Source organism: Falsiroseomonas sp., from assembly GCF_030695085.1.
GTDB lineage: Bacteria > Pseudomonadota > Alphaproteobacteria > Acetobacterales > Acetobacteraceae > Falsiroseomonas.
Window position 1 is genome coordinate 1 of sequence record NZ_JAUYTS010000148.1, and the last position, 47,959, is coordinate 47,959.

Sequence of the window (47,959 nt, forward strand, 5' to 3'; positions counted from 1 at the left end):
CCACCTCCGCATCCAGCCCGCGCAGGCGCTGGACCAGGCCGGTGAGATCGGTGGGGCGGGCGGCGTAGCTGGCGCGCTCGATCAGGGTCAGCCCGCGTTCCTGCATCAGCGCTTCCTGCGACGCGCCGATGGAATGGGCGCCGAGCGCATCCTCCTGCGCGATCGCCAGGCGCAGCGCGGTATCCGGCCGGTTGACGGCGTTGGCCAGGATACGCACGCCCTTCAGCGCCGTGGCGGCGAAATCCGTGGCCTGGGGGGAGGCGCGGAACACCCATTGGAAGCCGCGCCCGACCACGGCATCGCCCAGCGCGCACAGTTCGAAGAAGGGCACGTTTGCCAGTTCCGCGACCTGGGATGCGGGCAGCGCGATGGTGGTGCTGAAGCTGCCGAAGATGGCGGCGACCCGTTCGGGGCCCTGCACCAGGCGGCGCGCCTCCTCCACTGCCGCATTTTCATCCGGCGCATCGGCGCGGACCAGGGCGATGCCGCGGCCGAACACCCCGCCGGCGGCGTTGCGCTCCTCCACCGCCAGTTCCAGGCCACGATAGCATTCATCGCCAAACAAGGCAGACGGCCCGCTGAGCGGGAACAGCGCGCCGAGCCGCAGCGGGGGGCCGGCCGGTGGCACCGGGGCCGCGCTGCCATTGGTGGCGGGTGCCTGCGCATGGCCGGGCGGCGCGAAGGCGCCCAACATGGCGCCGGCCAGCCCGCCGAGCCTCCGGCGGCCGAAGCCCTGCATCCCTCCAACCCTCCCGGCGATGGCAGGAGTTTTCCACGCCCTGCCGCTGGCGCACAACCCCGCCACGCCCCGGCGTGCCGCCTTGACGTGCCGCGGCACCGCATGGTCCCTCCTCCCCGACTGAGAAGAGGAGCGCACCATGTCCAAACCGGCCCCTGACCTGCCCGCGGAAATGACCTTGATCGACCACACCCAGGGCGGCTCGGGCAAAGGTGGTGGGCCGGAGGTGCTGGTGCCGGTGCGCGGCCCGGTTCCGTCGCCGGCCGCGGATGAGGTGCTGATCCGGACCGAGGCTGTCGGCGTGAACCGCCCCGATGTGGCGCAGCGCACCGGCAGCTATCCGCCGCCCCCCGGCGCCAGCCCCGTCATCGGCCTGGAATGCGCCGGGGAGGTGGTGGCCGTGGGTGCCGCCGTCACCCGCTGGAAGATCGGCGACAAGGTCTGTGCGCTGGCCAATGGCGGCGCCTATGCCGAATACTGCACCGCCCCCGAGGCACAGACCCTGCCCTGGCCGGCCGGCTTCGACGCGCTGCGCGCCGCGGCGCTGCCGGAGACCTATTTCACCGTCTGGGCGAATGTCTTCGGCCATGGGCGGCTGGCGGCGGGCGAATCCATCCTGATCCATGGCGGCACGTCCGGCATCGGCGTCACCGCCATCCAGCTCGCCAAGGCCTTCGGCGCCACGGTCTACGCGACGGCCGGCAGCGCGCAGAAGGTGGCGGCCTGCCTCGAACTCGGCGCCGATGCGGCGATCGACTACAAGGCGGAGGATTTCCAGGAGCGCATCAAGGCGCTGACCGGCGGTAAGGGCGTCGATGTGGTGCTCGACATGGTCGGCGCGCCGTATTTCACCAAGAACATCCGCTGCCTGAAGCTGGATGGCCGCCTGGTGATGATCGCCTTCCTGAGCGGCCATGTGGCGGAGCAGGTGGATCTGCGGCCCATCATGGTGAAGCGCCTGACCGTCACCGGCAGCACCATGCGGCCGCGCAGCACGGCGCAGAAGGCGGAGATCGCGCAGGCGCTGGAAGCCAAGGTCTGGCCGATGCTGGCCGAAGGGAAGGCGGCACCGCGCATCTTCAAGACCTTCCCGCTGATCCATGCGGCCGAGGCGCACCGGCTGATGGAAAGCAGCGCGCATATCGGCAAGATCATGCTGACGGTGCCGTGACGCCCTGGCTGGCCTTCGCCGCCGCGCTGCTGCTGCTGGCGCTGACCCTGCGGCTGCGGGATCGCGGCATGCGCCGGGCCGGGCAGGGGCTGGCGGTGCTGCTGGCCCTGGTGGCCACCATCCTGCTCGCGCGGCGGCCCGGCACCGCGCTGCCGCTGCCCGGGTCGCGCCCGCGGCCCTGGTATTCGCCATAGGGGGACCGCCATGAACCTGCACCGCATGCTGCTCAAGCGCCAGGCGGAGGGCCGCCCGGTGCGGGTCGCCGTGATCGGCGCGGGCAAGTTCGGCTCGATGTTCCTGCACCAGGCGCCGCGCACGCCGGGGCTGCATGTGCTGGGCATCGCCGACCTGTCCATTCCCAACGCCCACGCCGCGCTGGCCCGCATCCACTGGGCGCCGGAAGCCGGGCAGGCGCCGGATGCTGCGACGGCGGCGAGGACCGGCGCCACCTGGCTCACCGAGGACAGCCTCGCGCTGATCGCCGATCCGCTGGTGGAGGTGGTGGTGGAGGCCACCGGCGACCCGGCCGCCGGGCTGGTTCACGCACGCCACGCCATCCGCCACGGCAAGCATGTGGTGATGGTGAATGTGGAGGCGGATGTGCTGGCCGGCCCCCTGCTGGCGCGGGAAGCCGCAGCGGCCGGCGTGGTCTATTCCATGGCCTATGGCGACCAGCCGGCTTTGGTGGCGGAGCTGGTGGACACCATCCGCGCCGGCGGCTTTTCCATCGTCGCCGCCGGCAAGGGCACCAAATACCTGCCCGCCTATCACGCCAGCACGCCGGAGACGGTGTGGGATTTCTACGGGCTGACGGCGGAACAGGCGCGCGCGGGGGCGATGAATCCGCGGATGTTCAACTCCTTCCTCGACGGTACGAAATCCGGCATCGAGATGGCGGCGATCGCCAATGCGACCGGCCTGGCTCCGCCCGAGGATGGCCTGGCCTTCCCGCCCGCCGGCACCAGCCAACTGCCCGACCTGCTGCGGCCGCACAATGAGGGCGGCATCCTGCCACGCAAGGGGATGGTGGAGGTCGTCTCGTCGCTGACTCGCGACGGCGCCGAGATCGCCGACAACCTGCGCTGGGGCGTCTATGTCGTGTTCGAGGGCGACACCGAATATGCCCGCCGCTGCTTCGCCGAATACGGCGTCGCCACCGACAGAAGCGGGCGCTACGCCGCGCTGTGGCGCCCCTATCACTTCATCGGGCTGGAACTTGGCGTCTCCGTCGCCTCCGCCGCGCTGCGGCGCGAGCCGACCGGGGTTGCCGAGACCTGGGCGGCCGATTGCGTCGCAATCGCCAAGCGCGACCTGAAGCCGGGCGAGGTGCTGGATGGCGAGGGCGGCGCGATGGTCTGGGGCAAATGCATCCCCGCCGCGCGATCCCGCGCATTGGCCGCCGTGCCGATCGGCCTGGCCCATGGCGTGGCGCTGGCGCGCGCCGTGCCGCGCGGCGCGCTGGTGACGGAGGCGGATCTGCAACCGCGCGCCCCGGGCGGCGCCGGGCAGGCGGCGCGGGAGATGCGAGCGTCCCTGCTGGCCCTGCCCTGGACAATGAATTGCAAATTGTAAGCGCATTTGCACAAAACTAGGCTTTTCGCGACGCGGAGGGCGCGGCTAGGTTACAGGCAATGCCCATGGCGTCCGCCTTCCGGCTGCTTTTCGCAGCCGTCATCCTGTTTGGCGGTGCCTGGCCCATTACCAAGGCTGCGCTGGCGGATGCGTCACCGCTATGGTTTGGGCTCGGACGGTCCGCGCTGGCAGCGCTCGGGGCGGCCATCCTGCTTGCGGCGATGGGGCGGCTGCGCTTTCCGGTGGCGGAGGATCGCCGCGCGGTGCTGTTCCTCGGCCTGTTCCAGCTCGGCGGATTCTTCGCGCTGACGCATCTGGCGGTGGCGCTGGTGCCGGCGGGGCGCACCGCGGTGCTGTCCAATGTCGTGACCTACTGGCTGATCCCGCTTTCGGTGCTGGTGCTGGGGGAGAAGGTTTCCACCACCCGCTGGTTCGCGGCCGGCCTGGGGCTGGCAGGCGCTGGCGTGCTGATCGGGCCATGGGCGGTCGATTGGTCGCATATGGATTCGCTGATCGGCCATCTGATGCTGGTGCTGGCCGGCCTGCTCTGGACCATCGCCATCATCGCATCGCGCAAATGGCCGCCGAAGACACCGATGTTCGAGCTGCTGCCCTGGTGCTTCGGCATCGGCGCGCTGGTCCTGGTGCCGCTGACCCTGCTGCTGGAGCCGGATGGCGGCGTCGGGCTGAGTTCCTGGCCCCATCTGCTATATATCGGGCTGTTCGCGGCGCCGATCGGCACCTGGTGCGTGATCGAGGCCGGGCGCAAGCTGCCCGGCGCGGTGGCATCGGTCGGCTTCCTGATGGTGCCGGCCTTCGGCGTGCTGGTCTCCACCCTTTGGCTGGGGGAGCCGCTGGGGTGGGATGTGATCGTCGGCGGGGCGTTGATCTTTGGCTCGGTGATCCTGGCGGCGCGCGGATGAGGCTCGTCGTCACCAGCCTGGGGGAGGGGCCGCCCGTCGTGCTGCTGCACGGGCTGCTCGGCGCCGGGCAGAATTTCGGCGCGGTGCAGAAGGCGCTGGCGGCGGACGGCTTCCGGGTGCTGGCACTCGACCTGCGGAACCACGGCGCATCGCCCCACGCCGACGGCATGGCCTATGCCGATATGGCGGCCGATGTGGCGGAGACGTTGCAGGCGGAGGGGGCCTGGCCCGCCACCATCATAGGCCATTCCATGGGCGGCAAGGTGGCGATGGCGCTGGCGCTGACCCGGCCGGAGGGGGTGACGCGGCTGCTGGTGGCGGATATCGCGCCGGTGCACTACCCGGCGCCGCTGTTCAACGCCTACATCGCCGCCATGCGCGGCCTGGATCTGCGGCCCGGCCTGGCGCGGCGGGAGGCCGATGCGGCGCTTGTGCCGGCCGTGCCCGCGGCGCCGCTGCGCGCATTCCTGTTGCAGAATCTGGATTTTGCCCAGGCCCCGCCTGCCTGGCGCATCGGGCTTGAGGAAATCGCCGCCGGCATGCCGGAGATCGCCGGCTGGCCCGACCTGCCGGGTTCGTATGACGGCCCCGTCCTGGTGCTGGCGGGCGAGCGTTCGGACTACATTCAGCCGCAACACACGGCGCTGTTCCGCCGCCTGTTTCCCGCCGCACGCCACGCCAGCATCCCCGCCGGGCATTGGCTGCATGCGGAAAACCCGCCGGCCTTCCTGGCCGTGGTGCGGGACTTCCTGGCCGGTCAGGCAAGCGCGGCGCCGTAGCCCAGCCGCACCAGCGTTATCTCCGGCGGCACACCCACCCGCACCGGCATGATCGAGGTGCCAAGCCCGCCCGAGACCACCAGGTGCTTTCCCGCCTCCACCACATGGCCATAGGCGTAGCGATTACCGAAGGCGGAGGGCACATAGGGCGAGAACCCCGCCAGCCGCACCTGCCCGCCATGGGTATGCCCGCACAGGGTCAGCGCCACCCGATCCGCCGGCACGGAGGGGAAGATATCCGGCTCGTGGCACAGCAGGATCACCGGGTCCCGGTCCTGCACGGCGCCGAAGGTGCGCGCCAGGTCGTTGGTGCCGAGGAAGCGGCCCTGGCCCTGGCTGAAAGCCCAGAGGCTGCCGCTGCCCGCCACCCAGAAACCCTGATCGCGGAAGCCGGTCTTCACCGCCGCATTGTGCAGCACGGAGATGCCGGCCCCGGCCAGCACATGCGCCGTCTGCGGCACGCCGCGCCGCAGCCGTTGCACCTGCGGGTCGTCCCACCAGTCATGATTGCCCATGATGGCGTGGACGCCATGCGGCGCGCGCAGGCCCTTCAGCACCTGCGCCGTCTCCTCGATCGGGATGGAGTGCTTCACGTAGCGGCCGTTGCCCCGGTAGTCGCCGAGCAGCACCACCAGATCCGGCCGCAACGCATTGGTGGCGGCGACTATCTCCGCCACGCGGCGCAACGGCATATGCGGCTCGCTGGCATGGATATCGGCCAGCGCGGCGATGGTCAGCGGCCGCCGCGCGGGCCAGTTCGGCGGGTCCAGCCGGTATTCGGCAACCGCCAGCCGCCAGGCCGGCTCGATCCAGAAGCCATAAAGGCCGCTCGCCCCACCGGCCAGGGTCAGTCCACCGAGGGTCGTCAGCAGGGCGCGGCGGCTGGTCATGCGAAAGCCTCGGTTGCGCGATCGCCGCGCGGGACGATCTAGATCGGATGATTGAAAACTTCCCGGCCGAACGGGCCACAGCCTTGCAGCGGCTCGATTCCTTTGGCCCGCGCATGGGGCATCATTACGCGCGGGGCCGCAACAGCGACCTCGGCCCTGGGCAGCGCCAGGACGTCTCCCGCCTCTCGCCCGCGATTCGTCACCGGCTGGTGACGGAGGCCGAGGCGGTTGGCACCGCGCTCGCGCTGCACGGGCCGGAGCAGGCGCAGAAATTCATCGAGGAGGTGTTCTGGCGCAGCTACTGGAAGGGCTTTCTGCAACTGCGCCCGGGATTATGGGACGCCTATCGCGGCGAACTCGCGCAGGACCTGGCGCGGCTGCAGGCGGAGCCGGAACTGCAGGCGGCCTATGCCCGCGCGGTGGAGGGCAGCACCGGAATCGACGCCTTCGATGCCTGGGCCGTGGAACTGCGCGACAGCGGCTGGCTGCACAACCACGCCCGCATGTGGTTCGCCAGCATCTGGATCTTCACCCTGCGGCTGCCCTGGACGCTGGGCGCGGATCTGTTCCTGCGGCACCTGCTGGATGCCGATGCGGCCAGCAACACCCTGTCCTGGCGCTGGGTGGCGGGGCTGCATACCGCGGGCAAGACCTATGTCGCGCGGGCCGAGAACATCCACCGCTTCACCGGCGGCCGCTTCAACCCGGTGGGGCTGGAGGAAAATCCGCCGCCGCCGCCGGCGCCGCATCCCATCCCGCTGCAACCGCTGCGGCCGATGGCGCCGCTGCCCGAAGGGCCGGTGGCGCTGCTGCTGCATGAGGATGATCTGCATCCCGAAAGCCTGCTGCCACCCGGCCTGAAGGTCGATGCCATCGCCGGCCTCGCCGTGCCGCGCGCACGCTCCCCGCTCGGCTGCGCGCCGATGGCGGAGCGCCAGGCCTGGCAGGTGCTGGCGGATGGGCTGGAGCGCGCGGGGCGCCACTTCAAGGCGCCCGTCGTGGCCCTGGCGCCGGAGGCCGTGGCCGGCTGGGCGCAAGCGCATGGGCTGCCCGTGATCACGCCGCAGGCCCCGGTGGGCTGGACGGCGGAGGCGCTGGTGGGCCTCGGCCTGCCGCTGCATGTGGTGCGCCGGGACTGGGATGCGGCGTGCTGGCCCGCCGCCACCAAGGGCTACTTCGCGTTCAGAGAGCGGATCCCGGCATGGCTCCGGGAACTGGCACCTTCGCCGCCTTCGGGTTGACCCGCGCCGCCCTGTCCGCATCCGCGGCCCGCCACAGATACCAGGCGGCGACGGAGCGGTAGGGCGCCCAGGCCTCTCCGATCGCGGCGAGTTCCTTCGGCTTCGGCTGCGCCTCCAACCCCGCGGACACCTTCCAACCCTCCCGCACGCCGAAATCGTCGATCGGCAGCACGTCCCGCCGGCCGAGGGAGAAGATCAGGAACATCTCCACTGTCCAGCGGCCAACGCCGCGGATGGCGACCAGGCGCTCGATCAGCGCCTCATCCGGCAGGCGCCGCGCGACGGCGCTGGTCGGCACCAGGCCGCCCACGGCCTTCTCCGCGATGTCGCGGATGGCCGCGACCTTGTTGCCGGACAGGCCGCAGCCACGCATCGCCTCCACGGTCGTGGCCAGCACCAGCGGCGGCGGGGGGAAGTCGTGGCCGGGATACAGCGCGATGAAGCGGCCGAGAATCGCCTCCGCCGCGCGGCCATGCACCTGCTGGTGGGTGATGGCGCGGACCAGGGCTTCGTAAGGCTCGCGCGTGGCGGGTTGCAGCGTGCAGGGGCCGATGCGGCGGATCACCGCCTTCAGCACCGGGTCCCGCCGCAGATGGCGCAGCGCGGTGGGACCGGCGAAGGGGCGGGCTGCTGACGTCATCCCCGCTGGCATTCCCGCCGGCACCTCATCGGAACACCAGGTTCGGCAGTGCCAGCGCGATCCAGGGCACGTAGGTGATCAGCATCAGGCAGGCGAAGATGACGCCGATGAACACCGGCAGGTAGCGCATCATCTTGTCCACGCTGGTGCCGGCCACCTGTGCGGCGGCGAACAGGTTCACGCCGAAGGGCGGCGTGATCATGCCCATCGCCAGGTTCACCACCATGATCGTGCCGAAATGCACGCCATCGATGCCGAACCGGGCCGCGGCTTCCTGCAGCACCGGGGCCAGCACGATGATGCTGGCGCTGGTCTCCACGAACATGCCGATCACGAACAGGAACAGGTTCACGCCGAGCAGGTACAGCGCCGGGCTGTCGAAGGTGGCGACCAGCCAGCCCGCCGCCGCATCCGGCACGCCCTGCCGGTTCAGCAGCCAGGAGAAGACCGCGGCGCAGGCGATGATGAACAGGATCACCGCGCTGCTGATCACGGATTTGCGGAAGATCGGGTACAGGTCACGCCAGCCGATCTCGCGGTGCAGGAACATGCCGACCAGGATGGCATAGGCCACGGCGATGACGCTGGCCTCGGTCGGCGTGGTGATGCCGCCATAGATGCCGCCCAGCACCACCACCGGCATGAACAGCGCGAAGCCCGCCTGCCGCGTCGCGGTCAGCACGGACAGGCGGCCCTCGCCATCCTGCTTGCCCCAGCCCTTGAGGCGGCACCATATCAGCACCGTCGCCACCAGCGCGCCGGCGATCAGGATGCCCGGGACGACACCGGCGATGAACAGCTCCGGGATGCTGACCTGCGTGGTCACGCCATACAGGATCATCGGGATCGAGGGCGGGATCACCACGCCCAGCTCCGCCGCGGTGGCCTGCAGCGCCGCCGCGAAGGCCACCGGATAGCCCGCGCGCACCAGCGCCGGAATCATGATGGCGCCGACCGCGAAGGTGGTGGCGACGGAGCTGCCGCTGATGGCGGCGAAGATCATGCAGGTGACGACACAGGTGGCGGGCAGCCCGCCCTGGATGCCGCCGACGATGGACTGCGCAAAGGCGACCAGGCGGCGGGAGATGCCGCCGACATCCATCAGGTTTCCGGCCAGGATGAAGAAGGGAATCGCGGCGAGCGGAAACTTGTCCAGCGCCACGAACAACTGCTGCGCGGCGACGATCAGCGGGAAATTGGTGTAGCCGTGGATGCCGATGACGGCAGCGAGTCCGATGGCGACCGCAACCGGCACGCTGATGGCAAACAGCACCAGCATGACCGTTAGCATCATACCGCTCATGCCGCGTACTCCAGCTCGGTATCACGCCGGTCGAGGAAATGCGCCACCGCGCCGATCATGGCGAAGACCGCGCCGACGGGAATCGCGGCATAGCCCCAGGTCATCGAGACCTCGAGCCCCGCCATCTCCTGGAACTGCACACGCTGCGCCATGGTCCAGCCGAACCAGAACATGACGCCCATGAGCGAGAGCGAGCAGGCCAGCGCCGCCGCTTCCACCGAACGCCGCACCGCGCCCGAGGTCAGCCGCTGCGCCACGTCGATGGAGACCAGCGCACCGCTGCGCAGCGCCAGCGCAACGCCGAGATAGGCCATCCAGATCAACGCGGTGCGCACCAGCGCCTCCGACCAGATGGAGGGCGTGTTGGTCGCGAAGCGCGCGAAGACCTGCCACAGCCCCGCCGCCACCGCGATGGCCAGCGCCAGGCAGGCGAGCGTGGCGGCGATGCCGGTTGCGATGCGGTCCAGCCGCAATACCGCCGTCCGTATCGTCCCCCTGATGCCGCCACCGGAGCCCGCCCACAGCGCCAGCAGCACCACGGCGAGCGTTGCCGCCCCCGTGACCTGCAATGGCACCACGTTCATCATGTTCATCGCGTTGCTTCCGGCTGCGGGAAGGGCAGGGTGGGACGCCGGTCAGGCCGGCGGGGGGTTCAGTTCGCGCGCCACTCGCGGATGCGGCGCAGCGTGGCGGAATCCAGCGTCCGCTCCCATTCCGCGAAGGCCGGGGCCAGCGCCGTCTGGAAGGCCGCGGTGTCCACTTCCGTGATCACCGTCATGCCGCGGCGGCGCAGTTCGGCCACGCCGGCTTCCTCATCCGCGGTGACGCGGTTGCGGTTGGCGGTCTGCGCCTCACGCGCTGCCTGCTGGAACAGGGCGCGATCGGCCTGGTTGAAGCGCGCAACCATCGCCGGGTTGCAGATCATCACCTGCGGCGAGTAGACGTGGCGCGTCATCGTCATGTAGCGCTGCACCTGGTTGATGTTGTTCGCCACGATGACCGAGATCGGGTTCTCCTGGCCATCGACCGTGCCCTGCTGCAGGGCGGGGATGAGCTCGGAGAAGGCCATCGGCGTCGGCAGCGCGCCGAGCGTGGTGAAGGCCCGCATATGCACCTGGTTCTCCATGGTGCGGATCTTCAGGCCGCGCAGATCGGCGGGCGTGTTCACCTCGCGCCGCGAATTGGTCAGGTTGCGGAAGCCGTTCTCGATCCAGACCACGCCGACCAGGCCGCGCGCGTTGAAGCGGTTCAGCACCTGCTGGCCGATCTCGGAATCCAGCACGCCGCGCGCATGCGTCGCATCGCGGAACAGGAAGGGCACGTCGAAGATCCGGACCTCCGGCACGAAATTGCCGACCGGGCCGGTGGAGGTGAAGGTGCAGTCGATGGTGCCGATCTGCACGCTCTCGACCATTTCGCGCTCATTGTCATTGCGCTGCGTGGTCACGCTGTAGCGCCCGCCGGTCAGCCGCTCCAGCGCCGTCTTGAAGGTGTGGGCGCCGGCACCGGTGTGGCTGTCCAGCGGCAGTGCGTGCTGCACGGTCAGCTGGGTCTGCGCGTGGACCGGCGAAAGGGCGAATGGCAGCAGAAGCGCGGCGGCGAGGGCCACGCGGCGGGTTGTTGTCATGGACGGCCTTTCCCTGTGATGAGCCCCGTTGGATCGGCGCTCCATGCGCAAAGCGTATAGATGCATTGCGGTGTGGGCATCAATCCCGCCCCCTCCCGGCCCAACCCCCCGCCTAACCCCCTGGCTCACCCCTGGGCCGGGTGGGGGGCGCGGGTCTGGCCCGCGCCCCGCATCAGGCGCCTTGCCTGGCCTGGATCAGTTCGCGCGCCACTCCCGGATGCGGCGCAGCAGCGCGCCGTCCAGCGTGCGCTCATACTCCGTGAAGGCGGCGGCGAGCGCGGTCTGGAAGGCGCCCGCATCCACCTGCGTCACCACCGTCATGCCACGGCGGCGCAGTTCCTCGACGCCCGACTGTTCATCCGAGGTGACGCGCGCGCGGTTGGCGGCGGCGCCGGCCTTGGCGGCTTCCATGAAGGCGGCGCGGTCGGCGGCCGACATGCGCGCCAGCATCGCCGGGTTGCAGATCAGGATGGCCGGCGAATAGACATGGCCGGTCAGCGTCAGGAAGCGCTGCACCTGGTTCAGGTTGTTCGCCACGATCACGGGAATCGGGTTTTCCTGGCCATCGACCGTGCCTTGCTGCAGGGCGGGAACCAGCTCGCTGAAGGCCATCGGCGTCGGCAGCGCGCCGAGCGTCGAGAAGGCGCGCATATGCACCTGGTTCTCCATGGTGCGGACCTTCAGGCCGCGCACATCGGCGGGCGTGTTCACCTCGCGCCGCGAATTGGTCAGGTGGCGGAAGCCGTTCTCCATCCAGACCACACCGGTCAGGCCGCGGGCGGAGAAGCGGCCGAGCATGGTCTGGCCGATCTCGCTGTCCAGCACGCCGCGGGCATGGGCGGTGTCACGGAACAGGAAGGGCACGTCGAGGTTGCGGGTCTCCGCCACGAAATTGCCGACCGGGCCGGTGGAGGTGATGACGCATTCGATGGTGCCGATCTGCACGCTCTCGATCGCCTCGCGCTCATTGTCGTTGCGCTGGATCACCACATTGTAGCGGCCGGCGCTGGCCCGCTCGAAGGATTCCTTCAGCGCGGTGGCGCCGGCGCCGTAATGGCTGTTCAGCGGCAGCGGGTGCTGGATGGTGATCTGGGTCTGCGCGAAGGCGGGCGCGGACAGCGGAAGCGCGAGCGCGGCGGCAAGGGCCAGCCGGCGGGACATGGTGATCAAAGGCGTCTCTCCCCAGGGATCGGGGCGCCCTTGGCGGCGCCCCTTGGTGGTGCTGGGTATAAGTGAAGCCCCGCTCCGGCTTCAAGCGCCGGCCTTCAGCCGTGCCGGATGGCGATGGTCTTCAACGCACCGAAGCCGTGCAGCGCCGCGAAGCCCTTCTCTCGCCCATGGCCGCTGCGCTTCATCCCGCCGAAGGGCAGTTCCACCCCACCGCCGGCGCCGTAGTTGTTGACGAAGACCTGGCCCGCGCGGATGTGGCGTGCCAGCCGCACGCCACGGCCGAGGTCGCGCGTCCAGACACCCGCCACCAGGCCATAGGCGGTGCCGTTCGCCAGCCGCAGCGCGGCTTCCTCATCCGTGAAGCGGGTCGCGACCAGGACGGGGCCGAAGATTTCCTCCTGCGCCAGGGTATGCGCCGCATCGACATCGTCGAGCAGCACCGGCCTCACATAGTAGCCGCCCTCCGGTGCATTGCTGGCGAGGCGACCGCTTGCCGCGTGGCGCAACCCGTCGCGCCGGGCGATGTCGAGGAACCCCTCCACCCGCCGCTTCTGGGCCAGTGTCACCAGCGGGCCGAGGTCGAGGTCACGCTCCGCCGGCCCGGCTTCCAGCGCGGCGAAGCGATCCGCCAGCGCGGCCAGCAGCCGGTCATGCACCGCATCCTGCACCAGCAGGCGGGACCCGGCGGAACAGGTCTGGCCGGCATTCTGGATGATGGCACCCATCACCGCCGGCACCACCTGGTCCAGGTCCGCGTCGGCGAAGACGATCTGCGGGCTTTTCCCGCCCAGCTCCAGCGTCACCGGAATCGTGCGCTCCGCCGCCGCGCGCTGGATCAGCGTGCCGACCTCCGGGCTGCCGGTGAACGAGATGTGGGCGACCAGCGGATGCGCCGTCAGTGCCGCGCCGGCTTCCTCCCCCAGGCCGGTGACGACATTCACCGCGCCTTCGGGGAAGCCCGCCTCCGCCGCCAGTTCCGCGATGGCGAGCGTGGTCAGCGACGCCTCCTCCGCCGGCTTCACCACGGCCGCATTGCCCATGGCCAGCGCCCCGCCCAGCGACCGGCCGAGGATCTGCATCGGGTAGTTCCACGGGATGATGTGCGCGGTGACGCCATGCGGCTCCCACACCGTCATCGCCAGTATGCCCTCGGCGGAGGGGATGGTCTCGCCATGCACCTTGTCCGCGGCGCCACCGTAGAACTCGAAGTAGCGCGCGCAGGCGGCGGCGTCCTGCCGCGCCTGGCGGATCGGCTTGCCGACATCGAGGGACTCGAGCGCCGCCAGCCGTTCCGCATCGCGCTGCACCAGGGCGGCGAGCTTCAGCAGCAGCCGGCCGCGCTCGGCGGCGGGCATGCGGCCCCAGGGGCCGGCCAGCGCCGCATCCGCCGCGCGGCAGGCCTCATCCACCTCCCGCGCCGTGCCGCGGACGATCTGGCCGATCTCGGTGCCGTCGGAGGGGTTGAGGACGGGCAGGACAGCGTCGGAGGCCACGGCGCGGCCGCCGATGAAATGCGTGTGCAGGGTCATGCGCGGCGAGGTAGCGGCCCGGCGCAGGGGCTTCAAGCCAGCAGCGCCACCATCGCCCAGCCCACCACCAGCACGCCAATCAGCGAGGGCGCCAGCAGCCGCCAGACCTGCGCCGGCCGCGCGCCTTCGCCCGCCAGCCCGCAGATCATCGCGCAGACGGCAAAGGACATGCCCGCCCCCGCCGCGCCGGAGAAGTTGTGCAACGCCGGGGCCAGCAGCGGCGCCAGCCCGGACGCCTGGCCGAGCGCGGCCTGCACCGGCATCAGCGCGGCGTTGGAGCCGACATTGCTGCCGGTGACGATGCCGGAGGCGAGCCCCAGCACCGGCACGGCATAGGGCGCCGCCGGACCCAGCCCCTCCGCCGCCGCGGTGGCGAGGGCGCCGGCAATGCCCGCGCCGGCCATCCAGCGCGCCAGCACCACATACAGCAGCATCGCCTGCGCCGGCCGCAGCGCCCGCAGCAGCGCCGCCCGGGCGCGCGTCCATGGTTCGGCCCGGCGCAGCAGCAACGCACCCGCGACCAGCCACAGCACCACCGAGACATGGGTGATGGGAAAGCCCGGCAGATCGGCATAGGGCGTCCAGGCCGGCGCGCCCGACCAGGACCGCGCCAGCAGCAGCGCGCCGGTCAGCAGCAGATAGGGCGCCAGCGACCTCGCGGCCCGGCGCCAGCCCGCCGCGCCCTGCGGCGGGTCCAGCCGATACAGCGCAAACAGCAGCGGAATGCCGGTGGCGAGGATGCCCGCGATCTCGAAGGGAAACAGCGCGTGGGAGGCCAGGAGGATGCCGGAGACAGCCAGCAGAAAACCCATCTGCAGCGCCTTCTCCCGCCCCGGCACGGCAACACCGGCGGCGGCACACAGCCGCCACAGCACCGGCCCCATCAGCAGCAGCCATGCGGCATTCGGCCAGGCGGTCAGCGCCGCCACGTCCTGCGCCGGCAGCCCGGTCAGCGCCGCCCCCAGCGAGGTGCCCGGCCCGAGCCCGCCCCAGGGCACCAGGGTCAGCGACAGCAGCGCCATCGCCGCTGGCGGCGCCCCGCGCAGCCCCATGCCGCGCAGCGCGGAAAGTGCGAACACCGCGCCCACGGCGAAGCCGGTGACGCTTTCCATGAAGCCGCCCATCAGCAGGCAGGCGACGAAGATGCGGCGCGGCTCCGGTGGCGCATCGGTCGGCGCGGCGCCCTGGCCGGAGACGGCGGCGTGAAACAGCAACCCGCCGATGACCACGGCAATCGGCTTGGAGGCCAGGAAGGCGCCGCGCAGCGTTTCCTCCACCAGGAAGGGCAGGGTGGGCGCGTCCAGCGTGGCGATCACGGCGGGCAGCGCTGCGACCAGCGCCGCCAGCACCGCCGGCACCGGCCCGGCGCGGCCGGACAGCAGCAGCGCCACCAGCAGCAGCAGCGGCGCGGCCTGCAAGGCGAGCATCATGCGCGCCACCTTGCCGGGGCCGCCCGGTCGGGCCAATCCTGCACGCCATGCCGCTTCTCTATGCCGCCTATGGCAGCAATCTCGACCACGCCCGCATGCGCGAACGCTGCCAGGGCGCCGAGCCGGTCGGCACCGCGCTGCTGCCCGGCTGGCGCCTGGTGCTGCGGCGCTATGCCGATATCGAGCCGGATGCGGCGAGCCTTCTGCCGATCGGCCTGTGGCGCATCCGGCCCAGGCATCTCCGCAGCCTCGACAAGTTCGAGGGTACGGCGCTCGGCATCTACGAACGCCTGAAGGTGGCGTTGCCGGAAGGTGGCGAGGCCTGGATCTATGCCGGGCGGCGGCTGCGCGCCGGGCCGCCGGAGGGCTGGTATGTGGGGCATCTGCGCCTCGGCTACCGGGAGTTCGGGCTGGAGCCGGGGCCGCTGGATGCGGCGCTGTCGGCCTGCGGCTTCATCGGCTGAATCGGCAGCGCCGCCTCGGCATTGGCGGCCAACGGTGCGGCCCGGCGCCGCGCCACCTGCGCCTCCCGCCGCGTGATGTACAGCGCGGAGCCGACGATCAGCGCGGCACCGAAGCCGAGCCAGGCATCCGGCACCTCATTGAACAGCAGCACGCCGGTCGCCGCGGCGAAGACCAGGCGGACATAGGAGATCGGCGCCACCACGCTGGCATCCACCATGCGCAACGCATTGATCCAGAGATGCATGGCGAACGGCCCGCACACGGCGCAAAGCAGCAGCAGGCCAAGATTGCCCCAGCCCGGCCAAGCCAGCCCCGGCAGCGCCACCGGCAGCGCGACGGAAACCGCCACCACGCCGATCCAGAACATGATGGTGCCGGTGCGCTCCGTCCGCGCCAGGGTCTTGGTGGTCAGCACGATCACGGCGCCCATCAGCGCCGAGGCCAGCGCGGCGGCCAGCGGCCAGTCCAGCGCCACCGCCCCGGCCCCGCCGGGCCGCACGATGGCAATCACGCCCGCGAAGCCCACCAGCGTCGCGCTCCAGCGCCGCCAGCGCACGCGCTCCCCCAGCACCGGCCCGGCGAGTGCGGTGACGAACAGCACGGAGGTGAAGGACAGCACGGTGGCGGTTGCCAGCGGCAGGCCGGAGAAGGCGAGGTAGTAGGTGTACCAGGATACGACGGAGAGCATGCCGCGGAAGATCTGCATCGGCAGCGCGCGGGTCCGCGGCAGGGTCGGGTCGCGGAGCAGCGCGGGCAGGGTCCAGCCCAACTGCCCAAGCGCGCGGGCCAGCACCAGGGTCGCGAGCGGCACACCCTCGATGGCCTTCACCACCGTGGTCTCGAGGTTGAAGATGAAGCCTGCGGCGACGGAAAGCAGCGCCGCTTTGGTAAAGGGGCTCACCGGCGGCGCGCCTCGGCCACGGTGATGACCAGTGCGCCGGACAGGATGATGGCCGCACCAATCCAGCCGAACAGGTCCGGCACCTCGTTGAACAGGATCCATCCGGCCGCCGTCACCACCACCAGGCGCAGATACTGGAAGGGCGCGATGGCGCTGGCCTCCCCATGGCGCAGCGCCTCCGTCACCAGGAAGATGATGCCGGGCATCACGGTGGCCACCACCAGCAGCAGGCCCAGTTCGAACAACCCGATCGGCACCCAGGCCAGCACCGCCAGCGGCAGCACGCCGAGGCTGGTGAAGACGCCGACCCAGGCGAGCACCGTCAGCGTGCTGTCCGTGCGCGTCAGGCTGCGGGAGGAAAGCGTGATGCCGCACCAGGCCACGGCGGCGGCGATGGCGGCCGCAGCACCCAACGCATCCACCTCCGCCCCGGGCCGCAGCATCACGGCGACGCCAAGCAGCCCCGCGATGGTGCCGAACCAGCGCCAGCGATCCACCCTTTCACCCAGGATGGGGGCTGCGAGCAGCGTGGTGAACATGACATTGGTGAAGGACAGCACCGTGCCCGTCGCCATGTCGAGCCGGGTGAAGGAGTAGTAGTAAAGCCCCCAGCAGACGAGGGACGACATGCCGCGCAGCAGATGCATCGGCAGCCGCTTCGTGCGGAACACGGCCAGCCCGCTGGTGGCGATGCGCGGGGACACCCAAAGCAACTGGCCGAGCGCGCGGGCGAAAAGCTGCACCTCCACCGGGATGCCGCGCGCGGTCATCCAGCGAATCATCAGCACCTCCGCCGCGAACAGCACGGCGGCCGCCGACATCAAGGCCGCGCCCTTCAAATTGCCACTACGGTCGGGGTGCATTGACGCGGCGCTGGTCCTGTCTAGCCTGGGATGCAGGGTGGTCTGGCGGCACCGCGCCGCGCAAGGGCGCCGGGCGCATGGCCGTCATCGGCAGGAAGGGAGACAGGCTTGGCAGGCAGGGATGGGGCGCGGGAAGCGGTGGATCATGGTCCGATCCTGATCTGGGGCGCGGGCGCCATCGGCGGCACCATCGGCGCGCATCTGGTGCGCGCGCGGCATGCTGTGGTGTTCTGCGATGTCGTGGCCGACCATGTCGCCGCCATCGGCGACCCGATGCGCGGCCTGACGATCGAGGGCCCGGTCTCCCGCCCGCGCATCAGCGCGCCGGCGGTGCTGCCCGGCCAGGTGAAGGGCACCTTCCGCCGCATCTTCCTGGCGGTGAAGACGCATGACACGGAAGCCGCCTGCCGCCAGTTGCTGCCGCATCTGGCCGAGGATGGCTATGTGCTGTCCTTGCAGAACGGGCTGTGCGAGCGGGTGATCGCGGAGGTCTGTGGCGCGCATCGCACGCTCGGCGCCTTCGTCAATTTCGGCGCCGACTGGATCGAGCCGGGCCGCATCCTGTACGGCAATCGCGGTGCGGTGGTGGTTGGCGAGCTGGACGGTGCGACCACGCCGCGCCTGGCCGCGCTGCACAAGCTGCTGGCCGAGACCTTCGAACCCGATGCGGTGCTGACACCCAATATCTGGGGCTATCTGTGGGGCAAGCTGGCCTATTCCAGCCTGCTCTACGCGCAGGGCCTGGCGGAGAAGGGCATCGCCGACACGCTGGCGCGCACCGAATTGCTGCCGCTGGTCCGCGCTTTGTGCGGGGAGGTGATCGCGGTGGCCCGCGCCGAAGGCGTGACACCGCTGGGCTTCAACGGCTTCGACCCGGACGCCTTCGGGCCGGGCGCGACGGAGGATGCGGCGCGCGCCTCCATGGCCGCGATGGAGGCCTTCAACCGTCCCAATGCCAAAACCCATTCCGGCGTCTGGCGCGATTTGTGGGTGCGCCACCGCGCCACCCCCGCCGATGCCCAGATCGGCGCGGTGCCGCCAATTGGCCGCGCGCATGGCCTGGCCTGCCCGACGCTGGAGCGCCTGATCGCCATGATCCACGAATGCGAGCGCGGCGAGCGCCCGATGGCGGACGCAAATCTCACGGAGCTGATGGCATGAACATTCGATATGACGGCGTCGTGGTCGCAGTGACCGGGGCCGGCCACGGCTATGGCCGCGCCATCGCCCGCGAATTCGCCCGTGTTGGCGCCAAGGTCTTCGCCTGCGACCTCTCGGCCGAGGAGCTGAAGGAAACGGCGGAGAGCGAGGGCAGCATCACCACCGCCGCCTTCGACCTGACGGCTAAGGGCGCCGCTGCCGGCTGGATCCGCGACATCGAGCAGGCCACCGGCCAGGCTGTCGGCGTGCTGGTCTGTAATGCGGGCGGCGTGCGCGGCCAGGTGATGCGCCCGATCGAGGAGGTGCCGGAGGAGGACTGGCACGCGATCTTCGATATCAACACCCATGCCGCCTTCAACCTGTGCAAGGCCGTGGCGCCGGGCATGAAGAAGGCGAAGACCGGCCGCATCGTCACCATCAGCAGCGGCGCCGGGCTGAAGCCGAGCCTCACCGGCATCCAGGCCTATTGCAGTTCCAAACACGCGCTGGTCGGCCTGACGCGGCAGCTATCGCGCGAATTCGGCCCCTTCGGCATCACGGTGAATTCCGTCGCGCCGGGCTTCGCCCTGTCCAACGCCGCCTCGATCAAGCAATTCGAGAGCTATGGGGAGGAAGGCCAGAAGGCGATGCTCGGCCGCATCGCCATGCGCCGGCTCGGGGAGCCGGAGGATATGGCGCATGCCGTGATGTTCTTCGCCTCGCCCTTCGCGAGCTGGGTGACGGGGCAGATCCTGCAGGTGGATGGGGGCAGCTAGGCCCCCATCCGGCACTACTTCAGCGGCGGGCCGGAAGGCTTGCCATCCCAGCTCTGGACCATCCAGGTATAGGCGGTGGTCCAGGCCGGGTCGGTGTTCGGCGGCAGGCGACCGGCGCGGAGGTCGGCGATATCGACATCCGCAAGCTGGAGATGCGGCATCTCGTCGGGCTTCGAGACCAGGCCCTCATCGGCGCCCACGGCATGCAGCCTCTCCCACATCCGGGCCTGGCCCTCATCCGCGTCCCAGGACCAGCGGCCTTCCAGCGCCAGCACGAAATCGGCCGCCAGGCCGAACTGGTGCAGGCTCTCGAAGGCGCGGACCGGCGTCAGGATGCGCCCGGTGCGGCTGCGGCCGGAGGCGTAGAGGTGGTTCTGCCGCCAGGGGCCGCGCATGCCCTCATAGATGCCGAAGGGAATCCCCTCCGCGTTCAGCCGTGCCACGGTGCGCAGCGCCTTGTTGCGGAAGGCCGGGTGCAGCATCTTCGGCTCGCGGTTCACGCGGTCCACATTGCGCCAGGGGAAGGTTTCCGTGACGTGCTGCGGCGCCTTGGCGCCCGCCACCTGGCGGCGCAGCAGCCCGGCCGGGGCGAAGCCCTTCTGGCCGGAGGGCGCCTCCACCGGCAGCCAGCCTTCCGCGACCTCGCCCGCCAGCACCAGCACCTGGTCGATCGGCAGCGTGCGGATCGCCTTCTGGTCCGGGCCCGGGCCCTCGCGCAGCTCCGTCGTGGCCGTGACGCGATACAGGATGGGGTAGGTGGGTTCAGTCATGCGGGAACGACCTTGCGGGGAGGGGAGCAAAGGTAACGTGGGACCGGCGCCTTAGCCAGCCGGGCCGGCCAGGGCGTGCAGGTCAGGCCTTCGGGGTCCAGACCGCCGGCGGCTCGCTGCCGGTCTGGCTGGTGATGCGGGTGTAGTGTTCCGGCCGGCGATGCCGGGCGAAATTGAAGATGGTGCTGCGGCCGAGTTCACACATGCCGAGGTCGCAGTCGGCGATGATCACCTCATCATCCCAGCTTGTCGCCTGGGCCATGATCTCGCCCTGCGGGTTGACGATGATGGAATGGCCGAACAGCTCATGCCCATCCTCGCTGCCCGCCTTGGCGACACCGACACCGAAGCAGGCATTCTGGTAGCAGCCCGCCTGGATGGACAGATGGCTGTGGGCGACGCGCAGATGATGCGCCTCGAAACCGCGGTTTTCCATGTTCAGGCTGGGCGTGTTGTAGCCGAGCATGACCAGCTCCACCTGCTGCAGCCCCAGCACGCGCCAGGCTTCCGGCCAGCGGCGGTCGTTGCAGATGATCATGCCGATATTCACCGGCCCGGCGCTGCCGATGGGCGCACGGACCACGGGGAAGCCGAGGTCGCCCGGCTCGAAATAGCGCTTCTCCAGGTGCTGGACCTTCCGCACCGGGTCGAATTCCGCATGGCCGGGCAGGTGGACCTTGCGGTATTTCAGCACGATCTCGCCGGTGGGGTGCACGAAGACGGCGGTATTGAAGCGATGGCCGTCAGGCGTCCTTTCCGCATAGCCCAGATGGAAGGCAACGCCGAGGCGCCGCGCCGCATCGAATAGCGGTGCCGTCTCGTTGGAGGGCAGGGCGTGCTCGTACCAATGGTCCGCCTCGGCCAGGTTCTCATGGTACCAGCGGGGGAAGAAGGTGGTCAGGGCCAGTTCGGGGTAGACCACCACCTCCGCGCCCCGGCGCGCCGCGGTTTCCATCAGGCGGATCATGCGGTCCACCGCCACGTCACGGCCCTCGGCCTTCTGGATCGGACCCATCTGGGCGGCGGCGACGACAAGGCGGCGGGTCATGGGGCAGTCTCTCCCGAACGATGCTCCGCAGATGCCAGAGGCCGCGCGCCCTGGCCAGCCCCGCGCATGTTCAGGCGGGCGGCTCGGCCCCCACCTGCTCGACGATCCGCCCATACCATTGCGGCCGGCGATGCGCCGCGAAGTTGAACATCTTCTCCTTGCCCTGCCGGCAGGCGTCGAGGTCGATCTCCGCCACGATCACCTCATCCGCCGTGGTCCTGGCCTGCGCCACCACCACCCCGTTCGGGTCCACGATGCAGGACCCGCCGATCAGCCCGGCGCCATCCTCCACGCCCGCCTTCGCCACCGCGATCGCCCAGGTGGCGTTCATGTAGGCGTTGGACTGCGCGGCCAGGATGGAGTGGAAGGTGCGCAGCGCCTCGCTCTCGCCCTCGCCGCCGTTGGGGTCATAGGCGGCGGAGTTGTAGCCGACCATCACCAGCTCCACCCCCTGCAGCCCGAGGCAGCGCCAGCCCTCCGGCCAGCGGCGGTCGTTGCAGACCAGCATGCCGAGCACCGGGCGGCCCCAGGCTTCCGGGCCGCGCGCCACGGGGAAGCCCATGTCGCCATACTCGAAATACATCTTCTCGAGCTGCTGGTACTTCTGGCCGTCCTTCACATGGTCGCTGCCGGGCAGGTGGATCTTGCGGTATTTGAACAGGATCTGCCCATCCGGCCCGACGGTGATGGCGGAATTGAAGCGGTGGCCATCCGGCGTCAGCTCGGCATAGCCGATGTAGAAGCCCACCCCCAATTCACGCGCGCGGTCGAACAGGGGCTGCACCTGCGGGTTCGGCATCGCGGCCTCGAAGCTGCCGATCAGCTCCGGCGCGTCGCGATCCATCGGCCAGCGCGGGAAGAATGTGGTGAAGGCGAGTTCCGGGAACACCACCAGCTTCGCGCCCTTGGCCGCCGCCTTTTCCAGCAGCGCCACCAGCCGGGCGAGCGTCTGGGCGCGGCTGTCGGCGCGCTGGGTGGGGCCCATCTGGGCGCCGGCGAGGGTGAGGATGCGGCTCATTTGAACAGGTTCCTGATGTCCTGCCGGGTGCCGCCGAAGCCGCGCCACAGCACGATGAAGCCAATGATGAAGCCGAAGCCCGCTGCGAATCCCGGCACGCCGGACCGGGCGCCTGCCAGCTGCGCCAGCACCACGCCGACGATGCCGGTGGCGATGCCGGTGGCGATCGCCATCAGCAGATGGCTGCGCCCGGGGCCGACCCGTGGCGGCGGGGCCGGCAGCGTGGCGCGGGAGGGGCGGGGCGGGCGCTTGATCCAGCGCTGCCCGGGCGGGCGGTTGTCGGTCATGCCGGGTCTTGTCTTGCGGTGCGGTTCAGCCTCGCCCTGTAGCCCGATGGCGGGGCGGGGACCATGCCTGGCGCTGCCTCATGCATCCAGCTCAGGCCGGATCGCCTCGACGATCGGGCTGTAGCGGGCGGCCTCCGCGGCGATGAAGGCGGCCGCCGATTCGGGCGTGCCGGGGGTGGCGGGCTCGATCCCGGCGGTGTTCAGGCTGGCGCGGAAGGTGGCATCCGCCAGCGTGGCGTTGGTGGCGGCGGATAGCCGCGCCAGCACCGGCGCGGGCAGGCCGGGCGGGGCGAAGACCGCGTGCCAGAGCACCGCGGTGAAGCCGGGCCGGCCGAGCGCCTCAGCCGCGGTCGGCACCTCCGGCGCCTGCGGCGCGCGGACGGAGGACGCCACTGCCAGCATCCGCGCGCGGCCGCCCTGGTGCAGCGGCAGCCCGGCGCCCAGCGTGTTCACCGCCAGCGCCAGCGTGCCCGCGATCAGGTCGTTCATCGCCGGCGCGGCGCCGCGATAGGGGATGTGGCTCAGCGGTACATCGCCCGATTCGCGCTTCAGGATCTCGGTCGCCAGGTGCATCAGCGTGCCGGTGCCGGGGGAGCCATAGGCCAGCGGCGGGTTGGCGCTGCGCGCCGCCGCCAGGAATTCTGCCAGCGTGCCGGGGCGGGAGGGATGCGCCAGCCAGCACAGCGGCCCGCCGCCCAGCGTGGCGACCGCCTGGAAATCCTTCGCCGCGTCATATTGCGGCTGCCGCGTCACCAGATTGTACAGCGCATGGGTGGAGGCCGTGCCGAACAGCAGCGTGTGGCCATCCGGCCGCGCCCGCGCGACCTCCATCGCGCCGATCGCGCCCCCTGCGCCACCGCGATTCTCCGTCACCACCGTCTGGCCCAGTTCGCGCGTCATCCGCTCCGCATAGAAGCGGGCATAGACATCGGTGGGGCCGCCGGCGGGAAAGGGGATGACGAGGCGGATCGGGCGGGACGGAAAATCCTGCGCCAGCGCCGGGGCGGCGAGCATCGCGCCGCCGCCGGCCAGCAGGCCACGTCGCGAAATTCTATAATCCGGCATCGCGCCAATTCTCCACGGGGGTTTCGGGGTGGGGCAGCAGGCCCGCGGCGCGGACGCCGGCGATCGCCGCGTATTCGTCCTTGTCCGAGGCATCGCCGGAGACACCGACGGCACCGATCACGGCGCCATCCTCCCGGCAGATCAGCACGCCGCCGGGCACCGGAATGAAGCGCCCGTCGCTGGCGGCCGCGATGGCCGACTGGAAGGCCGGGCGATCCTTCAGCCGGTCACGGATGATCCGGCTGCCGATGCCCATGCCGAGCGCCCCATGCGCCTTGCCGCGCGCGATCTCGGCGCGGAGGATGCCGGAGCCATCCTCCCGCTTCTGCACCACCACATGGCCGCCCGCATCCAGCACCACCACGGTCAGCGGCAGCAGGGCCGCCTGCCTGCCGGCGGCGAGCGTCGCATCGGCGATGTGTTCCGCCACGGCAAGGCGGAGGTCCACCGCCAGGTGCTTGATGGTGTAGCCATGCGGCCCGCTCATGGCATGGGCCTCATGCGTCGAGCGCGCTGCGCTTGTGCTGGCGCGGCACGAAGCGGCCTGTGCCGGGGCGGGCCTTCACCTCCGCGCCGTTCCAGATCTCGGCGCCGCGCAGCAGCGTGGCGGCGACGCGCGCCTTCATGGCGCGGCCGTGATAGGCGGACCAGCGGAAATCCTCGCGGTCCTGGATGATGCGCTCGTCGAAGACGAAATCGCCGGTCTCCAGCACGCAGAAATCGGCATCGGCGCCGATCCGGATGCCGCCCTTCTTCGGGTCCAGCCCATGGTAGCGGGCCGGCTCCTCGGAGCACATGCGCGCCATGACGCTGGGCGGCAGGCCGCGTTCGGCCAGCAGCGTGTACATCAGCGGCGCGAAGCTCTGCAGGCCGGTGAGGCCGGCGCCAACGGGGAAGATGTCGCCGTTGTATTCCTTCTTCGCCCGCGGCCAGGGCGCGTGGTCCGTCGAGACATAGGCCATGATTCCGGCCGCCATCGCGCCCCACATGCGCTCCACCTCCGCCGCCGTGCGGAAGGGGGGGTTGCACTTGCCGTAGCCCTGCAGCCGGACGACATCCTCCTCCGTCATGCAGAGATACTGGATGCAGGCCTCGCCGGAGGTCTTGGCGCCCATGCCGCGATAGATCTGCGCCAGCTCGAAGCCGCGCGCGATGGAGGAATGGGCGATGTGCACATGCGCGCCGGTCTCCAGCGCCATCTCGAAGATCTCGAGATCCGCCATGCTTTCGGTCAGCGGCGGCCGGGTGCGGCAATGCCAGATGGGGGAGGTGTTGCCGGCGGCCTTGGCGGCCTCCGTCAGCTTCACCACCAGTTCCTGGTCCTCATTGTGCACGGCGACCATCAGCCCGGTCTTCGCCATTTCGGTGAAGCCCGCCAGCATGGTCGGGTGATCGAGGCGCGGGAAACGATGCGCGTCGTATTCATAGGTCGAGACCTTGAAGGCGGAGGCACCGGCTTCCGCCATCGCCGCCACATCCTCCGCCCCACCGGTCTTCCTGATGGTGGCGTAGAGCGCCATGTCCACATGGGCCAGGCGGTTCACCCACTCCACCTTCTCGGCGAAGATCTTGGCGGATGTCACCGGGTTCGGCACGTCATAGGGCATGTCGCACACTGTGGTGACGCCGCCTGCGGCCGCCGTCATCGTCGCATTCTCGATCCCCGGCCAGCCGGTGGAGGAGGAGGTGTGCATGTGGCCATCGACCAGGCCGGGCAGGATCAGCCTGCCACGATGGTCGGCCTCGGCCTTGGCCGGTGGCGGCAGGCCCTCGCCGATCGCGGCGATGGTTTCGCCTCGGATGGCGACGTAGCCATCCTCCAGCACGCGGTCTGACAGCACGACACGACCGCGCAGGACAAGGTCGAAGGGCTGGGCGGCGTCGGACATGCGGGGGCCTCTCACGGTTGATCGCCGCGGAGGCTAGGCCGGGTTGCGCGCCACGCCAATCCGGGGGTGCGCCCACCGTCCCCGGCCCGTCTCCGTGCGGGCCGGGGGAGGCGCCGGCTCAGGCCGCGAGCGCGGGGTAGTCCGTGTAGCCCTTGGCGTCGCCGCCGTAGAAGCTGGCCTGGTCCGGCGGGTTCAGCGGCGCGTCCTGCTTCAGGCGCTCCACCAGGTCCGGATTGGCGATGTAGCTGGACCCGAAGGCGATCAGGTCCGCGCGCCCGCTGGCGATATCCGCCTGCGCGCGGGCCTTGTCGTAGCCGGCGTTCAGGATGATCGGGCCGCCGAAATGCTTCCGCGCCAGGCCGATCACGTCGAAGGCGGGCTTTGCATCCAGGAAATGCACATAGGCCAGCCCCTTGCCGGAGATGCCCTGGATCACCGGGGTGTAGGTGCCCTCCACATCCGGATCATCGATGTCGTTGAACGGATTGCCCGGGCTGAGGCGGACGCCGACCCGGTCCGGCCCGATCGCCTTGGCGGCGGCATCGGTGATGGCGATCAGGAAGCGCGCGCGGTTCTCCGCCGAGCCACCCCAGCGATCCGTCCGCTTATTGGCGTTGGGCGCCAGGAACTGGCCGGGCAGGTAGCCATTGGCGCCGTGGATCTCGATGCCATCCAGGCCCGCCGCCACCGCATTGCGCGCGGCCTGGGCAAAGGCCTCGATCAGCGATTCGATCTCCGCTTCCTCCAGCGCGCGCGGCAGGGCCAGCGGCTTCATGCCGGAGGGGGTGTACATCTGGCCATTCGCCGCGATGGCCGAAGGGGCCACCGGCGCCTCGCCATCCTGGTTCTCCGTCAGGGCGATGCGGCCGACATGCATGAGCTGGGCGAAGATGCGCCCGTCCTTGGCATGCACCGCATCCGCCACGCCGCGCCAACCCTCGACCTGGGCCGGGCTGTAGAGGCCGGGAATGTCGCTGTAGCCGCGGCCATTGGCGGCCGGCGTGGTGCCCTCGGTGATGATCAGGCCGGCGGAAGCGCGCTGCGCGTAGTATTCCGCCATCAGCGCATTCGGCAGGTTGCCCGGGGCGCGGCTGCGCGTCATCGGCGCCATGACGATGCGGTTGGGCAGGGTCAGCGCGCCCAGCTTCACGGGGCCGAACAGGTCGGGGGTCTCGGTCATTGCGATATCCTTGAAGGCCATGCGGCACGGGTGGCGCCGCGGTTGACCGTGAAGTGGCCCCGGCCACGTCCGCCCGCCAGCGCCCGGCGGCGATGGGCAACATTCAGCGTGGTGATGGCACCGCGGTGGATTCCGTCATCCGCGGATGACCGTGCGGATGGCGAAGCTGGACTGGATGCGGGCGACGCCCGGCATGCGGGACAGCGCCTCCTTGTGGATTCGCTCATAATCCGCCGCATCGCGCGCCTCGACGCGCAGCAGATAGTCCGCGATGCCAGTCATCAAATGGCATTGGCGGACCTCCGGGCAGCGCCGCACCGCATCCTCGAAGCGGCGCAGATGGTCATCCGTCTGCCGCTCCAGCGTGATCTGCACGATCACGGTGACAACCCCGGCGGGGGAGGGTTCGTCCACCAGCACGGTGTAGCCGCGGATCGTGCCGCGCTGTTCCAGCAGCCGCAGCCGGCGCAGGCAGGCGGAGGCGGAAAGCCCCACGGCGGCGGCCAGCGCGGCATTGGGCATGCGGCCATCGGCCCGCAGTGCGCGGATGATGGAACGGTCGATATCGTCCATGGGCAGATCCTGCGGAAACTCCGCAGAATATTGCGTAGATGCGGCATCGGAGAAAGATGATGCGACGATGTGGCATGAAATTCGCTGGATTCACCGTCTATCCTTGGCTGATCGCAAGGGATGACGATGATGCGCGTGGTCGTGCTCGGCAGCGGCGTGGTGGGTGTGGCCAGCGCCTGGTACCTGGCCCAGGCGGGGCATGAGGTGACGGTGCTGGACCGCCAGCCGGCCCCGGGCATGGAGACCAGCTTCGCCAATGCCGGCCAGGTCTCGCCCGGCTATTCCGCCCCCTGGGCGGGGCCGGGCATTCCGGTCAAGGCGCTGAAATGGCTGATGATGCATCACCGCCCGTTGGTGGTCTGGCCGCTGCTGGATACGCGGCTGTATGGCTGGATGGCTCGGCTGCTCGCGAATTGCACCGAGGACGCCTACAACCTGAACAAGTCGCGCATGGTGCGACTGGCCGAATATTCGCGGGATTGCCTGCGCGACCTTCGGGGCGCCACCGGCATCCAGTACGACCAGCGCACCCAGGGCACGCTGCAGCTGTTCCGCACCCAGAAGCAGCTCGATCTGGTGCCGAACGACACCACCGTGCTCGACCAGTTCCAGGTGCCGTATGAGGTGCTGGACGCCGCCGGCTGCGCCGCCGTGGAACCGGCACTGCGCTTCGTGCAAGGCAAGTATGTCGGCGGCCTGCGCCTGCCTGGTGATGAGACGGGCGATGCCTTCCTGTTCACCCAGCGCCTGGCCGCGCTGGCCGAGGTCGCAGGCGTGAAGTTCCGCCAGGGCATCACCATCCAGGCGATCGAGACGGAGGCAGGCCGCGTCACCGGCATCGCCACGGATCAGGGCCGCATCACCGCGGATCACTATGTGGTCGCGCTCGGTAGCTTCGCGCCGAAGCTGCTGCGGCCGCTCGGCCTGCATGTGCCGGTCTATCCGGTGAAGGGCTATTCGCTGACCCTGCCGGTGACGGACCCGGAGGGTGCGCCGGTCTCCACCGTGATGGATGAGACCTTCAAGATCGCCGTCACCCGGCTCGGCGACCGTATCCGGGTCGGCGGCACGGCGGAGATCGCCGGCTTCTCCGCCACGCTGCGCGGGCCACGCCGGCGTACGCTGGAACACACGGTGACCGACCTGTTCCCGCGCGGTGGCGATGTGGCGCAGGCCAGCTTCTGGACCGGGCTGCGGCCGATGACGCCGGATGGCACGCCGGTGGTGGGCGCCACACGCTTCCCGAACCTGTTCCTGAACACCGGCCATGGCACGCTGGGCTGGACCATGGCCTGCGGATCGGGCCGCGTGCTGGCCGATCTGATGAGCGGCAAGTCGCCGGATATCGACGCCAGCGACCTTGATCTTGCCCGCTACGCCGCCTGAGCGAGCCGCTTCTCCACGAACATCAGCCGGTCCTGGCCCCAGAAGATGTCGTCGCCGATCACATAGCTCGGCGCACCAAAGACGCCGCGGGCCAGCGCCGCCTGGCTGTCGGCCTGGCGCATCTCGGCCCAGCGCGGGTCCTCGGCCAGCGCCATGACGGCGGCGGCATCCAGCCCCGTTTCGGCGATCAGCTGGAACAGGGTCTCGCGGTCCGCCGGATTGGCCTCCTCCTCCCACAGCGCCTTCAGGATGCGGTGCGCGAGCCGCAGGGCAGGGCCGTCGCCCCGGGTTTCCCGCACGGCGATGACGCAGGCGGCGGAGAAGGCCTCGTCGCAGGGGAAGTGCTTCGGTTGCAGATGGATCGGGATGCCCAGAGCCTCCCGCCACCGCCGCAATTCCTGCATGCGGTAGGCCTGGCGCTGCGGGCTGCGCTTCGGCAAGGGCAGGCCGCCGGAGGCCGGGAAGACGGTGCCGCCAAAATCGCAGGGGATCGGGCGGATCGAAGCTCCGTGCTGGGCGGCCAGGGCCTCGATCCGCGCCGCGCCCAGATGCGTCCAGGGGCTGCCGAGGGACAGGTAGTAATCGATCTGCATGGGCCTCATCCTTTCGCGTCGCGCAGCGGAATCACGCGATCGAGCCGGCAGGACACCGCCTCGCCCATCGCGAAGGCACGGCTGGCCGCCGGCGTCACCACGAACAGCGTACCGGCCGCCGTCTCCACCTCATACTCCCGCGTCTGGCCGAGGAAGGCGGCGCGCTGGATGCGGCCGGGCAGGCCGGGTTCCCCTTCGGGCTGCGGCAGGATGGATTCCGGCCGCACGGCAATCTGCGCCGGGCCGGGTGGGTGCGCCCGCATGGTCACGTTCAACGTGATGCCGCCGAGCGCGATGCGGCCGGGCGCCAGGACCTCGCCGGCCAGTACATTCGCCTCGCCCATGAAATCCGCGATGAAGCCATCCGCCGGGTCGTCATACAATTCGTTCGGTGTGCCCATCTGCGCGATCTTGCCCGCGCGCATCACGCAGACCAGGTCGGAGACGGCCAGCGCCTCCTGCTGGTCATGCGTCACATAGACCACGGACAGGCCGAGCTTGCGCTGCAGGTCGCGAATATCCTCCCGCACCCGCCGCCGCAGCCTTGCATCGAGGTTCGACAGCGGCTCATCGAACAGCAGCACCTTGGGGCGCAGCACCAGGGCGCGCGCCACCGCCACGCGCTGCTGCTGGCCGCCCGAGAGTTCGGAAGGCAGGCGCTGGCCCAGCCCGTCCAGCCCCAGCGTCACCAGCATGGCATTCGCCTCGGCCTCGGCGGAGGCCTTGCGCGCGCCGTTCACCAGCAGGCCGTAGGAGACATTCTCCAGCACATTCATATGCGGGAACAGCGCATAGGATTGGAACACCATGGCGATGCGGCGTTCCGCGGCGGACAGGCCCGTGACGTCGCGGCCCTCGATCTCGATCCGCCCGCCGGTCGGCAGTTCCAGCCCCGCCACCAGCCGCAGCGTGGTGGTCTTGCCGCAGCCCGACGGGCCGAGCAGCGTCACCAGCGCGCCGCGCGGCAGGTCGAGCGACACCTCATCCACGGCACGCATCACACCGAAGGCCTTGGTCACCCGGTCGAAGCGAATGGCAATGTCCGACATGGCTTCAGGCTCCGGCGCGGATGGGTGTGGGGGCGCTGCCGCGGCCGAGGCGCGCGCGGCCGACCAGTTTCTCGATGCCCAGCACCATCACCAGCATGATGACGATCAGCACGGTGGAATAGGCGATGGCGAGCGCCATTTCGCCTGCCTCCACCCGGCCCACGATATAGACGGTGGCGAGGTTGTGCCGCGCCGAGACCAGGAAGATCACGGCCGAGACGGCCGTCATTGCCGTGACGAAGGAATAGGCCAGCGCGGCAATGATGGCTGGCCGCAGCAGCGGCAACACCACGCGCCGCAAGGTCTGGAAGGCGCCGCCGCCCATGGTGGCGGAAGCCTCGTCCAGCGATTTGTCGATCTGCGCCAGCGCCGCGATGCCGCCACGCACGCCGACCGGCAGATTGCGGAAGACGAAGCAGATGACCAGGATCAGCGCCGTGCCGGTGAGTTCCACCGGCGGCACGTTGAAGGCCATGATGTAGGACACGCCGACAACGGTGCCAGGGATGGCGAAGGACAGCATCGTCATGAATTCCAGCCCGCGCCGTCCGGGGAAGTTCTGCCGCGCGATCAGCCAGGCCAGCAGGATGCCGAGCCCCGCCGTCAGTGGTGCCGAAATGGCGGCGACCTGGATGGTGGTGAACAGGCTGTCCCAGGCGCTGCCGATGAAGGCCGGCGCGCCGTCGAACCAATCCACCTCGAAGCCTGTGCCAAGGTGCCGCCAGGTGAAGGACAGGTCGCCGCGGCCGATGTCGTGCACGAAGCCGCCGATCAGGATGATGCCATAGACGGCGGCGGTGAAGATCATCCAGGGCCAGGCGACCGCGGCGCAGGTGAATTTCAGCCCCTTCGGCATCGGCGCCGGCAGGCCGCTATCGCCCTTGCCGGTCACCGTGGTGTAGCGCCGCTTGCCGAGCCACAGCGCCTGCAGCGCGAAGGCGCCGAAGGTCAGCGCCAGCAGCAGCAAGGCCAGCGCCGCCGCGCGACCGGGATCATGCCGCGCGCCGGCGATGGCGAAGAAGATGCGCGTGGACAGCACGTCGAAATCGCCGCCGAGCACCAGCGGATTGCCGAAATCCGCCAGGCTTTCAACAAAGGCCAGCAGGAAGGCGGCGGCGAGTGCCGGCTTCAGCAGCGGCCAGGTGACGGTGCGAAACACCCGCATGCGCCGCGCGCCCATCGTGGAGGCGGCTTCCTCCAGGCTCGGCGAAATGGCGCGCAGCGCGCCGTCCAGCAGCAGGAAGGCGATCGGCGCCTGCGCCAGAACCTGCGCCAGCAGCACGCCCGGCAGGCCATAGATCCAGCGGCTGCGCGGAATGTCGAACCAGTCCCACATGAAGCCGGTGACGATGCCGGTGCGGCCGAACAGTACGATCAGCGCCAGCGAGACGACGAAGGGCGGCGTGATCAGCGGCAGGATGGTCATGGCGCGGAAGGCGCCGGCGCTGATCGGCCCGCGCGTGCCGCCGCGCACAGCGAGCAGCGCGAAGGCCAGGCCGAGGAAGGTCGAGATCACCGCCGTCAGCGTCGCCAGCAGCAGCGTGTTCCACACCACGCCGCAACCCTGGTGGGTGGACAGGCAGGCGAGGCTCCAGGCCTCCGGCGCCACCAGCCGCGCCCCGAAGGCGGCGGGCGCCAGCCTGCCATCCTCATACAGCGCGGCGGAGAGCATGTTGACCAGCGGCAGGAAGACGAACAGCAGCAGCAGGAAGCCGCAGCCGCAGACCAGGAAGGCGACGAAGGCATCCGCGCCGAACCGCCCGCGCGCCGCCTGGCCCGCCGCGAACATCCCCGTGCCGCCCGCCAGCACCAGCAACGCGCCCCAGCCGAGCGAGGGCTGCGCCGGCGGCGCGCCGAGCAGCGGTGCCAGCCACCCCCAGTTCAGCCCGTTCAGCCCGATGGCATAGCCCGCGGCGAACACCACCAGCACCAGCCCGGCGCCGATCCAGGCCAGGCTGGCCTGGGCACGGCCGCGCAGCAGGGCAGGCGCGGCCAGCGCCAGCAGCAGGGCCACCGGCCACAGCCACCAGCGGCTGCCATCCAGCAGCAGCGCTACCAGTGGCGCCGCCGTGCCGCCCGGCCAGGCTGATAGCTCGGACAAGCCATCCTGCAAGCCATGCCAGGGGGCGAGGAACAGCCCGAGCGTCGCGCAAAGCAGCGCGGCGCGGGCCAGGGTCAGGGCGCCCATGTCAGCTCATATCCGGGATGGTCAGATGCGAATCGGGCCGGGAAAATTCCCGGCCCGTGCCCAGTGGATCAGCGGGCGCCGGCGCGCACCTCACGCTCCCAGCGCGTGATCACGCGGGTGCGCTCCGCGGCCGAACCCCAGCGCGCGAAATCATAGTCGATCAGGCGGATATTCTCGAAGCGCGGCGCCTGCGGCGGGATCGGCGCGTTGCGGTTGGAGGGAAGCTGGAAGGAATTGGCGGTGCCGGCGATCGCCTGCGCCTCCGCGCTCAGCGCCCAGTCATAGAAGCGCTGCGCGTTTTCCATGTTGCGCGCACCGCGGATGATGGACATGGAGCCGATCTCGTAGCCCGTGCCCTCGCACGGTGCGACGATTTCCACCGGCGCGCCGGCGATCTTCTGCGTCACCGCATCATGCAGGAAGGTGATGCCGACCAGCGTCTCGCCGGTCGCCGCCGCACGCGCCGGCGCGGCGCCGGAGCGAGTGTACTGGTTCACATTGCGATGCATCGCCTTCAGAAAGTCGAAGGCCGGCTCCTCCCCCATCACCTGCAGCAGCGTCGCCAGCATGGTGTAGGCGGTGCCGCTGGTGTTGGGGTCCGCCACCTGGATCTCGCCGCGGAATTCCGGCTTGGCGAGGTCCGCCCAGCAGGTCGGCGCGGCGATGCGGCGGCGCGTCAGCTCCGTGGTGTTGTAGGAATAGCCCAGCGCTCCGGCATAGATGCCGATGGTGCGGAAGCGCGACTGCTCCGCCTGGCGCGTCGCCCAATCATGCAGTTCGGACATGCGGGGGGACCGGTATTCGGCGGTCAGGTTTTCCTCCGCCGCCTGCATGTGCGGGTCGCCGGTGCCGCCCCACCATACGTCGCCGCGCGGGTTGGCGGCCTCGGCGCGGATCTGCGTCATGGTCTCGCCGGAGGATTTGCGCGTCATGGCGACGCGCACGCCGGTGGCGCGCTCGAAGGCCTGCACCATCGGCCGGCACCATTCTTCCTGCACCGAGCAATAGACGGTCAGATTGCCGGGATTTGTCCCTTGGGCGCTGGCGGCGGCGGGCAGCAGGGCGGTGAGGGTGACAGCGAAGCCGGTCGCGAGAAGGCGGCGGGGGGTCGACATGGACGGGGAAGCCTCCGATGGGATGGCCGGCGTTATGGCGCCGGTCCAATAATCTGTTTGTGACACTCCAGTTAAGGCTGTGCCAAGTGCTTCCTCAAGCCTTCATCAGCGCGTCCAGGGCCGAGGCCAGCGCCGGCGCGCCGATTCCGATCGGGTTGCCCTCCGCGATCCAGTCGCCGCTGTCGAAGCCGTTGGTCCAGCAGCCGGCCTCCCGCGCGATGGCGATGGCGGCGCAGGCATCCCAGGAATTGATGTGTTTTTCGATATAGGCGTCGAGCCGCCCGACCGCCGTCTCCACCAGCCCCAACGTGCCGGACCCGCCCACCCGAAGCCCGGCGCCGGCCGCCATGGCGGCCTGGGCCAGGCTGTGGAATTCGGCCAGCGGCTTCCGGTTGGACCAGCCCACCTCGATGATCGCGCGGCGCATGTCGGTGGTGGTGGCGGGGCGGATCGGGGTGCCGTTCAGCGTGGCGCCGCAGCCTTCCGCGCCCACGAACACCTCGGCCGGCGCGTAGCGGGCGATGGCGCCGAGCACCGCGCGGCCGCCTTGCGCCATGCCGATGGAGACGCACCAACGGTCGCTGCCGCGGGAGAAGTTGGAGGTGCCGTCGATCGGATCGAGGATCCAGACCGGCCCGTCGCCCGCCACCGCGCCGCCCTGTTCCTCGCCGATGATCGCGTCATCGGGGAAGTGCCGGGCGAGCTTGGCGCGGATGAAGCTTTCGGTCGCGCCATCGGCCTCCGTCAGGAAATCCTGCGCGCCCTTGAAGGTGGTCTCGGCCATGCCGTTGGCGCGCATCTGGAAGGCCAGCGCGGCCGCCTCCTGCGCGATGGAGGCGGCGACCTCCATGCGGTGCTTCAGCTCATCCCGGGTCACGCATAGGCTCCCATCACATTCTGGTCGAAGTCGATCAAGGCGCCGGTCATCATTTCCGCCGCGTCGGACAGCAGGTAGGTGGCGAGCCCCGCCACATCCGCCGGGCGGATCAACCGGCCGAAGGGTTGTGCCGGTTCCGCCTGTTCGCGCCAATCGGGCGGGTTGCCATCCTTCGCCTGGATGGCGTGCTCGCCCGGCGTGTCGGCCCAGCCGAGGTTGATGCCATTCACCCGGATGCGGTGGGCGCGCAGGCCGAAGGCGGTGTTCTTCGTGAATGTCGCCAGCGCGCCCTTGGAGGCGGCGTAGCCGGTCAGGAAGGGCTGGCCGCCATGGCTCGACATGGTGATGACATTCACCACAGCCCCAGGCCGCTTTTCCGCCACCAGGCGCCGCGCGAAGGCCTGGGTCAGCAGGAAGGGCGCGCGGGCGTTCACGGCGAACAGCCGGTCCCACAGCGCCACATCCGTATCCAGGATGGTGCCGCGATCCGTCACGCCCGCCGCATTCACCAGCCCGTCGATCAGCCCGAGCGCCGATTCGGCCTGGGCGAGGATGCCGGCGGTGGCCGCCGCATCGGCCAGGTCGGCGGCGATGAAATGCGCGGCGGCCCCCAGGCCGCGCAGCCTTTCCACCACCTGCGCGCCACGCGCGGCATTGCGGCCGGTGATGCAGATGGCGGCGGCGCCGGCTTCGGCCGCGGCCATCGCCACGACCTCACCGATTCCCTGGGTGCCGCCCGTCACCAGGATGCGGCGGCCGGGCAGGGTGATGTTCAAAGCCGCACCACGAGGCCTTCGGCCATGGAACGCAGCGCGGCATCGGCCAGCACCAGCGCCTGCCGCCCATCCGCCGCGCCGACCGGCATGGCGGTACCGTTGGTCACCGCCTCGATGAAGGCGAGCATCTCGGCCCGGTAGGCCTGGGCGTAGCGCTCCAGGAAGAAGTGCAGCGGCTTCTCGGTGGAGACCGCCTGGGCGTCCGCCTGTTCCACCGTGCTGCCCACCCGGTTGCCGGCGATCAACCGGCCGAGGCTGCCATGCACCTCCACCCGCTGGTCGTAGCCATAGGAGGCCCGGCGGCTGTTGTTGATGGTGGCCATGCGGCCGGATGCGGTCTTCAGCACCACCATGGCCGAGTCGATATCGCCCGCCGCGCCGATCTCGGGGTCCACCAGGTTGGAGCCCGTGGCGAAGACCTCGGCCGGTTCCTCGCCCAGCATCCAGCGCGCCATGTCGAAATCATGGATCGTCATGTCCCGGAACAGCCCGCCCGAGACCTTGATATAGGCGACCGGCGGCGGGCCGGGGTCGCGGCTGGTGATCACCACCTGCTCCACCGCGCCGATCGCGCCAGCCCGGATGCGGCGGTGCAGTTCCGAAAAATCCGGGTCGAAGCGGCGGTTGAAGCCGACCAGCATGGGCACGCCGGCCTTGGCCACGGCAGCGAGGCAGGCATCGACGCGGGCCAGCGACAGGTCGATCGGCTTCTCGCAGAAAATCGCCTTGCCGGCCTGGGCGGCGGCGATGATGAGGTCCGCATGGGTGTCGGTGGAACTCGCGATGATCACCGCGCCCACCTGCGGGTCCGCCAGCGCGGCCTCGGTGGTGGAGACCTGGGCGCCGTGGCGTTCGGCCAGGGCCTGGGCGGCGGGGGCGTGCACATCCACCACGTGGCGCAGCGTGCCGCGGCCGCTGGCGGCCAGGCTGTGGGCATGGATGGCGCCGATGCGTCCGGCGCCGAATTGTGCGAAATGCAGCATGGTGTTTCCTGGCGGCCCGCTTGTGGGGCTTGTCATCAAATCGTAACTCTCCCGCGGCTCGCCGCCAATGACGCCCAGGACCTGAATCCATGGCCACCATACGCCTGACCGCCGCCGAGGCCACCTGGCGCTTCCTGGCCGCGCAGATGACAGAGCTGGATGGGCGCAGCGTGCCGATCTTCGGCGGCGTCTGGGCCATCTTTGGCCATGGCAATGTCGCGGGACTCGGTCCGGCCTTGCAGGCGATGGGCAAGTCCCTGCCGGCCTATCGGGCGCATAATGAACAGGCCATGGCCCATGCCGCCATCGCCTACGCCAAGACCCATGCGCGGCGGCGGATGATGGCCTGCACCACCTCGGTCGGGCCGGGCGCGACCAACATGGTCACCGCCGCCGCCCTGGCGCATGTGAACCGCCTGCCGGTGCTGTTCCTGCCCGGCGACATCTTTGCCAGTCGCCAGCCGGACCCGGTGCTGCAGCAGGTCGAGGCGTTTGGCGATGGCACCGTCTCCGCCAATGACTGCTTCCGCCCGGTCTCCCGCTACTTCGACCGGATCATGCGCCCCGAACAATTGCTGGCGGCGCTGCCGGCGGCGCTGCGGGTGCTGCTGGACCCGGTGGAATGCGGCCCGGCCACGCTCGCCTTCCCGCAGGATGTGCAGACCGAGGCCTTCGACTGGCCCACGGAATTCTTCCGCAAGCGCCTGCACCGGCCCCGCGCGCCGGAGCCGGACCGGCACGAACTGGCCGAGGCGGTGGCGCTGCTGCGGGACGCGAAACGCCCGCTGATCCTGGCCGGCGGCGGCGTGAAATATGCGGGGGCGGAGGCCACGCTGGCCGATTTCGCGCATCGCCACGCCGTGCCGGTGGCGGAGACCCAGGCCGGCAAGGGCAGCCTGCCCTGGGATCATCCGCGCAATGCGGGCGCCATCGGCGTGACCGGCAGCGCGGCGGCGAATGCGCTGGCGGAGAAGGCGGATGTGGTGCTGGCCGTCGGCACCAGGTTGCAGGATTTCACCACCGGCTCCCGCGCCCTGTTCGGCGGCGCGCGCATCCTCGGCCTGAATGTCGCCGGTTTCGATGCCGGCAAGCATGGCGCGCAGCCGCTGGTGGCGGATGCGCTGCGCGGCCTGCTGGCGCTGAGCGCCGGCCTCGGCCGCTGGGATGCGCCGCGGCCCTGGCAGGAAAAGGCCGTGACGGCGACCGGCCGCTGGCATCGCAGCGTCGAGCGCATCACCGCCGCGCCAAAGCCGCGCGACGCCGGGCTGCCATCCGATGCGCAGGTGCTCGGCGCGGTGAACCGGGCGATGCCGGCGGATGGCATAGTGGTGTGCGCCGCGGGCGGGCTGCCGGGGGAGTTGCACAAGCTGTGGCGGGCGACCGATGCGGCCTCCTACCATGTGGAATACGGCTTCTCCTGCATGGGCTACGAGATCGCCGGCGGGCTCGGCGTGAAGCTCGCGGCGCCGACGCGGGAAGTGGTGGTTCTGGTCGGCGATGGCAGCTACCTGATGATGAACAGCGAGATCGCGACCAGCGTCGCCATGGGCGCCAAGCTGACCATCGTGGTGCTGGATAATCGTGGCTTCGGCTGCATCAGCCGCTTGCAGGGCGCGACCGGCGGCGCGCCCTTCCTGAACCTGCTGCCGGATACCGCGCCGCGGGTGGATTTCGCCGCGCATGCCGCCGCACTCGGCGCGCAGGCGGTGAAGGTGGATGGCATCACCGGGCTGGAGGCGGCCTTGCCCAAAGCGTTGTCCAGCAAACGCACGAGCGTGGTGGTGATCGACACCGACCCGGCCGCCAGCACGGCGGAGGGCGGCGCCTGGTGGGAGGTTCCGGTCAGCGCGGCACCTCGTGGTGCGGCGCAGGAAGCGGCCCGCCAGACCTATGAAACCGCCCTGCGCAAGCGGGGCAGCGGAGCGTGACGAAGATGCGAGTGCGGCTCGGGATCAATCCCCTGACCTGGACGAATGACGACATGCCGGAACTCGGCGCGGAAACCCCGCTCGAGACCTGCCTGGCGGAGGCGAAGCTGGCCGGTTTCGCGGGCGTGGAGCTTGGCAACAAGTTTCCGCGTGACGCCGCGGCATTGCAGCCGATCCTGGACGCGCACGGCCTGGCGCTGGTCTCCGGCTGGTACGGCTCGCGCCTGCTGGAGCGTGATGTGGATGCCGAGATGGCGGAAGCCGAGCCGCATATCGCGCTGCTCACCGCGCTCGGCTGCACTACCATGGTGCATTGCGAGGTCACCGGCAGCGTGCATGGCCAGAAGGCCACCGCGCTGACCTGCCGCCCGATCCTCAATCGCGCGCAATGGGACGTGCTGCTGCCGCGGCTGGATGAGATGGCGCGGCGGCTGAAGGCGCGCGGCCTCACCATGGCCTATCACCACCACATGGGCACGGTAATCGAGGCGGAGGATGAGGTGGACCGGCTGATGGAAGGCACACGCGATGTCGGCCTGCTGCTGGACACCGGCCACCTGACCTTCGCGGGTGGCGACCCGGTGCGCGCCGCCAAGCGCCACGCCGCGCGGGTGGTGCATGTGCATTGCAAGGATATCCGCCGGCCGGTGATGGCGGATGTGAAGGCGCGCGGCCTGTCCTTCCTCGACGCCGTGCTGGAAGGCGTCTTCACCGTCCCCGGCGATGGCTGTGTGGACTACCCGGCCGTGCTCGCGCAGCTACCCGATTACGAGGGCTGGCTGGTGGTGGAGGCGGAGCAGGACCCGGCCAAGGCGCATCCGCTGACCTATGCGCGGATGGGCCATGACTATCTGGCCCGGATCACCTGATGCCGGCCCGCATGAAGGACTGCACGAACTGACGCCGGAGCCGCGGGAAACCGGGCCGTAGCGGCTCCCGAACTGTGGGTGGTGACCAGCGGCCAGCGGGTTTATCGCGCAGCGCCGCGCGGCAGGGCCGCCACCTCATCCAGCAGCCAGTCGCGCAGCGCCTCCCCACCCGCACGCGGCGCGCCTGGGGGTTGCAGCAGCCAGTAGTGATCGCCCGTCGCGGCCGAGATAGGGGAAAGGCGGCGCAGCCGGCGGCGGCGTACTTCCTCCTCGACGAAATCGGGCGTGCAGATGACGGCGCCCAGGCCCTCCAGCGCCGCCTGGATGGCAAGCGAGGTGCTCTCGAACAGCAGGGGTGGCGTGGCGGGCAGGGCGCGGCCGGCGGCGTCGCACCAGCTTCCCCAGTCGCGCGGCCGCACCCGGCTGCCGAGCCAGGTCAGCCGGTCCAGCCCCTGCCGCGCGGCGGCGGGCGCGGCGAAGGGCGCGACATGCACCGCCTGCAACCGCACCGCGCCGCGCATCGGCGGCGTGCCGGCGGGCGCGGTGCGGATGGCGGCATCCAGCCCCTCCCGCGCGAAATCCACGGCGGGGCTGGTGGAGGTCACCACCTCCACCTCCAGCCCGGGGTGGTGGGCACGGAAGCGGGGCAGGCGGGGGATCAGCCAGCGCATCGCCCAGGTGGTGTAGGCGCGGATCCGCAGCGGCGCCGCGGCGGTGCCGCGCAGTTCCAGCGTCGCGGTGGCGATGCCGGCGAAGGCCTGCTGCAAGGCGGCGGCGTAGCGCAGCCCATCCTCCGTCAGCCGCAGCGCATTGGCGCCGCGATGCACCAGCGTCACGCCCAGCGCGGCTTCCAGTTCGCGGATGCGGCGGCTGATGGCGGGCTGGGTCAGGTTCAGCCTTGCGCCGGCCGCGGTCAGGCTGCCGGTTTCCGCCACCAGGGCGAAGGTTCGCAGGGCGGCGAGGGGGGGCAGCGGGTCCGGCATATGGCTCAGCATAAGCTCCGCTTGGGGTAGGGCAAGCATTGCGCGCTGGCTTCCGCCGCCTCATCGCGCGAGACATGGGCCAGCGCAGGCCCGTCTGAAGGCCCGCCATCAACCGGAGGACACCCCATGATCCGTCGCCGAGATGCCCTGCTGGGCCTGGCTGCCCTGGCCGCCCCCGTCACCCTGACCCGCGGCGCGGCGGCGCAGACCTTCCCGAGCCGCGCGGTCCGCATGGTCATCCCCTTCACCGCCGGCGGCAGCAATGACGTGGTCGGCCGCATGCTGGCGGACGCCATGTCACAGCGCCTGGGGCAACCCGTGGTGGTGGAGAATCGCGGCGGCGCCGGCGGCGTGATCGGCAATGATGCCGTGGCGAAGGCGGAGCCGGATGGCCACACCATCCTGCTGGCGGGGTCCGGCAGCTTCGTCATCTCCTCCCTGGTCCAGACGCGGCTGCCCTATGATCCGGTGCGCGATTTCGCCGCCGTCGCCTATCTCGGCGCCTCGCCCAACGTCATCACGGTGCATCCCAGCTTGCGCGCCACCAACCTGCGCGAATTGCAGGCGCTCGCGAAGGCGCGCGGCGAGCCGCTGCGTTTCGGCACGCCGGGCGTCGGCACCAATGGCCATGCGCTGGGTGCGATGATCGGCGTGGTGCTGGGCATCGAGATGGAGCCGATCCACTATCGCGGCACCGGCCCGGCGCTGAACGATTTGATCGCCGGCAGGCTCGATCTGCTGACCAACGCTTCCGCGCCCCTGCAGCCGCATATCGAGGCGGACAAGATCCGCGCCATCGCCATTGCCGGCCAGTCGCGCAGCGTTGCGCTGCCCAACCTTTCCACCAGCGTGGAACAGGGCTTTCCTGAACTGGACAGCTCCACCTGGTATGGCTTCCTGGCCCCGGCCGCGACGCCGGCGGACCGCATCGCGGTGCTGCACGCCGCCGCCGTCGCCGCCATCAACGAGCCGGATATCAAGCGCCGCCTGATCGCCTCCGGCGTCGATGAGATCGCGCCGAGCCCGGAGCCCGCGCACTTCACCCGCCTGCTCGCCTCCGACCGTGAGCGCTGGTCGCGCGTGGTCGAGCGCGCCAACCTTCGCGTCCAGTAAGGATTTTCGTCCATATGTCCGACGCCATCCTCCTCACGATCGACAGCGGCATCGCGACGCTCACCCTGAACCGGCCGCAGGTGCGCAACGCCATCGACGATGACATGCGCGGCGAGATGATCGCAGCGCTGGAGGCGGTGGCGGCGGACCCGGCGATCAAGGCGCTGGTCTTGACCGGCGCCGGCACAGCTTTCTGTGCCGGTGGCGATGTGCGCGGCATGAAGAACCGGCTGCAAGCCCCGCCGGAGGATGTCGCCATCAATGGCTGGCGGCGCCAGGCGCGCACGCATCGGGCGGTGACGCTGCTGCACCACATGCCGAAGCCGGTGATCGCCGCGGTGAACGGCCCGGCGGCGGGGCTCGGCGCCGATGTCGCGCTGGCCTGCGATTTTCTTCTCTGCGGCGAATCGGCCAGCTTCACGATGAGCTTTCTCGCCCGCGGGCTGATCCCGGATGGCGGCGGCATGTATTTCCTGCCGCGCCGCGTCGGGCTGGCCCGCGCCAAGGAACTGGTCTTCACCGCGCGGCGCGTCGATGCGGCGGAGGCGCTGTCCATTGGCCTGGCCGACCGTGTGGTGCCCGATGCCGAACTCGCCGCGGCGGCGCAGGAATGGGCGCTCCAGATGGGCACGCATTCCATCGCGGCGCTGGCGCTGGCCAAGGCGACACTGGATCGCAGCCTGGAGACCAGCTTCGAACAGGTGCTGGCCATCGGCAGCCAGTCCCAGGCCATCTGCTACACCACGGCGGAACACCGCGCCTCGGTTGCCGCCTTCCTCGAGAAGTCGAAGAAATGAGCGCCTTCCAGGCGCTGCTGCGCCCGCGCAGCGTGGCGGTGGTGGGCGCTTCCGCCGATGCCACCAAGACCGGCGGGCGGCCCGTCGGCTATCTGCTGAGGCACGGCTTTGCCGGCGATGTCTGGCCGGTCAATCCGCGCGCCACCGAAATCGCCGGCCTGCCCTGCTACAAGGATGTGGCGAGCCTCCCGGGCGCGCCGGATGTCGGCATCGTGCTGGTCGGTCCCGAACGCGCGGAAGCCGCCGTGCGGGATCTGGCGGCCAGGGGCTGCCAGGCCGCCATCGTACTGGCCGGCGGCTATGGCGAGACCGGCGAGGCCGGGGCGGAAAAGCAATCCGCGCTGAAGCGTGCGGCCGGGTCCATGCGGCTGCTGGGGCCGAACACCATCGGCGTGGTGAACCTGACCGACCGCATCGTGCTGAGTGCCTCCGGCGCGCTGGAATTCGAGAATCTGCCACCGGGCGGGCTTTCCGTGGTCTCGCAATCCGGCGGCATTCTGGGCGCGCTGCTGTCGCGTGGCGCAGCCGCGGGCATCGGCTTCGCCAAGCTTATCGCCACCGGCAATGAGGGCGATATCGAGGTGGCGGAGGTGCTGGACGCGCTGGTGGACGACCCCGCCACAACCGCCATCGCGCTGTATCTGGAAGGCCTGCGCAACCCGGAACGCTTCCGCGCCGCCGCGCGCCGTGCGGCCGCGGCCGGCAAGCCGGTGGTCGCCTTCAAGGTCGGCCGGTCGGAGGCCGGGGCGCTCGCCGCCATCTCCCATACCGGCGCCATGGCCGGGGCGGACCGGATGTATGACGCCTTCTTCGCCAGTCTCGGCGTGATCCGGGCCGAGCGGTTCTCGGACCTGCTGGAGGTGCCCGCCGCCCTGGCGCAGGGCAGGCGCGCGGCGGGGTTCCGGGTGGCGGTGCTGACCTCGACAGGTGGCGCCGGCGCGCTGGTCGCGGATGCGGTTGGTCTCTCCGGTGGCAGCCTGCCCGCGCCGGATGCCGCTGTGCGGGGGAAACTGGCTGCGCTGCTCGGCGAGGCGCCGGTCGGCAATCCGGTGGATGTGACGCTGGCCGGGGTGCGTCCCGACCTGTTCCGCGGCGCCATCCGCACGCTGCTGGACAGCGATGGCTATGATTCCCTGGTCGTCGTCGTCGGCAGCTCCGCCCTGGCGCAGCCGGAGCTGGTGGCCGATGCGATGCTGGAAGCGCGCGGTGACTCGCAGAAGCCGGTGATCGCCTATGTCAGCCCGCATGCGCCCCACATCGCCGCCGGGCTGAATGCGCGTGGCGTGCCGGCCAGCACGACGCCGGAGGGGATTGCCGCGATCCTCGCCGCGCTCGCCCGCCCTGCCTTTCAGCCCGCAACGTCCAGCTCCGAAACCGTCCCGCCCGGCCTGCCCACCGGCAAGCTGAACGAGGCGGAGAGCAAGGCGCTGTTCGCCCATTTCGGCATCCCCGCGACGCGTGAGGCCAGCGCCGTGACGCCTGCGGCGGCGCAGCAGGCCGCGCAAGGCCTCGGCCCGCGCCTGGTGGTGAAGCTGCTGGCGCGCGACCTGGCGCATAAATCCGATATCGGCGGCGTGGTCCTGAACGTCACGCCCGATCGGGTGGCGGAGGTCGGCACCGCGCTGCTGGCCAAGCTACCCGGGGCCGAGGGGCTGCTGGTGCAGGAACAGATCTCCGGCGGCATCGAGATGATCCTCGGCATGGTCCGCGACCCGCATCTGGGCAGCGCCGTGCTGCTCGGCGCCGGTGGCACGGCGGCGGAGGTGTTCGGCGACACGCAGCTCCGCATGCTGCCGCTGTCCCGCGAGGATGCGGAGGGGATGGTGCGCGGCCTGAAGGTGGCGCGGGTCCTTGCAGGCTTTAGGGGTGCGCCGCCGGGCGATGTGCCGGCCCTGGTCGATGCGGTGCTCGCCTTCTCCCGCATGGGGGAGGCGCTGGGCGAGCGGCTGCTGGAAGCCGAGATCAACCCGCTTTTCGTCCTGCCGGAAGGGCAGGGGGTGCGGGCGGCGGATGGGCTGGCGGTGCTGGGGTAGGGCGGCCCTTCTGCTATGAAGGGGCATGTCCGCCCGCCCGATTCGCATCCTCGGCCTAGACCCCGGCCTCCAGCACACTGGCTGGGGGCTGGTGGAGCATGACGGGTACCGCCTCCGCTTCTGTGCGGAGGGCGTGGTTTCGACCCATGCCGGGGATGATCTGCACCACCGCTTGCTGACGCTGCATCGGGGGCTGGAGGCAGTGATCGCCGAGCAATCGCCGGATGAAGCGGCGGTGGAGCATACCTATGTCGCCCGCAACCCGGAATCGGCGCTGAAACTCGGCCAGGCGCGCGGCGTGGTGCTGCTGGCGCCCGCGCTCGCCGGGCTGGTGGTGCGGGAGTATGGCGCGATGGAGGTGAAGCGCGCCGTGGTCGGCAATGGCCATGCGGCGAAGGAACAGGTGCAGGCGATGGTCCGGCATCTGCTGCCGGGCGTCACCTTCAAGCGCGCGGATGCCGCGGATGCGCTGGCCATCGCCATCTGCCACGCGCATCACCGCTCAACGCGCAACGCCTTCTCGGCCGCCGTCGCCAAGGCGGCGTCGTGATCGGCTCCCTCCGCGGCCTGGTGGACCAGGTGCAGGACGGCGCCTGCGTCTTCGATGTCAACGGCGTCGGCTACCTGGTGCATTGTTCCCGCAAGACGCTGGACAGGCTGACGGCACGGGACGGCGTGCAGAAACTGCTGGTGGAAACCCGTGTCAGCCAGGATGCCATCACCCTGTTCGGCTTCCTCGACGCAACGGAACGCGATGCCTTCCTGGCGCTGATCGAGGTGAAGACGGTCGGCCCGCAGAAGGCGCTGCTGGTGCTGTCCGGCCTGGCGCCGGGCGATCTGGCGCGCGCCATCGCCACCAAGGAACGCAAGCGGCTGGCGGATGTGAAAGGCCTCGGCGCCGCCACCGCCACCCGCATCGTCGATGAGCCGGCGATGCAGAAATGGGCGGTCGGCCGCGCCATGCCGGAGGCCGATGGCGTCGGCGCGGGCGAGCCACTGCCCAGCGCCGAGCCTGCCGGGCCGCAGGCGGATGCGGTCTCGGCCCTGGTCAATCTCGGCTGGAAGCGCCCGGAGGCCGCCGCCGCCGTCGCCCGTGGCGCCCGGCGCCTGGGCGATGACGCCGCGCTGGCCGCGCTGATCACCGAGGCGCTGAAGGAGATGGCGCCGAGATGAGCCAAGCATGAGCGACAGCGAACGCCTGACGGCCGGTGCGCGGCAGGAGGAAGACGGCGCGGAGGGCAGCCTGCGCCCGCAGAGCCTGTCCGATTTCATCGGCCAGAAGCCGCTGCGGGAGAATCTGCACGTCTTCATCGGTGCCGCGCGCCAACGTGCCGAGGCGATGGACCATGTGCTGCTGTTCGGCCCGCCCGGCCTCGGCAAGACCACGCTGGCGCAGATCGTCTCCCGCGAGCTCGGCGTCGGGTTCCGGGCGACGTCCGGCCCGATCCTGCAACGGGCGGGGGATCTGGCGGCGATCCTGACCAACCTCCAGCCACGCGACGTGCTGTTCGTGGACGAGATCCACCGCCTGCAGCCGGCCATCGAGGAAACGCTGTATCCGGCGATGGAGGATTACTGCCTCGACCTGATCATCGGCGAGGGCCCCGCCGCGCGCACCGTGCGGATCGACCTGCCACCCTTCACCCTGGTGGGCGCCACCACCCGCGCCGGCCTGCTGACCCAGCCTTTGCGCGACCGCTTCGGCATTCCCTTGCGGCTGCAATTCTATGAGGTGGAAGAACTGCTGCTGATCGTCCGCCGGGGGGCGGAGAAGCTCGGCTTCGCGCTGACCGAGGATGGCGCGCTGGAAATCGCCAAACGCTCCCGCGGCACGCCGCGCGTGGCCGGGCGGCTGCTGCGCCGTATTCGCGACTTTGCCCTAGTCTCCGGCCGCGCCGCGGACCGGCCCATGGTGGATGGCGCCTTGTTGCGGCTGGAGGTCGATGCGCTCGGCCTCGATGCTCAGGACCGCCGCTACCTGAAGCGCATCGCGGAACACCATAATGGTGGCCCGGTGGGGGTGGAGACGCTGGCCGCCGCGCTGGCCGAAAGCCGGGATACGCTGGAGGAGGTGGTGGAACCCTTTTTGATCCAGGAGGGCCTGGTGCTGCGGACCCCACGCGGGCGCATGCTGGGGGAGCCGGGCTGGCGCCATCTGGGCCTGATGCCGCCGCGCGCCATCGCGGCGCAGCTCGACCTGCTGGCCCAGGCGCCACCCTTCGAGGAATGAGGCAGGGGGCCGGCCCGTGGACAAAATGACGACAGAGCACTGCCACACGCTGCGCGTCTATTTTGACGATACGGATGCGGGCGGTGTCGCCTACCACGCCAACTACCTGAAATGGGCCGAAAGGGCGCGGACTGAATCGTTGCGGGCCATGGACTTGCCGCATTCGCTTATGATGGCGCGTTACAATGCGATGCTCGTGGTGCGGCGCATTGAAGTGGAGTATGTGGCCCCGGCTCGACTCGATGATGCGCTGCTTGTGGCGACTCGCGTGGCGGGGGTCGGCGCGGCAACCCTGGATTTGGAACAGCGTGTTCTGCGGGGGGATGCGGTGCTGGCGAGGTTAAGGGTTGGGCTGGTCTGCGTGCGCGCCGACGGGCTGCGGCCCACCCGGCTGCCCGCGCCCTGGCGCGTGGCGCTTGAGGGGCTGGTTTGAGGTTTCGCCGCCCGCTTCGGGTGGCCGCTGAATGAGGAGATTGCGCTTTGGGCAATGTGACCGCGCAGGCCCTGGCACCGATGGCGCACGACATGTCGCTGTGGTCGCTGTTCCTGATGGCGGATTGGGTGGTGAAGGCCGTGATGGTCTCGCTCCTGCTCGCCTCCGTCTGGGTCTGGGCGATCGTCTTCGAGAAGCTGACCTCGCTGCGCCGGGTGAACCGGGCGGCGGATGGCTTCGAGGACCGCTTCTGGTCGGGCGGCAGCCTGGAGGAGCTGTTCAGCAAGGAAGGCGAGCAGCCCACCAACCCCATCGCCGCCGTCTTCGGCGCCGCCATGCGCGAATGGCGCCGGTCCTCCGGCCGCACCATGACCAGCGACCTGGCGGTGACCGGCATGAAGGAACGCGTCGAACGCGCCATGTCGGTGGCCATCACGCGGGAGATGGACCGGCTGGAGCGCTGGATGGTGTTCCTGGCCACCGTTGCCTCGGCAGCGCCCTTCATCGGGCTGTTCGGCACGGTCTGGGGCATCATGAACAGCTTTTCCGCCATCGCCGGCATGCAGAGCACCAATCTCGCGGTCGTGGCGCCGGGCATTGCCGAGGCGCTGTTCGCCACCGCGATCGGCCTGGTTGCCGCGATTCCGGCCACCATCGCCTACAACAAGCTGTCCTCGGACCTCGGGCGCTTCGCCGGGCGGCTGGATGCCTTCGCCGCCGAATTCGGCGCCATCCTGTCCCGCCAATCCGAAGCCGCGGCGGCCGGACCGGCGACCCCTGTCCCGGCACGCCAGCCGGCGGAGGGCTGAGGTATGGCCGGTGGCAGCTTCGGCGGCAGGAAGGTCGGGCGGGGCGGTCGGGCGAGCTTCCGGCCGGTCAGCGAGATCAACGTCACGCCGCTGGTGGACGTGATGCTGGTGCTGCTCATCATCTTCATGGTGGCGGCGCCGCTGATGACGGTGGGCGTGCCGGTGGACCTGCCGCGCACCCAGGCGAGCAACCTGAACCAGGAACAGGACCCGCTGACCATCTCCGTCACCGCCGAGGGTGCGATCTTCCTGCAGGAGACGGAAGTGCCGCTGGAGGCGCTGGTGGCGCAGCTTCGCGCCATCCTGGCCAGCAACCAGCAGCAGCCGGGCCAGCCGGAACGCCGCATCTTCGTGCGCGGCGACCGCGCCATCAGCTATGGGCGGGTGATGGAGGTGATGGGCACCGTCAGCTCCGCCGGCTTCACCCGCGTCGCGCTGCTGGCGGAAAGCCCGCAAGCCGCGCCGGCGAGGCGCTGAGGGGGCCGGCTTGTCAGGCGCCGTCCTACAATTCGGGGATGATGACCGGGCGCTGAAGCGCTGGGCGGCAATCTCGCTCGGCCTGCATGTGCTGCTGGGCGTGGCCGGGCTGCTCTATGGCTATGCGCGGCCGCTGCCGCCGCCGGTCGAGATGGCGATGTCGGTGGAATTCACCTCCCCCGAGCCGCCGGCCCAGGCGCGCGGCGACCAGCCCGGCCCCGCCGCGCCGGCCGATGCCGTGCCGGCGCCGCCCGATCCTTCCCCGGTGCCGCCGGTGCCGGAGCCGCCGACCAACGCGCCGCCCCAGCCAACGCCGCCGCCACCGCCGCCG

The 47,959-nt window shown here is 70.4% G+C and carries 49 protein-coding genes and 1 pseudogene; 22 read left to right on the top strand and 28 right to left on the bottom strand.

Annotated features, from left to right (window positions below; genetic code table 11):
* Positions 1 to 739: ABC transporter substrate-binding protein (locus Q8S40_RS15970; RefSeq protein ID WP_305671167.1), on the bottom strand; the 739-nt coding region annotated here is incomplete at its 3' end.
* A 172-nt stretch (positions 740 to 911) separates the two neighbouring features.
* Here Q8S40_RS15970 and Q8S40_RS15975 point away from each other — a divergent pair.
* The 5 genes from Q8S40_RS15975 (at position 912) to Q8S40_RS15995 (ending at position 5,184) form a co-directional block, all read left to right on the top strand.
* On the top strand, positions 912 to 1,910 hold the full coding sequence (locus Q8S40_RS15975; protein WP_305671199.1) for an NAD(P)H-quinone oxidoreductase: 999 nt from the start codon (positions 912 to 914) through the stop codon (positions 1,908 to 1,910).
* The gene (locus Q8S40_RS15980) at positions 1,907 to 2,104 is read left to right on the top strand and encodes a hypothetical protein (RefSeq protein WP_305671168.1); all 198 of its coding nucleotides are present in this window, start codon (positions 1,907 to 1,909) and stop codon (positions 2,102 to 2,104) included. The genes Q8S40_RS15975 and Q8S40_RS15980 overlap by 4 nt, the downstream gene beginning before the upstream one ends.
* Before the next feature lie 10 nt (positions 2,105 to 2,114).
* On the top strand, positions 2,115 to 3,482 hold the full coding sequence (locus tag Q8S40_RS15985) for an NAD(P)H-dependent oxidoreductase (RefSeq protein ID WP_305671169.1): 1,368 nt from the start codon (positions 2,115 to 2,117) through the stop codon (positions 3,480 to 3,482).
* 65 nt (positions 3,483 to 3,547) lie between these two features.
* Complete coding sequence (locus Q8S40_RS15990; RefSeq protein ID WP_304813914.1) at positions 3,548 to 4,405, top strand: DMT family transporter; 858 nt, start codon at positions 3,548 to 3,550, stop codon at positions 4,403 to 4,405.
* Positions 4,402 to 5,184, top strand: coding sequence for an alpha/beta fold hydrolase (locus tag Q8S40_RS15995; RefSeq protein ID WP_305671170.1), 783 nt, complete (start codon positions 4,402 to 4,404; stop codon positions 5,182 to 5,184). Before Q8S40_RS15990 ends, Q8S40_RS15995 begins: the two co-directional genes overlap by 4 nt.
* Here Q8S40_RS15995 and Q8S40_RS16000 read toward each other — a convergent pair.
* Positions 5,163 to 6,074: a metallophosphoesterase gene (locus Q8S40_RS16000; protein ID WP_305671171.1), complete on the bottom strand. Its 912-nt coding sequence runs from the start codon at positions 6,072 to 6,074 to the stop codon at positions 5,163 to 5,165. The genes Q8S40_RS15995 and Q8S40_RS16000 overlap by 22 nt on opposite strands.
* A 47-nt stretch (positions 6,075 to 6,121) precedes the next feature.
* On the opposite strand from Q8S40_RS16000, the gene Q8S40_RS16005 reads away from it, so the two are divergent.
* Positions 6,122 to 7,315: an FAD-binding domain-containing protein gene (locus Q8S40_RS16005; RefSeq protein WP_305671172.1), complete on the top strand. Its 1,194-nt coding sequence runs from the start codon at positions 6,122 to 6,124 to the stop codon at positions 7,313 to 7,315.
* Here the strand turns inward: Q8S40_RS16005 and Q8S40_RS16010 are convergent.
* From Q8S40_RS16010 to Q8S40_RS16040, 7 genes are all read right to left on the bottom strand, one after another.
* Positions 7,257 to 7,955 carry a DNA-3-methyladenine glycosylase gene (locus tag Q8S40_RS16010; RefSeq protein ID WP_305671173.1) on the bottom strand — a complete coding sequence of 233 codons (699 nt, stop codon included), beginning with the start codon at positions 7,953 to 7,955 and terminating at the stop codon, positions 7,257 to 7,259. The genes Q8S40_RS16005 and Q8S40_RS16010 overlap by 59 nt on opposite strands.
* Before the next feature lie 25 nt (positions 7,956 to 7,980).
* Positions 7,981 to 9,258 carry a TRAP transporter large permease gene (locus Q8S40_RS16015; protein ID WP_304813907.1) on the bottom strand — a complete coding sequence of 426 codons (1,278 nt, stop codon included), beginning with the start codon at positions 9,256 to 9,258 and terminating at the stop codon, positions 7,981 to 7,983.
* Entirely contained in the window at positions 9,255 to 9,851 is a 597-nt protein-coding gene (locus Q8S40_RS16020; protein WP_305671174.1) for a TRAP transporter small permease, read from the bottom strand. The genes Q8S40_RS16015 and Q8S40_RS16020 overlap by 4 nt, the downstream gene beginning before the upstream one ends.
* A 59-nt stretch (positions 9,852 to 9,910) precedes the next feature.
* Complete coding sequence (locus tag Q8S40_RS16025; RefSeq protein WP_305671175.1) at positions 9,911 to 10,885, bottom strand: DctP family TRAP transporter solute-binding subunit; 975 nt, start codon at positions 10,883 to 10,885, stop codon at positions 9,911 to 9,913.
* A gap of 195 nt (positions 10,886 to 11,080) precedes the next feature.
* Positions 11,081 to 12,046, bottom strand: coding sequence for a DctP family TRAP transporter solute-binding subunit (locus tag Q8S40_RS16030; RefSeq protein ID WP_305671176.1), 966 nt, complete (start codon positions 12,044 to 12,046; stop codon positions 11,081 to 11,083).
* Positions 12,047 to 12,150: 104 nt separating this feature from the next.
* Positions 12,151 to 13,584: an aldehyde dehydrogenase family protein gene (locus Q8S40_RS16035; protein WP_305671177.1), complete on the bottom strand. Its 1,434-nt coding sequence runs from the start codon at positions 13,582 to 13,584 to the stop codon at positions 12,151 to 12,153.
* Positions 13,585 to 13,616: 32 nt separating this feature from the next.
* A complete protein-coding gene (locus Q8S40_RS16040) occupies positions 13,617 to 15,014 on the bottom strand; it encodes an L-lactate permease (protein WP_305671178.1) in 1,398 nt (465 codons plus the stop codon).
* Positions 15,015 to 15,061: 47 nt separating this feature from the next.
* Between Q8S40_RS16040 and Q8S40_RS16045 the strand changes: the two genes are divergently transcribed.
* Positions 15,062 to 15,478, top strand: coding sequence for a gamma-glutamylcyclotransferase family protein (locus tag Q8S40_RS16045; protein WP_305671179.1), 417 nt, complete (start codon positions 15,062 to 15,064; stop codon positions 15,476 to 15,478).
* Here the strand turns inward: Q8S40_RS16045 and Q8S40_RS16050 are convergent.
* Together Q8S40_RS16050 and Q8S40_RS16055 are read right to left on the bottom strand one after the other, a co-directional pair.
* Positions 15,409 to 16,380 (bottom strand): DMT family transporter, encoded by a 972-nt coding sequence (locus Q8S40_RS16050; RefSeq protein ID WP_305671180.1) that lies wholly within the window; start codon positions 16,378 to 16,380, stop codon positions 15,409 to 15,411. The genes Q8S40_RS16045 and Q8S40_RS16050 overlap by 70 nt on opposite strands.
* Positions 16,377 to 17,243, bottom strand: coding sequence for a DMT family transporter (locus Q8S40_RS16055; protein WP_305671181.1), 867 nt, complete (start codon positions 17,241 to 17,243; stop codon positions 16,377 to 16,379). Before Q8S40_RS16055 ends, Q8S40_RS16050 begins: the two co-directional genes overlap by 4 nt.
* Before the next feature lie 108 nt (positions 17,244 to 17,351).
* Here Q8S40_RS16055 and Q8S40_RS16060 point away from each other — a divergent pair, with 108 nt between their 5' ends.
* Together Q8S40_RS16060 and Q8S40_RS16065 are read left to right on the top strand one after the other, a co-directional pair.
* Positions 17,352 to 18,404 carry a ketopantoate reductase family protein gene (locus Q8S40_RS16060; protein WP_305671182.1) on the top strand — a complete coding sequence of 351 codons (1,053 nt, stop codon included), beginning with the start codon at positions 17,352 to 17,354 and terminating at the stop codon, positions 18,402 to 18,404.
* Positions 18,401 to 19,159 carry an SDR family NAD(P)-dependent oxidoreductase gene (locus Q8S40_RS16065; RefSeq protein WP_304813889.1) on the top strand — a complete coding sequence of 253 codons (759 nt, stop codon included), beginning with the start codon at positions 18,401 to 18,403 and terminating at the stop codon, positions 19,157 to 19,159. Before Q8S40_RS16060 ends, Q8S40_RS16065 begins: the two co-directional genes overlap by 4 nt.
* Before the next feature lie 14 nt (positions 19,160 to 19,173).
* Here the strand turns inward: Q8S40_RS16065 and Q8S40_RS16070 are convergent, their stop codons facing one another.
* From Q8S40_RS16070 to Q8S40_RS16110, 9 genes are all read right to left on the bottom strand, one after another.
* On the bottom strand, positions 19,174 to 19,929 hold the full coding sequence (locus Q8S40_RS16070) for a hypothetical protein (protein ID WP_304813887.1): 756 nt from the start codon (positions 19,927 to 19,929) through the stop codon (positions 19,174 to 19,176).
* Positions 19,930 to 20,011: 82 nt separating this feature from the next.
* The gene (locus tag Q8S40_RS16075) at positions 20,012 to 20,977 is read right to left on the bottom strand and encodes an N-carbamoyl-D-amino-acid hydrolase (protein WP_305671183.1); all 966 of its coding nucleotides are present in this window, start codon (positions 20,975 to 20,977) and stop codon (positions 20,012 to 20,014) included.
* A 70-nt stretch (positions 20,978 to 21,047) separates the two neighbouring features.
* The gene (locus Q8S40_RS16080) at positions 21,048 to 21,995 is read right to left on the bottom strand and encodes an N-carbamoyl-D-amino-acid hydrolase (protein ID WP_305671184.1); all 948 of its coding nucleotides are present in this window, start codon (positions 21,993 to 21,995) and stop codon (positions 21,048 to 21,050) included.
* A complete protein-coding gene (locus tag Q8S40_RS16085) occupies positions 21,992 to 22,282 on the bottom strand; it encodes a hypothetical protein (protein WP_304813883.1) in 291 nt (96 codons plus the stop codon). Before Q8S40_RS16085 ends, Q8S40_RS16080 begins: the two co-directional genes overlap by 4 nt.
* Before the next feature lie 78 nt (positions 22,283 to 22,360).
* Positions 22,361 to 23,347 carry a tripartite tricarboxylate transporter substrate binding protein gene (locus Q8S40_RS16090; RefSeq protein WP_304813882.1) on the bottom strand — a complete coding sequence of 329 codons (987 nt, stop codon included), beginning with the start codon at positions 23,345 to 23,347 and terminating at the stop codon, positions 22,361 to 22,363.
* Entirely contained in the window at positions 23,334 to 23,834 is a 501-nt protein-coding gene (locus Q8S40_RS16095) for a heme-binding protein (protein ID WP_305671185.1), read from the bottom strand. Before Q8S40_RS16095 ends, Q8S40_RS16090 begins: the two co-directional genes overlap by 14 nt.
* Before the next feature lie 10 nt (positions 23,835 to 23,844).
* Positions 23,845 to 25,236 carry a dihydroorotase family protein gene (locus Q8S40_RS16100; protein ID WP_305671186.1) on the bottom strand — a complete coding sequence of 464 codons (1,392 nt, stop codon included), beginning with the start codon at positions 25,234 to 25,236 and terminating at the stop codon, positions 23,845 to 23,847.
* 118 nt (positions 25,237 to 25,354) lie between these two features.
* A complete protein-coding gene (locus Q8S40_RS16105; protein WP_305671187.1) occupies positions 25,355 to 26,416 on the bottom strand; it encodes an alkene reductase in 1,062 nt (353 codons plus the stop codon).
* 135 nt (positions 26,417 to 26,551) lie between these two features.
* Positions 26,552 to 26,989 (bottom strand): Lrp/AsnC family transcriptional regulator, encoded by a 438-nt coding sequence (locus tag Q8S40_RS16110; RefSeq protein WP_304813877.1) that lies wholly within the window; start codon positions 26,987 to 26,989, stop codon positions 26,552 to 26,554.
* A 129-nt stretch (positions 26,990 to 27,118) separates the two neighbouring features.
* On the opposite strand from Q8S40_RS16110, the gene Q8S40_RS16115 reads away from it, so the two are divergent.
* Entirely contained in the window at positions 27,119 to 28,375 is a 1,257-nt protein-coding gene (locus Q8S40_RS16115) for a D-amino acid dehydrogenase (RefSeq protein ID WP_305671200.1), read from the top strand.
* Here Q8S40_RS16115 and Q8S40_RS16120 read toward each other — a convergent pair.
* The 7 genes from Q8S40_RS16120 to iolG form a co-directional block, all read right to left on the bottom strand.
* On the bottom strand, positions 28,363 to 28,968 hold the full coding sequence (locus Q8S40_RS16120) for a 2-hydroxychromene-2-carboxylate isomerase (protein ID WP_305671188.1): 606 nt from the start codon (positions 28,966 to 28,968) through the stop codon (positions 28,363 to 28,365). The two genes, Q8S40_RS16115 and Q8S40_RS16120, sit on opposite strands and share 13 nt — an antisense overlap.
* 5 nt (positions 28,969 to 28,973) lie before the next feature.
* On the bottom strand, positions 28,974 to 30,017 hold the full coding sequence (locus Q8S40_RS16125; protein ID WP_304813873.1) for an ABC transporter ATP-binding protein: 1,044 nt from the start codon (positions 30,015 to 30,017) through the stop codon (positions 28,974 to 28,976).
* A 4-nt stretch (positions 30,018 to 30,021) separates the two neighbouring features.
* Complete coding sequence (locus tag Q8S40_RS16130; protein WP_304813872.1) at positions 30,022 to 32,205, bottom strand: iron ABC transporter permease; 2,184 nt, start codon at positions 32,203 to 32,205, stop codon at positions 30,022 to 30,024.
* Positions 32,206 to 32,273: 68 nt separating this feature from the next.
* Positions 32,274 to 33,320, bottom strand: coding sequence for an ABC transporter substrate-binding protein (locus Q8S40_RS16135; RefSeq protein WP_305671189.1), 1,047 nt, complete (start codon positions 33,318 to 33,320; stop codon positions 32,274 to 32,276).
* A 94-nt stretch (positions 33,321 to 33,414) separates the two neighbouring features.
* A complete protein-coding gene (locus tag Q8S40_RS16140) occupies positions 33,415 to 34,197 on the bottom strand; it encodes an inositol monophosphatase (RefSeq protein ID WP_305671190.1) in 783 nt (260 codons plus the stop codon).
* Complete coding sequence (locus Q8S40_RS16145; protein ID WP_305671191.1) at positions 34,194 to 34,973, bottom strand: SDR family oxidoreductase; 780 nt, start codon at positions 34,971 to 34,973, stop codon at positions 34,194 to 34,196. The genes Q8S40_RS16140 and Q8S40_RS16145 overlap by 4 nt, the downstream gene beginning before the upstream one ends.
* Positions 34,970 to 35,956, bottom strand: a complete 987-nt coding sequence (gene iolG, locus Q8S40_RS16150) for an inositol 2-dehydrogenase (RefSeq protein WP_305671192.1) — start codon at positions 35,954 to 35,956, stop codon at positions 34,970 to 34,972. Before iolG ends, Q8S40_RS16145 begins: the two co-directional genes overlap by 4 nt.
* A gap of 89 nt (positions 35,957 to 36,045) precedes the next feature.
* Here iolG and iolD point away from each other — a divergent pair, with 89 nt between their 5' ends.
* Together iolD and iolE are read left to right on the top strand one after the other, a co-directional pair.
* The gene (gene iolD / locus Q8S40_RS16155; RefSeq protein ID WP_305671193.1) at positions 36,046 to 37,884 is read left to right on the top strand and encodes a 3D-(3,5/4)-trihydroxycyclohexane-1,2-dione acylhydrolase (decyclizing); all 1,839 of its coding nucleotides are present in this window, start codon (positions 36,046 to 36,048) and stop codon (positions 37,882 to 37,884) included.
* Positions 37,885 to 37,889: 5 nt separating this feature from the next.
* Complete coding sequence (iolE, locus tag Q8S40_RS16160; RefSeq protein WP_305671201.1) at positions 37,890 to 38,753, top strand: myo-inosose-2 dehydratase; 864 nt, start codon at positions 37,890 to 37,892, stop codon at positions 38,751 to 38,753.
* A 101-nt stretch (positions 38,754 to 38,854) separates the two neighbouring features.
* Here the strand turns inward: iolE and Q8S40_RS16165 are convergent, their stop codons facing one another.
* Entirely contained in the window at positions 38,855 to 39,736 is an 882-nt protein-coding gene (locus Q8S40_RS16165) for a LysR family transcriptional regulator (protein ID WP_305671194.1), read from the bottom strand.
* Between the two features lie 126 nt (positions 39,737 to 39,862).
* Here Q8S40_RS16165 and Q8S40_RS16170 point away from each other — a divergent pair, with 126 nt between their 5' ends.
* The 10 genes and pseudogenes from Q8S40_RS16170 to Q8S40_RS16215 form a co-directional block, all read left to right on the top strand.
* Positions 39,863 to 40,849: a tripartite tricarboxylate transporter substrate binding protein gene (locus Q8S40_RS16170; RefSeq protein ID WP_305671195.1), complete on the top strand. Its 987-nt coding sequence runs from the start codon at positions 39,863 to 39,865 to the stop codon at positions 40,847 to 40,849.
* Positions 40,850 to 40,863: 14 nt separating this feature from the next.
* Positions 40,864 to 41,646, top strand: coding sequence for an enoyl-CoA hydratase/isomerase family protein (locus tag Q8S40_RS16175; RefSeq protein WP_305671196.1), 783 nt, complete (start codon positions 40,864 to 40,866; stop codon positions 41,644 to 41,646).
* Positions 41,643 to 43,679: an acetate--CoA ligase family protein gene (locus Q8S40_RS16180; RefSeq protein WP_305671197.1), complete on the top strand. Its 2,037-nt coding sequence runs from the start codon at positions 41,643 to 41,645 to the stop codon at positions 43,677 to 43,679. The genes Q8S40_RS16175 and Q8S40_RS16180 overlap by 4 nt, the downstream gene beginning before the upstream one ends.
* Before the next feature lie 25 nt (positions 43,680 to 43,704).
* Positions 43,705 to 44,229 (top strand): crossover junction endodeoxyribonuclease RuvC, encoded by a 525-nt coding sequence (gene ruvC / locus Q8S40_RS16185; RefSeq protein ID WP_305671198.1) that lies wholly within the window; start codon positions 43,705 to 43,707, stop codon positions 44,227 to 44,229.
* Positions 44,226 to 44,852, top strand: a complete 627-nt coding sequence (gene ruvA / locus Q8S40_RS16190; RefSeq protein ID WP_304809289.1) for a Holliday junction branch migration protein RuvA — start codon at positions 44,226 to 44,228, stop codon at positions 44,850 to 44,852. The genes ruvC and ruvA overlap by 4 nt, the downstream gene beginning before the upstream one ends.
* Before the next feature lie 7 nt (positions 44,853 to 44,859).
* On the top strand, positions 44,860 to 45,909 hold the full coding sequence (gene ruvB / locus Q8S40_RS16195) for a Holliday junction branch migration DNA helicase RuvB (protein WP_304809287.1): 1,050 nt from the start codon (positions 44,860 to 44,862) through the stop codon (positions 45,907 to 45,909).
* A gap of 25 nt (positions 45,910 to 45,934) precedes the next feature.
* The gene (locus Q8S40_RS16200; protein WP_304809309.1) at positions 45,935 to 46,342 is read left to right on the top strand and encodes a YbgC/FadM family acyl-CoA thioesterase; all 408 of its coding nucleotides are present in this window, start codon (positions 45,935 to 45,937) and stop codon (positions 46,340 to 46,342) included.
* A gap of 80 nt (positions 46,343 to 46,422) precedes the next feature.
* Positions 46,423 to 47,151: a protein TolQ gene (gene tolQ / locus Q8S40_RS16205; RefSeq protein ID WP_304809307.1), complete on the top strand. Its 729-nt coding sequence runs from the start codon at positions 46,423 to 46,425 to the stop codon at positions 47,149 to 47,151.
* Between the two features lie 3 nt (positions 47,152 to 47,154).
* Positions 47,155 to 47,628, top strand: a complete 474-nt coding sequence (gene tolR / locus Q8S40_RS16210) for a protein TolR (protein WP_304809285.1) — start codon at positions 47,155 to 47,157, stop codon at positions 47,626 to 47,628.
* Positions 47,629 to 47,638: 10 nt separating this feature from the next.
* Positions 47,639 to 47,959: pseudogene (locus Q8S40_RS16215) on the top strand (hypothetical protein); the annotation flags it as partial.

Excerpts from the sequence above, each read along its gene's own strand:
- Q8S40_RS16180 (WP_305671197.1), top strand. The coding sequence starts at position 41,643 with ATGAGCGCCTTCCAGGCGCTGCTGCGCCCGCGCAGCGTGGCGGTGGTG.
- Q8S40_RS16200 (WP_304809309.1), top strand. The coding sequence starts at position 45,935 with ATGACGACAGAGCACTGCCACACGCTGCGCGTCTATTTTGACGATACG.
- Q8S40_RS16035 (WP_305671177.1), bottom strand. The coding sequence starts at position 13,584 with ATGACCCTGCACACGCATTTCATCGGCGGCCGCGCCGTGGCCTCCGAC.
- tolR (WP_304809285.1), top strand. The coding sequence starts at position 47,155 with ATGGCCGGTGGCAGCTTCGGCGGCAGGAAGGTCGGGCGGGGCGGTCGG.
- Q8S40_RS16040 (WP_305671178.1), bottom strand. The coding sequence starts at position 15,014 with ATGATGCTCGCCTTGCAGGCCGCGCCGCTGCTGCTGCTGGTGGCGCTG.
- Q8S40_RS16085 (WP_304813883.1), bottom strand. The coding sequence starts at position 22,282 with ATGACCGACAACCGCCCGCCCGGGCAGCGCTGGATCAAGCGCCCGCCC.
- Q8S40_RS16075 (WP_305671183.1), bottom strand. The coding sequence starts at position 20,977 with ATGACCCGCCGCCTTGTCGTCGCCGCCGCCCAGATGGGTCCGATCCAG.
- Q8S40_RS16015 (WP_304813907.1), bottom strand. The coding sequence starts at position 9,258 with ATGAGCGGTATGATGCTAACGGTCATGCTGGTGCTGTTTGCCATCAGC.
- Q8S40_RS15985 (WP_305671169.1), top strand. The coding sequence starts at position 2,115 with ATGAACCTGCACCGCATGCTGCTCAAGCGCCAGGCGGAGGGCCGCCCG.
- Q8S40_RS16000 (WP_305671171.1), bottom strand. The coding sequence starts at position 6,074 with ATGACCAGCCGCCGCGCCCTGCTGACGACCCTCGGTGGACTGACCCTG.
- Q8S40_RS16170 (WP_305671195.1), top strand. The coding sequence starts at position 39,863 with ATGATCCGTCGCCGAGATGCCCTGCTGGGCCTGGCTGCCCTGGCCGCC.
- iolG (WP_305671192.1), bottom strand. The coding sequence starts at position 35,956 with ATGCTGCATTTCGCACAATTCGGCGCCGGACGCATCGGCGCCATCCAT.
- Q8S40_RS15995 (WP_305671170.1), top strand. The coding sequence starts at position 4,402 with ATGAGGCTCGTCGTCACCAGCCTGGGGGAGGGGCCGCCCGTCGTGCTG.
- tolQ (WP_304809307.1), top strand. The coding sequence starts at position 46,423 with ATGGCGCACGACATGTCGCTGTGGTCGCTGTTCCTGATGGCGGATTGG.
- Q8S40_RS16065 (WP_304813889.1), top strand. The coding sequence starts at position 18,401 with ATGAACATTCGATATGACGGCGTCGTGGTCGCAGTGACCGGGGCCGGC.
- Q8S40_RS16010 (WP_305671173.1), bottom strand. The coding sequence starts at position 7,955 with ATGACGTCAGCAGCCCGCCCCTTCGCCGGTCCCACCGCGCTGCGCCAT.
- Q8S40_RS16055 (WP_305671181.1), bottom strand. The coding sequence starts at position 17,243 with ATGCACCCCGACCGTAGTGGCAATTTGAAGGGCGCGGCCTTGATGTCG.
- Q8S40_RS16135 (WP_305671189.1), bottom strand. The coding sequence starts at position 33,320 with ATGTCGACCCCCCGCCGCCTTCTCGCGACCGGCTTCGCTGTCACCCTC.
- Q8S40_RS16100 (WP_305671186.1), bottom strand. The coding sequence starts at position 25,236 with ATGTCCGACGCCGCCCAGCCCTTCGACCTTGTCCTGCGCGGTCGTGTC.
- Q8S40_RS16115 (WP_305671200.1), top strand. The coding sequence starts at position 27,119 with ATGCGCGTGGTCGTGCTCGGCAGCGGCGTGGTGGGTGTGGCCAGCGCC.
- Q8S40_RS16130 (WP_304813872.1), bottom strand. The coding sequence starts at position 32,205 with ATGGGCGCCCTGACCCTGGCCCGCGCCGCGCTGCTTTGCGCGACGCTC.
- Q8S40_RS15990 (WP_304813914.1), top strand. The coding sequence starts at position 3,548 with ATGGCGTCCGCCTTCCGGCTGCTTTTCGCAGCCGTCATCCTGTTTGGC.
- Q8S40_RS16025 (WP_305671175.1), bottom strand. The coding sequence starts at position 10,885 with ATGACAACAACCCGCCGCGTGGCCCTCGCCGCCGCGCTTCTGCTGCCA.
- Q8S40_RS16080 (WP_305671184.1), bottom strand. The coding sequence starts at position 21,995 with ATGAGCCGCATCCTCACCCTCGCCGGCGCCCAGATGGGCCCCACCCAG.
- ruvB (WP_304809287.1), top strand. The coding sequence starts at position 44,860 with ATGAGCGACAGCGAACGCCTGACGGCCGGTGCGCGGCAGGAGGAAGAC.
- Q8S40_RS16120 (WP_305671188.1), bottom strand. The coding sequence starts at position 28,968 with ATGCAGATCGATTACTACCTGTCCCTCGGCAGCCCCTGGACGCATCTG.
- iolE (WP_305671201.1), top strand. The coding sequence starts at position 37,890 with ATGCGAGTGCGGCTCGGGATCAATCCCCTGACCTGGACGAATGACGAC.
- Q8S40_RS16030 (WP_305671176.1), bottom strand. The coding sequence starts at position 12,046 with ATGTCCCGCCGGCTGGCCCTTGCCGCCGCGCTCGCGCTTCCGCTGTCC.
- Q8S40_RS16165 (WP_305671194.1), bottom strand. The coding sequence starts at position 39,736 with ATGCCGGACCCGCTGCCCCCCCTCGCCGCCCTGCGAACCTTCGCCCTG.
- ruvC (WP_305671198.1), top strand. The coding sequence starts at position 43,705 with ATGTCCGCCCGCCCGATTCGCATCCTCGGCCTAGACCCCGGCCTCCAG.
- Q8S40_RS16110 (WP_304813877.1), bottom strand. The coding sequence starts at position 26,989 with ATGGACGATATCGACCGTTCCATCATCCGCGCACTGCGGGCCGATGGC.
- Q8S40_RS15975 (WP_305671199.1), top strand. The coding sequence starts at position 912 with ATGACCTTGATCGACCACACCCAGGGCGGCTCGGGCAAAGGTGGTGGG.
- Q8S40_RS16105 (WP_305671187.1), bottom strand. The coding sequence starts at position 26,416 with ATGACCGAGACCCCCGACCTGTTCGGCCCCGTGAAGCTGGGCGCGCTG.
- Q8S40_RS16005 (WP_305671172.1), top strand. The coding sequence starts at position 6,122 with ATGATTGAAAACTTCCCGGCCGAACGGGCCACAGCCTTGCAGCGGCTC.
- Q8S40_RS16125 (WP_304813873.1), bottom strand. The coding sequence starts at position 30,017 with ATGTCGGACATTGCCATTCGCTTCGACCGGGTGACCAAGGCCTTCGGT.
- Q8S40_RS16070 (WP_304813887.1), bottom strand. The coding sequence starts at position 19,929 with ATGACTGAACCCACCTACCCCATCCTGTATCGCGTCACGGCCACGACG.
- Q8S40_RS16175 (WP_305671196.1), top strand. The coding sequence starts at position 40,864 with ATGTCCGACGCCATCCTCCTCACGATCGACAGCGGCATCGCGACGCTC.
- Q8S40_RS16095 (WP_305671185.1), bottom strand. The coding sequence starts at position 23,834 with ATGAGCGGGCCGCATGGCTACACCATCAAGCACCTGGCGGTGGACCTC.
- Q8S40_RS16020 (WP_305671174.1), bottom strand. The coding sequence starts at position 9,851 with ATGAACATGATGAACGTGGTGCCATTGCAGGTCACGGGGGCGGCAACG.
- Q8S40_RS16090 (WP_304813882.1), bottom strand. The coding sequence starts at position 23,347 with ATGCCGGATTATAGAATTTCGCGACGTGGCCTGCTGGCCGGCGGCGGC.
- Q8S40_RS16045 (WP_305671179.1), top strand. The coding sequence starts at position 15,062 with ATGCCGCTTCTCTATGCCGCCTATGGCAGCAATCTCGACCACGCCCGC.
- iolD (WP_305671193.1), top strand. The coding sequence starts at position 36,046 with ATGGCCACCATACGCCTGACCGCCGCCGAGGCCACCTGGCGCTTCCTG.